This is a genomic window from Bradyrhizobium diversitatis, assembly GCF_016031635.1.
GTDB lineage: Bacteria > Pseudomonadota > Alphaproteobacteria > Rhizobiales > Xanthobacteraceae > Bradyrhizobium > Bradyrhizobium diversitatis.
On the sequence record NZ_JACEGD010000050.1, the window covers coordinates 1 to 40,426 of the forward strand.

Consider the following 40,426-nt stretch of genomic DNA (forward strand, 5'->3'; position numbering starts at 1 on the left):
TATTCCCCATGAAGCGGTCGAGCTCGGCGCGCAGACGGGTGCTCTCGCTCGACAGGGTCTTGGCCGAATTCAGCACCTCTTCCGAGGCCGAGCCGGTCTCGGCGGCGCCGCGGTTGACCTCGCCGATGTCGGTGGCGGCCGTCTGCGTGCCCTGTGCGACCGTCTGGACGCTGCGGGCGATCTCCTGGGTGGCGGCGCCCTGCTGCTCGACCGCGCTCGCGATCGACGTCGAGATCGACGAGATCTGGCCGATGGTCGCCCCGATCTCCTTGATCGCGGCAACCGATTCGGCGGTGGCCCCCTGCATGCCGGCGATGTGCGAGGAGATCTCGTCCGTCGCCTTCGCGGTCTGGCTTGCCAGCGACTTCACTTCGCTCGCCACCACCGCGAAGCCGCGGCCGGCTTCACCCGCGCGGGCCGCCTCGATGGTGGCGTTGAGCGCAAGAAGGTTGGTCTGCTCGGCAATCGCCGTGATCAGCTTGACCACCTCGCCGATCTGCTGGGCGGCATGCGACAGCTTGCCGATGCGGCCGTCGGTCTCCTTGGCCTGCACCACGGCAGCCTCGGCGATGCGGCTGGAATCGCGGACCTGGCGACCGATCTCCTCGACCGAGGCCGAGAGCTCTTCCGTCGCGGTCGCGACCGACTGCATGTTGCTGGAGGCCTGCTCGGAGACGCCGGCGACCTGGCTCGACAGGCTCTGCGTGGTCTCGGCGGTGCGGGTCAGCGTCGAGGCCGCCGATTCCAGCTGCACGGCGGAGGCCGAGACGTTGGAGACGATGGCGCCGACCGCGCTCTCGAAATCATCGGCAAAGCGGATCAGTTCGGCGCGGCGGCTTGCGGCCTGCTCCCGGTTCTGGATTTCGCTGGCGGCAGCGTCGCGCTCGGCCTTGGCGACCGCCTGAACCTTGAACTCCTCGACCGCACCGGCCATCTCGCCGATCTCGTCTTTGCGGCCGAGGCCGGGCAGCACCACGTCGAAATTGCCCGAGGCAAGCTCGCGCATCGCCTTGCACATCGCAATCATCGGACGCGAGATGCCGGTACCAAGCAGAAAAGCAAGGACCGCGCCGAGCAGCGTGCCGCCAACGGCCAGCATCAGCACCAGCTGCTCGGTCCGTCCGATGGTCGCCTCCGACTCCGAATCCAGCCGCTGCTGCTCGGCGAGGAGGTCGGCCTTCATGGTGGTCGCTCCTTGCAGGATCGCACCGGCGGAACCGTTCATCTCGGTGACGAGATCATCGACCAGCTTGGCATTGGCGATCAGCTTCTCCAGCGCTTCGCGATAGGCGCCGAGCAGAGCCTTGGCATCCTTCAGGCCGGCGACGACCTTGTCGTCCATGGAATAGATCGCACCGAGCGAGTTCTCGACGAATTTCAGCCGCGCCAGCGCGCTGGTGGCGATCGACTGGTCGGAGGTCAGCACGAAATTGGTCGCCGCCGCGCTCGCCGTCTGGAACTGGGCGTTGACCTGCTTCGTGCCGAACTCGATCGCCTGCGCCTCGGAGTCGGAGGCGTTGTTGCCGATATCGTCCAGCTTGTATTTCAAGAGATTGGCGTTGCGGCTGAGCTGGTTCTGCACCAGCAGCGCACTGTCGCGCTTGGCCTTGAGTACCTTTGCGAAGGTCGCGGAGAAGTTGGAGAACTCCTTGGCGAGCTTGTCGAGGCTCTCCTGCCGCGCCGGCGTCTTGGCGCCCTTCACGGCCTGGTCGATGGCGTTCTTCAGGCTGCCTTCAGCATCCAGCGCCGCCTTGGCGTCGTCTTCCTTGCCGGTCACCACGAAATAACGGGCGGCCGAACGATAGGCGAGCAGCTCGCGATCGATGTTGCGGGCGAGATCGGCCTCGGAAACGCTGCTGCGGTACGACCCGACCCCGGAGGCGACCCGCTCGAAGCCGAAATAGGAGAAAGCCATGCTGCCGGCGGAAATCACCAGCACGGCGGCGAAGCCGAGAATGATCTTTGCGCGGAACCTGAGGGCCGGAAACAGTGCACGCTTGGACGGCGACGCGATACGCCCGGACATTCCCACCCCCATTTGTAATTCAGCCGCGATCCGGAGGCGCCCCGCCCCCCGACCTTGATGCGCAAAACTAAGGCAGAATCGATAAGGGGCGGTAAATTCGTCCCACCCCTCTCCGGCCCGATCGGCTTCGGGCGGAACGCCCCGCCCCGCAGGCCCCATCGCCGTGTTGCGACCGGACGAAAAAGGCCATACTCTTTGAACACTTGTCAGGAATTCGGCATTAGACCGAGCTGTCCTCGGGGGAGAAACGGAGTGAGGCAAACCGACTTTCGGTTTGGCGGTGCTTCCGGCATTGCCGTCGCGAAGTCGAAGGCTGCGGGCGCGGAACATGCTGTTGCCGAGCTCACCGCTCAGCTCCCGGCTGACGAGCTGGCGCTGATCCTGCTCTTTGTCTCCCCGAGCTACGACCCCCACCAATTTATCGCGGAGATCAGCCGGCGATTTGACGGGATCCCGGTCTGCGGTTGCACGACCGCCGGCGAACTGGCCCCTGACGGTTGGGACGAGAACAGCATCGTCGCTCTCGCCTTCAGCCGGGCCGACTTCTCGGCCGTGGTGCGTCCGATTCTCAATCTCGACAGTTTTCGCGTCGAGGACGGCCGCCGGATCGGCGCCGAAATCCGGCAAGAGCTGCTGCGGGTGTCCGCGCACGCCGAGCGCCGAAATCCGTTCGGCCTGGTGCTGATCGACGGCCTGTGCCGCCGCGAAGAGACGGTGATGTCCGCCATCTATGCCTCGCTGGACGACATTCCGGTCATCGGCGGGTCTGCCGGCGACGGATTGCGCTTCGAGAGGACCTGGGTGTTCCTCGACGGCAAGGCGCATACGAATGCCGCGCTCCTGATCCTCTTGAATACGTCGCTGCCGTTCCGGGTCTTCAAATGCGATAATTTCGAACCGCGGCCACAGCGCATGGTGGTCACCGAGGCCGACATCGAGAACCGGACCGTCAGGGAGCTGAATGCGGAGCCCGCGGCCCAGGAATATTCCCGTGTCGTCGGCATCATGGATGCCAAGCTCGACCCCTTCTCATTCGCGTCGCATCCTGTGCTGGTCCGCGTCGGCGGCTCGTACTATGCGCGGTCGATCCAGCGCGTCGAACCGGATGGTTCCCTGCACTTCTTTTGCGCCATCGACGAAGGCATGGTGTTGACGGCGGCGACGTCGCGCAGCCTCGTCGGCACGACGCGCGAGGCCTTTGCGGAGACGTGCGACCAGATCGGTGAGGTCTCGCTCTATATCGGCTTCGAGTGCCTTCTGCGCCGTCTCGATGCCGAGCAGCATCAGCTCGCACGCGACATGTCCGAGCTCTACCGCCAGAATCGCGTGGTCGGTTTTCATACCTACGGCGAACAGTTCGGCTCGATGCATGTGAACCAGACGTTCACCGGCGTCGCCATCGGCAGGCGCCCCACGTGACCGAGCTGTGGCAGGATCCCGCAACGGTCGAGCAGCTTCAGCGGGAAACCGCGAAGCTGAAGAAGATCAATGCAGCGCTGATGTCCCGCGTCGAACGCTCGATGGACCAGCAGCTCAACGCCTTCTCGCTGTTCGAGACCGCCATCGCGCTCGACCGCCAGGTTCGAGACCGGACGCAACAATTGCGCGAGGCGCTGCATTCGATCGAACACGCCAATGAAGGGCTCCATCGCGCCAAGCAGCAGGCCGAGGCCGCAAGTTCGCTCAAATCATCCGTCCTGATCTCGGTCACCCACGACCTGCTGCAGCCGCTGAACGCGGCGCGCCTGACGCTCTCGGCACTGACCGAGATGATGCAATCGCAGGACGCCGCCCTGCTGATCGATCAGGTCGACCGCTCGCTGGTGACGCTGGAGGATCTGCTGCGCTCGTTGCTGGAGATCGCAAAGCTCGACGCCGGCGCGCTCAAGCCCGACGTGCGTCCCATGGCGCTCGCGCCGCTGCTCGAGCAGCTCCGCAACGAATTCGCGCCGATCTGCGCGCGGCAGGGCCTGTGCCTGCGCATCCGCTCCTCGCCGCTCGCTGTGTCGTCGGACGCGATGATGCTCCGGCGCATCCTGCAAAATCTGCTCGCCAATGCCATCCGCTACACCCGCAGCGGCGGCGTCGTAATGGGATGCAGGCGCCGCAACAACCGCATCTGCGTTCAGGTTTCCGATACCGGACCGGGCATCGCACAGGCGCAGCAGGAGGCCATCTTCCGCGAATTCCAGCGCGGTGAGGCCAGCGCAACCGACCAGGCCGGATTTGGGCTCGGTCTCTCCATCGTTCGCCGCTTCGCAACGGTGCTCGGGCACGAGGTGCGGCTGTCATCGCAACTTGGCAAGGGATCGACGTTCACCCTCGAGCTCGAGCCGGCCGACCTTGCCGAGGTCGGCGACGGGGCGCACGAGGCCAAGCTCACCGAACGGCAATATGGCGGGCTCGAAGGCGCCAAGATCCTGCTGATCGAGAACGATCCATCGGGCTCTGAGGCCATGGCCGCGCTGCTGGAAGGATGGGGCTGCGACGTCGCGTCGACGCGATCGGCCGCGGACGCGCTGCTGCGCCTGCGCGAGCTGGGCGGCGCGCCGGACGCGGTCATCGCCGATCTTCATCTCGATCACGGCGAGAGCGGATTGTCGGCCATTGCCGACATCCGGCAGCAAACGAAGCTGGACGTGCCTGCGATGATCATCACCGCCGACTATTCCGAGAAGGCCGCCAAGCAAGCGAGCCTCTACGGGCTCGAGGTGTTGAAGAAGCCGGTCAAGCCCGCCGAAATGCGCGCGCTGCTGTCGTTCCTGCTGACGTGATGCGGTCGCGGCCCTTCTGCTACTCGGACTGCGCGCGATCGTGCTTCGCCCGGCTCCCGTCGCTGGCCAGCGTCGCGAAATCGATCTTCGACATCTCGACGATCGCCTTGGTGCGGCTCAGCACGTTCAGCTTGCGCAGGATGTCGGAGACGTGGACCTTCACGGTCGTCTCGGAAATTTTAAGCTCATACGCGATCTGCTTGTTCTGCAGGCCGCGCTTGAGCATTTCGAGAACCCGCAATTGCTGCGGCGTCAGATCATGCAGCCGCTTCAGCAGATCATGCGCGGGACCTGGAGCCCGCTGCGGCCGGAGCGCACGATAGGCGTTGGGAACACAGACGAGGCCACGCAGCGCCTCGCCGATCGAATGTGCAAGCTCCTGCTTGGACGAGGATTTGAGGATGTAGCCGGACACGCCGAGCGACAAGGCGCCGGAGATGATGCGCGGGTCTTGATGCGCCGATACGATGACGACGGGAACCTTCGGAAAGGCCTTGCGGATGCGAACGATGCCCGAGAGACCGGTCGTGCCCGGCATCGACAGGTCGAGCAGGAGGAGATCCAGCTCGGCTCCCACGGCCAGCTGCTCGAGCGCGCCATCGACCGACGTCGCCTGCAGGATCTCGGCCTCGGGCGCCACCATTCGCAGCGCGCCTTCGAGCGCCTCGCGAAACAACGGATGGTCTTCGACAATCAGAAATCGCGTCACGCGTCAGCCATTTCCAAATCGTTGCAGGGATCGAGCGTAAACCGAGGATGTATCAGCCGGCGCCAGCCGGCTTGATCGAGGTCAATGACAGCGCCGGTCATTGCGGCCTCCCGCGGTCGACCCTTGCATAGGGGCGGTTCCTGGGATCTGGCAGGTCCATCTTGCCGATCTCGATGATCGCCTTGTTGCGGCTGAACAGGCCGAGCTTGCGCAGGATCTCGGTGATGTGCGCCTTGACCGTAGATTCGGCGAGCTGCAGCTCCTGCGCGATCTGCCGATTCGGATAGCCGCGCCGCAACAGGTCCAGAACCCTCAGCTGCTGCGGCGTGAGCTCGCGGAGCTTGACCTCGAGCGCCTTGCTGGTCTCGGCCTTTCGTCGTTGCGGCGTCGCCACGAAATCCCGCGGCACCGAGACCGAGCCGGAGAGCACGCCCTCGATCGACTGGGCCAGCTCGCGCTTCGACGTCGACTTCGGGAGATAGCCGGCCGCGCCGAGCGCCAGCGCTTCGCGGACCACGTGCTGGTCCTCCTCGCTCGATACGATGGCGACCGGCAGGCGCGGATATGTTTCGCGCAGGCGGAGGAAACCGGAGAAGCCGGTCGCATCCGGCAGCGAGAGATCGAGCAGCGCGAGGTCGACCCCCTGCTCGGTCGTCAGGATGTGCAGAGCATCCTCGATCGACATCGCCTCGAGGATGCGGGCCTCGGGCAGGGCCAGCCGCACCGCATTGCCCAGCGCTTCGCGGAACAGCGGATGATCGTCGATGATCAGGAAGCTGGCCATTGCGCCTTCCAAAGGATCCGCCGTACCGGCGGCAGCAGCGCACCCATCCCGTGCCGGAAAGATGCAGGATGGACGCTACCACATCTTCCCGATCCCGTCCGGTCAAGACCGTTCAGTCGTTCGATTCGACCTGGACCGTCAGCAGGAAGGAATAGATGCTATCGAGCTGGCCGTCGGTGAAAACCTCCTTCCAGGGCGGCATGCCCCTGGCGGGGCGCCCCTCGTGTACGGTCTTCCAGAACGTATCGCGCATGTCGTCGCCGTAGCGGTGATGCAGGAGCCGCAGGTCGATCTTCCGTTCGCTCTGCACCGCGTCCGGGCCGTGGCAATGCGCACAGGTTCCGTTGAAGATCTCCTTGCCTGCGCTGACGGCCTCGGCATTCGGCGCAGCTGCATCGCCCTTGATCTCGGTTGCCACCGCATTTGCGACCTGCATCACGCTCGCCCCGGGGCCCGCTCCGGTCGTGGTTCCCGCCGGCGCAGCCGGGGCCGCACCAAGGCGGACAGGCTGTCCGGCCGGCAAGCCGTATTTCACCGCGAGATCGGCGATTGTCCGCTGGAGCTGAGGCAAGATCGCGTCGACGCGATCGCGGAGCTCGGTCGACCCCTTCGCAAAGCCGATGGCGGCATCCCATGACAGGCCTTCGCCTTCGGTCAGCCGGATTTGATAGCGATCATTGTAGGTGGTCATGTTCAACCAGCCGGCCACGGGCCCCCAGATGAAGGCGACGTCGGCCTTGCCCTGGTCGAGCGCCTGCATGCCTTCCTCGGGCGACAGCACGGTGACCTTCTGGATATCGTCCCGTGTCGCAAGAAGGTTTTGCGGCGTGCTGGCGTACTGGACTGCGACGCGCTTGCCCTTGAGGTCGTCGAAACCGCCGATCGCGTGACCCTTCGCCGCGACCAGCGCGTAGCCCTCCCTCGCAAAGGTGCTGGAGAAGATCATGGCGGGACCCATGAAATCCTCCGAGCGCGGCAAGCCGATCATGGCGTCGCATTGCTTGCCCAGCAGCGTGACCCGCACCGTGCGCTTGCCGAAATAGGATTTGTACCAGTCGTAGGCGATCGGCTGGCCGAGCGCCTGCGCCAGCGCCCGGCCGATTTCGACATAGAAGCCCGGCCGCGATGGGTTATCGCTCGAGAACGGCAGATTGGTCGGATCGGCGCAGAGACGGAACGGCTGCGCCTCGTCTGCGTGACCCGGCGCGATCATCGCGGACGCGGCGACACATGCGAGGAACCCGGCAACGGCGCGATTTCGGCTCTTGCCGCTTCCTGGATTGATCGGACGCATTCTCATCTCCGGAGGTTTGGAATGGCTTGACCGGGGATTGCGGCACGGGATCTGGCCAACGCCGCAATCGCGCAATCTCGAAAGGCGCGCGCGTATCCCGTCTCCTTCGGGATACGCGCGCCAGTCGTCACTGGACGGAGAACACGAAGAGCGAACCGCCCTCGGGGGCTGCGGCCGTCATCTTCTTCCCAACCTCGCCCAGGAACGCGGGCAATGCAGCCGTGCGGCCGACGACGATGGCGACGTATTGCTTGCCGTCGACACTGTAGGTCACCGGGCCCGCGCCGATGCCGGAGCCGAGATTCTTGCTCCACAGCACCTTGCCGGACTTCGCATCGATGGCGCGGAAGTCGCCGTGGATGTTGCCGGCGAATACGAGGCCACCGCCCGTGGTCAGCGTACCGCCGTTGAAGGGCAGGTCTTCCTTGATCGACCAGACCTTCTTTTGGGCGACGGGATCCCAGGCCACGAGCTCGCCGAGGAAGCCGCCGGGACCTTCCTTGGTCGGGAATTCGGCGCCGAGATAGAACACGCCGCGCTTGTAGGCGACGTCGGAGACCGACCAGTCCATGCAGACATTGTTCGAGGGGATGTAGACGAGTCCGGTCTGCGGATTGAACGACATCGGCTGCCAGTTCTTGCCGCCGATCAGGTTCGGACAGATGTCCTTGGCGGGATGGCCCGGACCCGGACGCTTGTCGGGATCCTCGACTGCGCGCATTGTCTGGACGTCCCACTTGTTGGCCCAGTTGGAGAACACGTATTTCTCCGCCGACAACACCTTGCCGGTCTCACGGTTGGCGACGAAGAAGAAGCCGTTGCGATCCGCCTTCATCAGCGCCGGAACGGTGCTGCCGCCGATCTTCAGATCCGCGAGCACGGCCTCATTGACGCCGTCATAGTCCCAGGCATCGGCCGGCGTGGTCTGGATGTGCCATTTGATCTTGCCGGTGTTGGGATCGAGCGCCAGCGTCGAGGCGGTGTAGAGGTTGGTCAGCTTGCCGAAATTGCCGTCCCCGGTCGAGCGAACGCCGGTGTTCCACGGGCCGGGATTGCTGGTCCCCCAATATACGGTATCGGTCTTGGGATCGTAGGAGCCGACCAGCCAGGCCGCGCCGCCGCCATGCTGGGCGGAATCGCCTTTCCAGCTGTCGCCGCCGGGCTCGTCCGGGCTGGGAACCGTGAAGGTCTGCCACAACTGCTTGCCGGTCTTGACGTCGAAGGCCTGGAGCGAACCGCGCACGCCATACTCGCCGCCGCCGAAGCCGGTGATGACCTTGTCGCGCACGACCAGCGGAGGCGAGGTGATGACCGAACCCTGCTTGTAGTCGACCACCTTCGTCGTCCACTGCGCCTTGCCGGTCGCGGCGTCGAGCGCCGTCAGCTTGCCGTCGAGACGGCCCACGAAGATCTTGCCATCCGCATAGGAGACACCGCGGTTGTTCACGTCGCAGCAGGCATATTGCAGCACATCATCGGGAATTTCGGGCTCCCACGTCCACTTGCGCGCACCGGTCGCGGCATCGAGCGCGTAGACGTATTTCGGGCCCCAGGAGCTCGAGACGTACAGCGTGTTGCCGACGACGATCGGCGAGGATTCGTTCGAGCGCAGCGACGCCAGCGAGAACGAATAGGCGAGCGTCAGCTTGCCGGCGTTCTCGGTGTTGATCTGCTTGAGCGGGCTGTAGCGCGTGTTGCCGTAGTCATGGCCGGCAACGGCCCACTGGTTCGAATCGGATTGCGCCTTGAGCAGCGAATCGTTGGCGCGGACGTCAGACGCGCCGGCGGCCAACATCGCGATCATCGAAATGCCAGCCAAGAAGCCCTTCGTTCCAAAGGTCATGTATTCCCTCCGCGATGTTGTTGTGCACGCCTCGTTGGGCGCCTGAGCGCATAGCGCTCGTGACACGCAGTTCGTCTGCGAGCCATCGTTCGAAATTACAGCATCGCCTTTTCGCGCTTAGTATAGGCGGAAGGTAGTAGTGCAAATCATTGACGATCTTCGTCGCCCATCTCGTTGTCCGAGCTTGCGTCTTGCCCTTGTTTTGCAGCTCGAAATGCGTCATCGAATTCAGACAGCATCGCGCCGCAATCGCGCATCAATCACGATGATGGCGCTACCAACGCCGCGAAGCTTTGGAAGAAGTTCGCGGCAAGTTTTCGCGACGTCGACTCGATCAGACGCGAGCCGAGCTGTGCGAGCTTGCCGCCGATCTGCGCGTCGGCCTCGTAGTGCAGGATGGTGACGCCAGGCGCTTCTTCCTCCAGCCTGACCTTCGCGCCGCCCTTGGCAAATCCGGCGACGCCACCGGCGCCTTCGCCGACGATGCGGTAGCCATTGGGTGCATCGATATCGGCCAACGTCACCTTGCCGCTGAACGTCGCCTTCACCGGACCGACCTTCAGCACCACGGTCGCGGTCATCTCCGTCGGGGACGCCATCTCGAGCGATTGACAGCCGGGAATGCAGCGTCTGAGAATGTCGGGATCGTTGAGCGCGGCCCACACCGTGGCCTTGGACGCCGGGATCCGCTGACTGTCGTTCATCTGCATCGCTTCCACCCTTTTTGCCGTTGCCGGTCGGCTCGACTAGGGTGGCGCGGGCCTGCGATCAATCGCCAGGAAGTACTAGAGGGTCGTGGCCGATGCGGCTTACCGGCGAGCATCGTGCGGCGCGGCTTCGCTGCATCGCCATAAGCAAAATCAATGACTTAGACCGTCGCCGCCTACTACCAAGATCGCGATTACAAAGGCGGGAGCGCGTGCTCCTATTCGTGCAACGAAGGCAGCATCAAGGGAGAAACGACGCACCGGGCCGCGTCCAGGGGCAAGTGGCGAGCACGACCAAGACACGCGCCGCCAGGACAAGCGCTTCGCATGATGGCCGTCGAACACACCATCGCAGCTGGAGGAGCGACCTTTTCCGCAAGCTTCCCGCAAGGTCGCACCACCCACTGGCGGCGGCGCGGAGCGTCGTGACCGGATCGTACGATTGCGACGGTCGCACGGTGTCATTTACATGACGCGCGGTCGCCAAAATCCCAGTTGCAAAGTTTCGCTCGCGCTGTCTCTAATTAGAACCAATCAAAATCATCCTGGGAGGACTTCAAGTGTCTACAGTCAAACTGACGGTCAACGGCAAGGCCGTCGCCGTCGACGTCGAGGACCGCACGCTGCTGGTCCAGCTTCTGCGCGATCACCTCAACCTCACAGGAACGCATGTCGGCTGCGACACCAGCCAGTGCGGCGCCTGCGTCGTGCACATGGATGGCCGTGCGGTGAAATCCTGCACCATGCTGGCGGGCCAGGCCGATGGCGCCAGCATCACCACCATCGAGGGCATCGCAAAGGGCGACGAGCTGCACCCGATGCAGGCCGCCTTCCGCGACAATCACGGCCTGCAATGCGGCTATTGCACGCCGGGCATGATCATGTCCGCGATCGACATCGTGCAACGCCATGGTGGCCAGCTCGACGAGGCGACCGTCCGCCACGAGCTCGAGGGCAATATCTGCCGCTGCACCGGCTACCACAATATCGTGAAAGCCGTGCTGGATGCGGCCGGACGCATGAAGGTTGCGCAGGCGGCCGAGTAGAGCGGCCGCCGCGACAAAAAACCACTGCCGCTTTCGAGGGAAAGCGCAGGTCAACAAATTTCCGGTCGGGAGGACCAGACATGGGTGTTGAAGGCATCGGCGCGCGAGTCGTGCGCAAGGAAGACAAGCGTTTCATTACCGGCAAGGGCCGCTACGTCGACGACATCAAGCTGACGGGCATGACCCATGCCTATTTCATCCGCAGCCCGCACGCGCACGCCAAGGTGAAGGGGATCGACTCGTCCGCCGCGCTGAAGATGCCGGGCGTGGTCGCGGTGCTCACCGGCAAGCAGCTCGTCGACGACAAGGTCGGCAACCTCATCTGCGGCTGGGCCATCACCTCCAAGGACGGCAGCCCGATGAAGATGGGCGCATGGCCGGCCATGGCGCCCGAGACGGTGCGCTTCGTCGGCCAGGCCGTCGCCGTCGTGATCGCCGAGAGCAAGAATCTCGCACGCGACGCGGCGGAGGTCGTCGTCGTCGATTACGAGGAGCTTCCCGCGGTCGCCGACATGCACGCCGCCATCAAGGCCGGCGCGCCGCAGCTTCACCCCGAGGCCCCCGGCAACCAGGTCTATGACTGGGTGATCGGCGACGAGAGCGCCACCGATGCCGCCTTCGCCAAGGCCGCCAATGTGGTGAAGCTCGACGTCACCAACAACCGCCTCGCCCCGAACGCGATGGAGCCGCGCGCGGCGATCGCCGATTACGACGCAGCGGAAGAGCACTTCACGCTCTATACGACCTCGCAGAACCCGCATGTCGCCCGCCTCGTGCTGTCGGCGTTCTACAACATCGCCCCCGAGCACAAGCTGCGCGTGATCGCCCCCGATGTCGGCGGCGGCTTCGGCTCCAAGATCTTCATCTATCCCGAGGAGATGGTGGCGCTGTGGGCCTCGAAGAAGGTCGGCCGTCCCGTGAAATGGACTGGCGACCGCACCGAGGCTTTCCTCACCGACGCGCATGGCCGCGACCACATCACCCATGCCGAGATGGCCTTCGACGCCAACAACAAGATCATCGGCCTGAAGGTGAAGACTTACGCCAATTTCGGCGCCTACATGTCGCTGTTCTCGTCCTCGGTCCCGACCTATCTCTACGCGACGCTGCTGTCGGGCCAGTACAACATCCCGGCGATCCATGCCGAGGTGATCGGCGTCTACACCAACACCACGCCGGTCGACGCCTATCGCGGCGCAGGCCGCCCGGAGGCGAGCTATCTGATCGAACGGCTGATGGAAACGGCGGCGCGGCAGCTCAACGTCGATCCGGCCCAGTTGCGCCGGACCAACTTCATCACCCAGTTCCCGCACCAGACGCCTGTGATCATGGCCTACGACACCGGCGACTTCAACGCTTCGCTCGATGCCGCGATGAAGGCGATCGACTATGCCGGCTTCCCCGCCCGCAAGGCCAAGGCGAAAGCCGACGGCAAGCTGCGCGGCATCGGCGTATCCTGCTACATCGAGGCCTGCGGCATCGCTCCGTCCAAGGCGGTCGGCAGCCTGGGCGCCGGCGTCGGCCTGTGGGAATCGGCCGAGGTGCGCGTCAACCCGGTCGGCACCATCGAGATCCTCACGGGATCGCACAGCCACGGCCAGGGTCACGAGACCACCTTCTGCCAGCTCGTTGCAGAGCGCCTCGGCGTTCCCATCAGCCAGGTCTCGATCGTCCATGGCGACACCGACAAGGTGCAGTTCGGCATGGGGACCTACGGCTCGCGCTCCGCGGCCGTCGGCCTCACCGCCATCCTGAAGGCGATGGAGAAGATGGAGTCCAAGGCCAAGAAGATCGCCGCGCATGCGCTGGAGGCGTCCGAGGGCGACATCGTAATCGAGAACGGCGAGTTCAAGGTGGCAGGCACCGACAAGGCGATCGCCTTCCCGATGGTCGCGCTCGCGGCCTACACCGCACACAATCTGCCTGATGGGATGGAGCCGGGCCTGAAGGAGAGCGCCTTCTACGACCCGACGAACTTCACCTTCCCGGCCGGCGCCTATATCTGCGAGCTCGAGGTCGATCCCGGCACCGGCAAGACCTCCTTCGTCAACTTCGTCGCGGCTGACGATTTCGGCCGGCTGATCAACCCGATGATCGTCGAGGGCCAGGTCCATGGCGGCCTTGTGCAGGGCATCGGCCAGGCGCTGCTCGAGCACGCGATCTACGATGCCAACGGCCAGCCGGTCACGGCCTCGTTCATGGACTACGCCATGCCGCGCGCCGACGACGTGCCGTCATTCAATCTCTCCCACACCACGACGCTGTGCCCGGGCAATCCGCTGGGCATCAAGGGGTGCGGTGAGGCCGGCGCAATCGGCGCTTCTGCGGCTGTGATCAACGCGATCACGGATGCGATCGGCAAGAACAATCTGGAAATGCCCGCGACCCCCGATCGGGTGTGGCGCACGATCCACGCGGCTTGACCGCTCATCATCGTCATTCCGGGGCGACGCGAAGCGTCGAACCCGGAATCTGGAGCTACGAATTCAACCTCGAGATTCCGGGTCTGCGCCTGCGGCGCATCCCGGAATGACAGAGAAAAGATTTCAGGAGCAACCAAGATGTACCAGACCACCTATCATCGCGCCTCCTCGGTCGACGAGGCCGCCAGCCTGTTCGCCAAGAGCAGCGAGGCGAAATTCCTCTCTGGCGGGCAGACACTGCTGCCGGTGATGAAGCAGCGCCTCGCAGGTCCTTCCGACGTGATCGACCTTGCCAAGATCAAGGACATGATCGGCGTCGAAGCCTCCGGCGACACGCTGACCATCAAGGCCGCCACGCCGCATTACGATGTCGCGAGCAGCGACGCTGCCAAGAAGGCGATCCCTGCGCTCGCCTATCTGGCCTCGCTGATCGGCGATCCCGCCGTGCGCTACCGCGGCACGATCGGCGGCTCGATCGCCAACAACGACCCCGCCGCGGACTATCCGGCCTCATTGCTCGCGCTCGACGCGACCGTGAAGACCAACAAGCGGTCGATCGCGGCCGCCGATTTCTTCAAGGGCCTGTTCACGACCGCGCTTGAAGACGGCGAGATCATCACCGCCGTGTCGTTCCCTGTTCCGGCGAAAGCGGGCTATTCCAAGATGCCGCATCCGGCCTCGCGTTTCGCGCTGACCGGCGTGTTCGTCGCGCAGACCAAGTCGGGCGAGGTTCGGGTGGCCGCCACCGGCGCCTCGCAGAATGGCGTGATGCGGGTGCCTGCGATCGAAGCCGCACTAAAGGCGAACTGGTCGCCGGCAGCGATCGACAGCGTCAGCATTCCGGCGAGCGGGTTGCTGGCCGACATCCATGGCTCGGCGGAGTACCGCGCCAACCTCGTCAAGGTGATGGCGCAGCGCGCGGTGGCTGCTGCGGGCTGACGATCACGCTCCAGCGTCTCAGCACAAATTTTCCGCGGCGCGCACTTCGGTGCGCGCCCGTTTTATTTTGGCCGTGCGGCATCAAAACTGCTTGCCTCGTTGGCGTGAAGGCGGGAAAAGTTAATCGGCCGATTAACTCGCTCAACAGAAGAAACGTTTGAGGCGTTTGCCGGATCACCGGCACCTGCCCGCGACCCGAGGAAACAACAACGTGCTCGACAAACCAGCCCCCACCTCGACCGTCCGCACCTCCGGCCCGCTCTCGGGCTTCCGCATCGTCGAATTCGCCGGCATCGGTCCTGGTCCGTTCGCCTGCATGATGCTGGCCGACATGGGCGCCGACGTCGTCACGCTCGATCGCGTCGGCGCGAAGAAGAGCATGAAGTCGGTGGCGGGCCGCGGCCGCAAGGTGATCGAGCTCGACCTCAAGGACAAGGCCGCGATTGCACAGGTGCTCGACCTGCTTGCCAGCGCCGATGCCCTGGTCGAGGGCTTCCGTCCCGGCGTGATGGAGCGGCTCGGGCTCGGGCCCGACGTGGTGCTCGCGCGCAATCCAAAGCTGGTCTATGGCCGCATGACCGGCTGGGGCCAGGAAGGCCCGCTCGCGAATGCCGCCGGCCACGACATCAACTACATCTCCATCACCGGCGCGCTTGCCGCGATCGGCACGAAGGAAGCGCCAGTGCCGCCGCTCAACCTGGTCGGCGATTTCGGTGGCGGCGCGCTCTATCTCGTCGTCGGCGTGCTCGCGGCACTGCTGGACGCGCAGAAGTCCGGCAAGGGCCAGGTGGTCGATGCCGCCATGTGCGACGGCGCGGCCTCTCTGATGTCGTTCTTCTTCGACATGACCGCGATCGGGCGCTGGACCGAGGGGCGCGACCAGAACTTCCTCGACGGCGGCGCGCATTTCTACGGCGTCTATGAATGCGCCTGTGGCCATTTCGTCTCGATCGGCTCGATCGAGCCGCAGTTCTACGCGCTGCTGCGCGAGCATGCCGGGCTCACCGACACCGATTTCGACGCGCAGATGGATCCCAAGGCCTGGCCCGCGCTGAAGGAAAAGCTCAAGACGGTGTTCAAGAGCAAGTCGCGCGAGGACTGGTGCAAGATCATGGAAGGCACCGACATCTGCTTCGCGCCGGTGCTGACCATGTCGGAGGCCACGCAGCATCCGCACATGGTCGCGCGAAAGGTCTTCGTGGAACGTCACGGCATCAAGCAGCCGGGGCCGGCGCCACGGTTCTCGCGCACGCCCTCGAAGGTGCGCGAGCCGGAGCCGGCGGAGATCGCCGCGGTGATGCAGGCGTGGGCAGGACGTTAGGCTCTCTGCTGTCGCCTCACTCTCCGCTGTCGTCCCGGACAAGCGCGCCATAAGCGCGCGCCGATCCGGGATCCATAACCACAGGGAGTGGTTTGGCGAAGATTCGTGGTTCGGTACTCCTACCGAACACAATGGATGGATTCCGCGGTATGGGTCCCGGATCGGCGCTTACGCTTGTCCGGGACGACACCCTTTGTAGAGACGACGACGTCGGCAACAGCGGCAGCTTAAGCCGCGTCCACCTTCAACACCCCGCGCCGGATCTGATCCTCCTCGATCGATTCGAACAGGGCTTTGAAATTGCCCTCGCCGAAGCCGTCGTCGCCCTTGCGCTGGATGAACTCGAAGAAGATCGGGCCGATCGCATTGGCCGAGAAGATCTGCAGCAGCACCTTGGTCTGGCCGCCCTCGACCACGCCCTCGCCGTCGATCAGGATGCCGTTCTTCTTCAGCCGCGCCAGATCTTCGCCGTGCTTGGGCAGGCGCGCATCGATCTTCTCGAAATAGGTGTCGGGGGGCGACGGCATGAACGGCAGGCCGGCTTCGCGCAGGTCTTCGATGGTGCGGTAGATGTCGCGGCAGCCGCAGGCGATGTGCTGGATGCCCTCGCCGCGATAGGACTTGAGATATTCCTCGATCTGGCCGGACTCGCCGGCGTCCTCGTTGATCGGAATCCTGATCTTGCCGTCCGGGCTCGTCAGCGCGCGCGAGAACAGGCCGGAGGCGCGGCCCTCGATGTCGAAGAAGCGAATCTGGCGGAAGTTGAACAGCTTCTCATAGAAGCCGGCCCAGACGTCCATGCGGCCGCGATGGACGTTGTGGGTGAGATGGTCGAGATAGAACAGGCCGGCGCCGACCGGCTTGGAATCGCGTGCGCCGAGCCATTCGAACTCGGCATCATAGGCCGAGCCATTGGCGCCGTAGCGGTCGACGAGATAAAGCAGGCTGCCGCCGATCCCCTTGATGGCGGGGACGTCGAGAGTCTTCTGCGCCGATGGCACATCGGCAGGTTCGGCGCCGAGCGAAATCGCGCGGTCATAGGCCGCCTTCGCGTCGACGACGCGAAAGGCCATCGACGGCGCACAGGGGCCATGCGCGGCGACGAACTCGTAGCCGTGGGTGCCGGGCTGCTCGTTGACGAGATAGTTGATGTCGCCCTGGCGATAGACCGTGATCTTCTTGGTCCTGTGGCGCGCGACGGGCGCATAGCCCATCAGCTTGAACAGCGCGTGCAACTGTTCCGGATCGGGATGCGCATATTCGACGAACTCGAATCCGTCGGTGCCCATCGGATTGTCGGCGCTGATCGTGGCCGGCGGTGCATCGTGCGGAAACGGACCCATGGTGCTCTCCCGAATTGCTGCTGGGAGGAACTATCCTTCATAGGGTGCGCAAGGGGCGTGCAAATGGGACGCGATTTCGCTACTCTATGCACGATTTGTGCAATAAATGGACGATTGACGCATGATTCCTGTGGACGCCTTTGACCTCAAGATCCTGGGCGCACTCCAGGACGACGGCCGCCTCACCAACCAGGAGCTCGCCGACCTCGCGGGCCTCTCCGCCTCGCAATGCTCGCGGCGGCGGATGCGGCTGGAGGAGGAGAAGGTGATCGCGGGCTATCATGCCGACCTCTCCAGCGAGGCGCTCGGCTTCGGCGTGATCGCCTTCATCCAGGTGGGACTGGCAACTCATTCGCCGGACAATTCGAAACGCTTCCGCGCGCTGGTGAACCGGATCGATGAGATCCAGGAGGCGTATTCGCTCACGGGCGATGCCGACTATGTGCTCAAGGCCGTGCTGCGCGACCTCAAGGGCCTCTCCAACCTCGTCAACGACGTCTTGATGCCGCACCAGAGCGTGGCGCATGTGCGCTCCTCGATCGTGCTCGACAGGCTCAAGGAAAGCTCACGGCTCCCGCTCAAGGAAATCAGGGCCGGCTGAAATCGAGGGAACTATGGCATTCGCGCGAGGCGCACGATCTGCGATGCTCCGGCTCCACGTGCGGAGATTCGACATGGCCCTCCAGCTTCGGCCGAACTGCGAATTTTGCGACCGCAACCTACCGCCGAGCGCGACGGACGCGCGGATCTGCTCCTATGAATGCACGTTCTGCGCGGATTGCGTCGAGACCAAGCTGTTCAACGTCTGCCCGAATTGCGGCGGCGGTTTTGCCCCACGCCCGATCAGGCCGGCGCAGGAATGGCGGCCGGGGGTCTGCACAGCGAAGCAGGCGCCGTCCGACAAGCGGGTGCATCTGAAGTACAGCGTGGAGGATGTCGCGGCGCATTGCGCGCGCGTGCGCGACGTGCCGCCGGAGAAGCGGTAGGCTCTCTCCACGCCGTCATTGCGAGGAGCCCTTGCGACGAAGCAATCCAGAATCTTTCCGCGGAAAGATTCTGGATTGCTTCGCTGCGCGCGCAATGACGGTGCGTGTGGCGGCGACCGCTCCTACTCCGCCGGCAGAATCGTCCCCTCGACCTCGCCGAACCCGACGCGATAGCCGTTGCCCTGGCACCAGCCGCGCATTACGAGGCTGTCGCCGTCTTCCAGGAACGAGCGCTTGGCGCCGCCGGGCAATTCCACCGGCTCGGTGCCGTTCCAGCTGATCTCCAGAAGACTGCCGCGCTGGTCCTTCTCCGGGCCGGAGATGGTGCCGCTGCCCAAGAGATCGCCGACATTCATGGCGCAGCCGCTGGAAGCGTGGTGCATGAGCTGCTGCACCGAGGACCAGTACATGTACTTGAAATTGGTGCGGCTGATGCCGGCGGGCGCATTGGCACCCGCAGCACGCAGGGAGACATCCAGCGCGACATCGTAGTTCTGCGGCTTCGTCTGCTTGAGATAGTCGAGCGGCACCGGCTCCTGCTCCGGCCCCTTCAGCCGGAACGGCTCCAGCGCCTCGCGCGTCACCACCCAGGGGCTGATCGAGGTCGCAAACGCCTTGGCGAGGAACGGCCCGAGCGGCACATATTCCCATTGCTGGATGTCGCGCGCGCTCCAGTCGTTGAGTAGCACGAAACCGAAGATCATCTCCTCGGCCTGTTGCTCCGTGAGCATGCCGCCCATCGGCGAGGGCTGGCCGATGACGACGCCCATCTCCAGCTCGAAATCGAGTCGCTTGCACGGCCCGAAGCTCGGCACATCCACATTCGGTGGCTTCAGTTGCCCGCGAGGCCGCTTCACCTTCGTGCCGGAGACCACGACGGTCGATGCGCGGCCGTTATAGGCGATCGGCATATGCAGCCAGTTCGGCTGCAGCGCATTGTCCTTGCCGCGGAACATCACGCCGACATTGGTGGCGTGCTCTTTCGAGGAATAGAAATCGGTGTAGCCGGAGACGGTGAAGGGCAGATGCAGTTTGGCAGCCGACATGGGAACCAGGGCCAGCTTGCGCAACTCGTCATTGTCGCGCAATTCGGGATTGTCGTGCCGCAAGAGCTCGCTGATCCGCGCGCGGGTCGTCGACCACACCTTCGGGCCCAACGACATGAACGGATTCAGGCTGCCTGCCGCAAAGGTCCCCGGCTGCCCGACATCGAGGCGGCCATCCTGCTCGAGCTCCCACAGATCAAGAATGTAGGCGCCGATGGCGACACCAACGCGCGGCGCCAATCCATTCGCCGAGAACACGCCATGGGGCAGGTTCTGGATCGGGAAGTCCGAGGCCGGATCGACGTCGATGAAGGAGCGGAGGCTGGGGTCGTTGGGGTGTGTCGTCACGTCTGGCCCGGTCCTTTCTTCCTTCTCCCCTTGTGGGAGAAGGTGGCGCGAAGCGCCGGATGAGGGGTTCTATCCGCGAATCTAGAATGAGAGAGGTCCACTCGCGGAGAGAACCCCTCACCCGTCTCGCCGCTACGCGGCGAGCCACCCTCTCCCACAAGGGGGAGAGGGCGCGACCATCACGGCCGGTTAGGATCGAACTTCTTCTCCAGGCCCTTCCAGCAATCCGCGTAATCGTCCTGCAGCGTGGACGCCTTCGCCGCATGCGCGGTGACGCGCTGCGGGTAGCGGGTCTCGAACATGAAGGCCATGGTGCCGGTCAGCTTCACCGGCTTCAGCTCGCCATTGCTGGCGTGCTCGAAGGCGTCGCGGTCCGGGCCATGCGGCAGCATGCAATTGTGCAGGCTCATGCCGCCGGGGACGAAGCCTTGCGGCTTGGCGTCATAGACGCCGTAGATCAGCCCCATGAACTCGCTCATGATGTTCATGTGGTACCAGGGCGGACGGAACGTGTTCTCCGCGACCATCCAGCGCTCGGGGAAGATCACGAAGTCGATGTTCGCGGTGCCCGCGGTCTCCGACGGTGAGGTCAGCACCGTGAAGATCGATGGATCGGGATGGTCGAAGCCGATCGCGCCGACGGGAGAGAAGGTGCGCAGATCATATTTGTACGGCGCGTAATTGCCGTGCCAGGCGACGACGTCGATCGGCGAATGCGGCAGCGTGGTCTTGAACAGCGAACCGCCCCACTTCACGAACAGTTCCGTAGGCGTGTCCTTGTCCTCGTAGTTCGCAACCGGCGTCAGGAAGTCGCGCGCATTGGCAAGGCAGTTGGCGCCGATCGGCCCGCGCTCCGGCAGCGTGAAGGCACCGCCGTAATTTTCGCAGAGATAGCCGCGCGCCGGGCCATTCGGAATCTCGACGCGGAACTTGACGCCGCGCGGGATCACCACGATCTCGCCCGGCTCGGCATCGATACGACCGAACTCGGTGACAACGCGAAGATTGCCCTGCTGGAGCACGAACATCAGCTCGCCGTCGGCATCGTAGAAATGCTGATCCACCATCGACTTGGTGATGAGGTAGACATGTGCGGCCATGCCGGCCTGGGTATTCACGTCACCAGCCGTCGTCATGGTCTGCACGCCCTGAACGAAGGTGACCTCATCCTTCGGAAGCGGCGTCGGGTCCCAGCGCAGCTGCGCGATCGGCAGGTCGTATTCATGGCACGGCGCCGAGCGCCACAGGCCGGCGTCGACCTTCTCGAAGCGGCCGGAATGCTTCACGGAAGGGCGGATGCGATAGAGCCAGGAGCGCTCATTGCTGCCGCGCGGCGCGGTGAAGGGCGAGCCGGAGAGCTGCTCGGCATAGAGCCCGTAGGCGCAGCGCTGCGGCGAGTTGCGGCCGATCGGCAGCGCGCCCGGCAGTGCCTCGGTCTCAAAGCTGTTGCCGAAGCCGGACATGTAGCCCGGCGTCACCTGGGCCGAGCTGCGGATGATCTGGTCAGGCGAGGTGTTGATGTTCATGACTATCCTCCTCCTTGCAAGGCAGCCCACATTTCCTGGTCGCGCTTGTCAGTCCAGATCACGGGGTCGTCGATGCCCGACGCCTCGTCATAGGCGCGCGACACGTTGAACGGCAGGCAGTGCTCGTAGATGGCGAAGCTGTGGAATTTCGGGTCCATCACCTCGCGGGTTGCCGCCATCGATTCCTTCAGCGTGCGGCCACGAGCAACGGAGATCTCGGCCGCGCCATACAGCGAGGTGACGAAGTCGCGCGTCATCGCGATGGCCTCGCGCACCGTGGCCGTGCCCTTCAGCGCATCGCCGCGGCCCGGCGCGATCGCCTTGGGATTGAAGTTGCGGATCTCGTTCAGCGTCATCGGCCATTCGCGCAGATGCGCATCGCCGCAATAGCAGGCCGAGTGATATTCGATGAGGTCGCCGGAGAACATCACCTCCGCATCCGGCACCCAGGCGACGATGTCGCCGGAGGTATGGCCGGCGCCCAACTGCATCAGGCGAACCTCGCGCTTGCCGAGGTAAATTGTCATCTCGCCTTCGAAGGTCAGCGTCGGCCAGGTCAGGCCGGGAATGCTCTGCGCATCCTGGAACAGCCGCGGGAAGCGGCCGTATTCGGAATCCCAATCCTGCTTGCCACGCTCCGCGATCAGCCGATAGGTCTCCTGCGAGGCGACGATGCCTTGCGCCTTGTAGGCGGAGGCGCCGAGCACGCGCACGGCGTGATAGTGCGACAGCACGACATATTTGATCGGCTTGTCGGTGACTGCGCGCACGCGCTCGATCACCTTGTTCGCCATCGCGGGCGTCGCCTGCGCGTCGAACACGAGGCAGCCATCGTCGCCGACGATGACGGCGGTGTTGGGATCGCCCTCGGCGGTGAAGGCATAGAGATCCGTACCGATCTCGGAGAAGGTGATCTTCTTCTCGGAGAGATCGCCAGTGGATGCGAAGTTCTTCGCCATCAATTCGTCCTTCAAGTCACCAGGTTATTGTTGCTGCTGTTGTTGCTGTTGGCCGTCGATCATGCGGCGCTTCGCAAGCCCGATCGCTTCGCGCAACACGTCGATATCGCCGATATGGTTGGCGAGGATCAGCACCAGCGCCGAATCGAAATCGGCGCTCTGCTCCTCGGTGAGACCGCGATGCGCCTCGACAATGGCGCGGAAGGCATCGTCGGGGCGTGCGAAGTTGGAGCTGGTGGAAAGCGGCATGCGAACCTCAATACAAGCCTTCGGCACGCACCAGCGCTGCCGCGATCGCCGCACGCGCCGGATGGCGGAAGCGCGCCGCGACATAACCATCCGGCCTCAGCAGATAGGCGGCGCCCGGTTCGGCGCCGTAACGCTTCGCGACCAAGCCCGAGGGATCGGCGAACCCGCCCTTGCCGCCGATGCGGATGCCCTTGACGCCATCGGGCGCGTCGATGGCCGCACCATTGCTGAACGACAGCAGGGTGAAGTCCGTTCCACCCTTGCGGAAGGCATCCGTCAGATAGATCTGCTCGCCGGCCGGCGTCGTGACGGGAGCGTCGAGCATGGAACAGCCGGGCGACGGTCCACCGTGCCACGTATCCGCGTCGAGCGAGGACAAGGGGGAATCATAGCTGCATGGCACCGAAAGCCGGCCGCCATTGACCATGCGCTTGCCGAACTCGGTCTCCTTCGCCAGCGACAGCACCGCCTTGCGCAGCCGCGCCTCCTGGTGCGAGTTCGGCGCCATGAAGTCGGTCGAGCGGGTGGATTCGCGAATGTTCTCGTCGGCCGCCATGCTGCGCTCGAGATGATAGCTCTCCAGCAGGCTCGCGGGCGATCTGCCGCGCAGCACACGGTCGAGCTTCCAGGACAGATTCTCCGCGTCTTCCAGCCCGGAATTGGCGCCGCGCGCGCCGAAGGGCGAGACCTGATGCGCGGAATCGCCGGCGAAGACCACGCGGCCATGGATGAAGCGGTCCATCCGCCGGCACTGGAATTTGTAGAGCGAGATCCACTCGAACGCGAACTTGTCGTGGCCGAGCATACGCGCGATCCGCGGCCGCACGTTCTCGGGCTTCTTCTCGACGACAGGATCAGCGTAGCGGTTGAGCTGGAGGTCGATGCGCCAGACATCATCGGGCTGCCGGTGCAGCAGCGCCGACCGCCCGGCATGGAACGGCGGATCGAACCAGAACCAGCGCTCGGTCGGGAATTCCGCAGTCATCTTGACGTCGGCAATGAGGAACTGATCCTCGAACACCTGACCAGCGAACTCGGCGCCGACCATCTGCCGCAACGAGGAGCGCGCGCCGTCGCAGGCAACGACGTATTGAGCAAGCACGCGGTACGCGCCCTCGGGCGTCTCGATCGTCAACGCGACGGAACCGTTGCGTTGCTCGAGCGCCGTCACCTTGTTGCGCCAGCGCAGGTCGATCTCGGGCAAATCGTCGATGCGGTCGACCAGATAGGCCTCGGCGTAATATTGCTGGAGATTGATGAAGGCCGGCCGCTTGTGGCCGTTCTCCGGCAGGAGATTGAACTGGTAAAGTTGGGATTCGCCGTGGAAGATGCGGCCGACGCTCCACACCACCCCCTTGTCGACCATGCGGTCGCCGACGCCGAGCCGGTCCCAATATTCCAGCGAGCGCTTCGAGAAGCAGATCGCGCGAGAGCCCTCGCCGATACGATCGGCATCATCCAGGAGGACGACACGCTGGCCGCGCTGAGCAAGATCGATCGCAAGCGACAGCCCGACCGGGCCCGCACCGACGACCACGACCGCGTGCTCGGCCGGGCTCTGGCCGGAACGATCCTGATCGGGGTGGCGTCGATAGCCGAACTGGGACTTGGCCTGCGCCATACACACTAACCTCGGCTCTGGTCAGGAGAGGATTGATCTGCTAGATAGTCTCACGTGCAACTATTTTGGACCGGAGCCGGCCGGCCGTCAACTGGAATTCGGAGCGCTTCCTTGACGAGGACATCCAGCAACATCGCGCTGAAGGCGCGTGAGGCCGACGAGGCTTCGGCGCGGCCAAAGCCACGGCTCGACCTGTTCAAGTTCGTGCCGTTCCGCCTCAACCGGCTCGCAGCGGAAGTCAGTTCCGCGCTTTCGGTCGAATATCAGGAACGCCATGGCCTCGACATTCCGGCCTGGCGCGTGATCGCCACCCTCGGCTTCCGCAACGATGCCTGCAGCGCACAGTTCATCGCGCAATGCACCCGCACGCACAAATCCACCATCAGCCGCGCGGTGACCACGCTGCTCAACAGCGATCTGATTGAACGGGTCGAGAACGAGGCCGACCGCCGCGAATTCCGGCTGCAACTGACGAGGAAGGGCCGTGCGCTCTACGAGGAGCTGTTCCCGCAATTGTTGCGGCGCGAGGACGAGATCCTCGCCTGCCTCTCCGCGCAGGAGCGCAGGCAACTCTCGGCCCTGCTCGGCAAGATCGAGCAGAGCCTCGACCTGATCCAGACCAGCGAAGAAGCCGACGCAAAGCAGGCGTATTAGGGACTCATAGAGGCGCGGACGTCGGCGTTTGAGGGTCCTGTTGAGGAATCTTGGTAGGCCCGTGACGGCACTGGCTTATATAGCGATGCTCCTTGTGGCGCTTGTCGCAACTCGCGCATACGCCGCTGACATAGGTCATCTGGCCCCCCCTGGCGTCGCTGCAAACGAGTTTCCCTCGCCACAGCGTCCTGTTGCAAGAATCGTCAGCCCCCGCCGCTCCGCCGAAGAGCACCGCGATGCCCTCGATGAGGCCGGTCAAATCGCACGTCTGCTTGAACTGAAACCAGGCATGACAGTCGGCGACATTGGAGCAGGCGGTGGCTACCACACGGTCAGGCTCTCGCACCTCGTCGGACCCGCCGGCTCTGTCGTTGCCCAGGACGTCACGCTGGATTACCTCGTCGAACTCGCCAGGCGAACAAAACTTCTGAAGTTGACAAACGTGCAATTCGCGCTCGGCGAACCACACGACCCGCGTCTGCCCGCTTCCTCGCTGGATGCCGCTATCCTTGTGCATATGTATCACGAGATAGCGCAACCCTATGCCTTCCTCTACAATCTCGCGCCCTCCTTGAAGCAGGGTGCGCGGGTCGGAATTGTCGATCTTGAGCTTCCGACGCCGAAGCATGGCACGCCAATTGCGCTGTTGCGCTGCGAATTGACTGCCGTCGGCTATCGCGAGGTCGCCACATATAGGCTCGCAGGGGACAGAGGATACCTGGCGGTATTCTCTCCGCCGGAGCTAGCGGCTCGAAAATCTCCTCGCGATATCGTTGCTTGTGGCGATCCTGCCGGCACTCGTTGACACCATATCTGCCGCCCGTCTCGGAGACCGCACGCGTCCGAAGAAAAGGTCAGCTCACAGGATGGGTAGATCGTCAGCGAAACCCATCAATCCCTCCGCCTGTGGCGAGGCATGATGGGTTTGGCCAAGACTCGGAGTTGCCAGCTCGCGCGGCGACTCCTCCCTGGGGGTATGGGTCCCGGATCGGCGCGCGCTTGATGCGCGCTTGTCCGGGACGACAGCGGAGTATGAGACGACGGCCAAAACCTCAATCGTCGTCCCGGACAAGCAGAGCTCTAGACAACGCAAAGCGTTGTCTAGAGCGAAGCGCAGATCCGGGACCCATAGCCACAGGGAGATGTTTGGCGAAGACTCGGAGTTGCCAGCTCGCGCGACGACTCCTCCCTGGGGGTTATGGGTCCCGGATCTACGCGCGCTTTGGGCGCGCTTGTCCGGGACGACGAGCATGGGGCAGGCCTCAGCGGCTATCTCGCAAACGATCGCGTCGGCGGCATATGCAGCGCCCAGGCGTCGACCTTCTCGCTGGCACGCGGATAGATCTCCGTCACGATCGGATCATGACCGGGAATGTATCTATCGGGGTGACCGGCGAGGCGCTCGATCGTCTCCCACCCCTGCGCCATGTCGCCGACATTGTAGACGATCGGGAACGGGCTCCTGCGCTGCAGATTGGCGTAGTAATGCGCGGCATCGGATGCCAGCACCACCGGGCCGCGCGCGGTTTCGACTCTGACCACCTGCAAGCCGTCGGAATGGCCGCCGACACGATGCACGGTGACGCCCGGAGCGACCTCGCCGTCACCCGAATAGAAGCTGACGCGCTCGCGATAGACATGGCGCACCATCTGCGTGACGTGTTCGACCGAGAACGGATGTCGCAACAGTCCGTTGCACATGCAGCGTCCCGTCGCGTAAGCCATCTCGCGCTCCTGGAGATGGAAGCGCGCATTCGGGAAGCGGTCGAGATTGCCGGCATGGTCGTAATGCAGATGCGTCACGATGACGTCGCGAATCGCAGATGCGGCAACCCCGAAGCGCTCCAGCGCATCGACCGGGTTGAGCGTCAGCTTGCGCGCCCGCGCGCTCGCCTCCTCGGCATTGAAACCGGTGTCGACCAGAATGTCGCGGCCACCGCCACGGATCAGCCAGACGAAATAGTCGAGGTCCTGCGCCGCACTGTCATGTGGATCGGGTGCCAGGAAGTTCATGCTGGGGGTGCGCGGCGACATCGTCGCGTAGCGCAGGGCGTAGATTTCGTAGACGTTTCCCATGGCCTTGCTTTTCTGAGTTGGATCTTCTGGGACGATCGAGCACACCAAGCCATCGTCGGCAGGAAAGGTCAAACGGGGCATTGCGTCGGGGGCCGGCCCCGCAATGTGAGACCAATCACATTTTCATCGCCATGGTTGCCCTTACATGCTGCCGATAGGATCGAACCAGGCCGCGCCGAGTACCGTCATGACAGCCCGTCTAATCCCCCTCGCGGCACGCCCATACGTTGCGGTCAATCGCTACGATAATGCCGAATCTCCAAGCGGTTGACGCCCCCCGTCCCCGGTTTGATAATGCAGGAAGCGTAAGTTAAGGTCGCCGCGGCGCAAGCTGGAACGGCGCCTTTTTGGCTGGACCGCGCTGATTATGAAAATTCGCTTCGTTTTTCTTCTGCTCTTGCTCGTCTCGCTTGTCCCGACTGCCCCATCGCTTGCGGCCGGCGACCGCTTTGCGCTGGTCATCGGCAACGCCAAATATCCGGACGCGGATGCTCCGCTGAAGGAACCGATCAACGATGCGCGCGACGTCGCCGATGAGCTCAAGCGGGACGGCTTCTCGGTCGAGGTCGGCGAGAACCTGACCGGCGACGCGATGCGCCGCGCCTTCGACAAGCTCTACGGCAAGATCAAGCCGGGATCGGTGGCGCTGGTGTTCTTCAGCGGTTTCGGCATCCAGTCGGCGCGCCAGAGCTACTTGCTTCCGGTCGATGCGCAGATCTGGACGGAGTCCGACGTACGCCGAGATGGTTTCAGCCTCGAGACCGTGCTCGGCGAGCTCAACAGCCGCGGCGCCGGCGTCAAGATCGCGCTGATCGATGCGTCCAGGCGCAATCCGTTCGAGCGCCGGTTCCGCAGCTTCTCGGCCGGCCTGACCCCGGTCATCGCGCCCAACGGCACTCTGGTGATGTATTCGGCGGCGCTGGCCTCGGTGGTCTCGGACGCCGGTGGCGACCACAGCCTGTTCGTCCAGGAGTTGTTGAAGGAGATCCGCGTTCCCGACCTGATGGCCGAAGAGACGCTGAACCGCACCAAGATGGGCGTCACCCGTGCCTCGCGCGGCGAGCAGGTGCCGTGGATTTCCTCGTCATTGGCCGAAGATTTCTCGTTCATTCCGGGCGCCGGCGGATCGCGTCCCGCAACGACGCCGCCGCCCGCGCCTCCCGCTGCGCCGGCCGTCGTCGCCAACAACCCGCCGCCGGCACCACCTGCCCCGCCGGCACCGGCGCCGAAGCCGGCCGACACTGCTGCGGCACCGGCTCCTGCCGCTCCAGCTGCCTCCGCACCCGCGCCGCCCCCCGCGCCGAAGCCGCAGATCGAGGCCGCCCTGCCGCCGCCGCCACCGCCGGTGAAACCGATCGATCCCGGCCTCGCGCCGAGCGCCGACAGCGGACCCAGCGCCGCCGCGCTGGCTGACGATCCCACGATCAAGGGCCTGACCGCCAAGATCGCCACCAATCCGGACGACGTGAACGCGCTGTACCGGCGCGGCCAGGTCTATGCCAGCAAGGGTGCCTACAACCTTGCGATCAAGGATTTCGACGACACGCTCCGGATCAATTCGAAGGACGTCGAGGCGCTGAACAACCGCTGCTGGACTCGCACCGTGGTCGGTGACCTCCAGGGCGCGCTGAAGGATTGCAACGAGGCATTGCGGCTTCGGCCGAACTTCGTCGATGCACTGGACAGCCGGGGACTCGTCAACCTCAAGTCGGGCGCGGTGAAGAACGCCATCGCCGATTTCGATGCGGCCCTGAAGATCAACCCGCGCCTGACCTCTTCGCTCTACGGACGGGGCCTTGCCAAGCAACGCAACGGCTCGGCCCAGGAAGGGGCGCTGGACATCGCCAATGCCAAGGCGATGGATCCGAACATCGTTCAGGAATTCGCAAGCTACGGAGTGCGTTGATATTTTTTCGAGTTGAGGCCGTTGAAGCCTCGAACCTTGGATGGGCCAAGAAAGACTAATGGGCGGATGCCGCAAGAGGCCTTTTCCGAGGCTTGTTGCCGGAATTTGGAAGCACGCAAGCTGGCTGAGCAGGAGGGACTGGCTATGAGATCGGCTGCAAAAGGACTTACCGCGATCCTGTCCATCATCATCGTCGGCGCTGCTCTGTCATTGCCGCGCGCGTACGCAGGCGATGACGGCAACAGCAAGAATGTCACCGAGGACGAGATCGTCCGCGCGCTCGCGCCGCCAGCCAAGAAGCCCTTGACCCGCGGGCTCTCGATCGGCCCGCAGACCGAATCCGCGCCGAACGCGGCGGAGACCAAGCTGATTCAGTCCGTGCGCGGCCGCTCGACACGCTCGCTGTCGTCGACCGAGCGCGAGGAAATCGCTTCAGTCGTCAAGGACAAGCCGAACATCGATCTCGAAATCACGTTCGACTACAACTCCGCCAATATCAGCGCCAAGTCGATGCCGTCGGTGCAAGCGCTCGGCCGGGCGCTGACCAGTCCCGACCTGAAGGGCTCGACCTTCGTGGTCGCCGGCCACACCGATGCCGCCGGCGGCGAAGCCTACAACCAGGACCTGTCGGAGCGTCGCGCCGATTCGATCAAGCGCTACCTCGTCGAGAAATACAGCATCTCCGCGACCGATCTCGTCACCGTCGGCTATGGCAAGAGCAAGCTCAAGAATCCAAGCCAGCCGCTGGCAGAGGTCAACCGCCGCGTGCAGGTCGTCAACATGGAAAACAAGACTACCGCGTCGAAGTGAGCTCATCGACGAAGTGAGCTCGACGTAATCCTTTACAGTGAACAGTCGTGATGTGGTGTAAGGTCTCGCTTCCAAAGCGCGTCCCGCAACCTTGCGGGACGCTTTATTTCAGGGAAACGCTCTGTCTGGGCCTCGCACGGACGGCCGTGAGCCAGGCCAGGATGATCCGGCGATGAATCTGACTCAATATCTCAAGCCGGCCGGAACTGTGCTGTTCGTCGCCGTGCTCGGCGTCGGCTATTATCTGTTCGAGCATCGGCATCGCCCCGAAGCGAAGGAGACGCCGGGCGAGGCGCTCGTCATTGTGACGAAGTCGACCAACGCCTGCTTCTCCGACCTGGTCCGGGTGACCGGCTTCTTCGTGCCGCGCCGCGAGGCGGTGGTCGTTGCCGACCAGGAAGGCTCAAGAGTCACCGACCTCCTGGTCACCGAAGGCGCCATTGTCGCCGACAACCAGGAGCTGGCGCGCCTGACTGCGCCGCCGCAGATTCCGGGGCAGGCGCAGCGACCCGGCCCACAAGGCCCGATCTCGTTGAGAGCACCTGCGCCGGGGCTCATCACCGAGGTCCGCACCATCGTCGGCGCGCCGGCCTCGCCGCAGGCCGGTCCGATGTTCCGCATCGCCGTCAACAACGAGATCGAACTCGACGCCCAGGTGCCGGCGGTGCACATGTCCAAGCTCAGTTCCGGCGCGACCGTGCGCATCAGCCGCGACGACGCGCCCGATCTGATCGGACGCGTCCGGCTGGTCGCGCCCGAAATCGACCGCACGACCCAGCTCGGGCGCGTCCGCATCAGCGTCACCAACAATCCATCCCTCAAGGTCGGCGTTTTCGCCCGCGCCTCGATCGACGCCAAGCGCAGCTGCGGCGTCTCGATCCCCAAGACCGCGATCGACCATCTGATGGTGCAGGTCGTCAAAGGCAATGTCGTCGAGACGCGCAAGGTGCGGGTCGGACTGTCGTCCGACACCTCGACGGAAATCCTGGAAGGGCTCGAGGTCGGCGAAATCGTCGTGGCCGACGCCGGCTCTTCGCTCCATGATGGCGACCAGATCAAGACCATGTTCGCCGATGAACTCGATCGCACGCGGGTACGCTGATGGCTCTCAATATCTCGGCATGGTCTATTCGTCATCCGCTGCCGTCTGTCGTCTTTTCGATCATCCTCCTGGTTCTCGGCTGGACCTCCTTCACCAGGCTTGCGGTGACGCGGCTGCCCTCGGCCGACATCCCCGTGATCTCGGTTGCGGTCTCGCAGTTCGGCGCGGCGCCCGCCGAGCTCGAATCCCAGGTCACCAAGACGGTTGAAGACGCGGTCTCCGGCGTCGAGGGCGTCAGGCACATCACCTCCTCGATCACCGACGGCCTGTCGGTCACCACGATCCAGTTCGCGCTCGAGACCAACACCGACCGCGCGCTCAACGACGTCAAGGACGCGGTGACGCGCGTGCGCTCCAACCTGCCGCAGAACGTCACCGAGCCGCTGATCCAGCGCGTCGACGTCATCGGCCTTCCGATCGTCACCTATGCCGCGATCTCGCCCGGCAAGACGCCGGAGCAGCTCTCCTATTTCGTCGACGACGTGGTCAAGCGAGCGCTTCAGGGCGTACGCGGGGTCGCGCAGGTGGAGCGCATCGGCGGTGTCGAACGCGAGATCCTGGTCTCGCTCGATCCCGATCGCTTGCAGGCCATGGGCCTGACTGCCGTCAATGTCAGCCAGAGCCTGCGCGGCACCAATGTCGACGTCGCCGGCGGGCGCGCCGAGATCGGCAAGAACGACCAGGCGATCCGCACGCTTGCAGGCGCCAAGACGCTGGGCGATCTCGCCGGCACCATGATCCCGCTGTTCGGCGGCGGCGAGGTCCGGCTCGACGATCTCGGCACCGTCACCGACACCATCGCCGACCGCCGCACCTTCGCCCGCTTCAATGGCGAGCCGGTGGTCGCGCTCGGCATCAAGCGTTCCAAGGGCGCCAGCGACGTGAAGGTGGCCGAAGCCGTGCAGAAGCGCATCGACGCGCTGAAAGCCGCCTATCCCGACGTCGATCTGAAGGTGATCGACACCTCGGTCGAATACACCAACGGCAACTACCACGCGGCGATCTCGACCCTGTTCGAAGGCGCCATCCTCGCCGTCGTCATCGTGCTGCTGTTCCTGCGCGACCTGCGCGCGACCATCATCGCCGCGATCTCGCTGCCGCTATCGATCTTCCCGGCGTTCTGGGCGATGGACCTGCTCGGCTTCTCGCTGAACCTCGTCAGCTTTCTCGCCATCACGCTGTCGACCGGCATTCTCGTCGACGATGCCATCGTCGAAATCGAGAACATCGTCCGGCACATGAACATGGGCAAGTCGCCCTACCGCGCCGCGCTGGAGGCCGCCGACGAGATCGGCCTCGCGGTCATCGCGATCTCGCTGACCATCATCGCGATCTTCGCACCGGCGAGCTTCATGTCGGGCATTGCCGGACAGTTCTTCAAGCAGTTCGGCATCACCGTCTCGGTGCAGGTGTTCTTCTCGCTGCTCGCGGCCCGCTTCGTCACCCCGGTTCTGGCAGCCTACTTCCTCAAGCACCATACGCATGTGGAACCGCCGCCCGGCCGCATCTTGCGGTCCTATCACCGGATCGTGGCCTGGTCGGTGAAGCACTATTTCATCACGGTGCTGATCGGCCTCGGCGTCTTTGCCGCCTCGATCTGGAGCATCACGCTGCTGCCGCAGGGCTTCCTGCCGGCGCAGGACAGCGCCCGCTCGCTGCTTGCCCTCGAGCTGCCGCCGGGCACCCAGCTCGCCTACACCGAAAAGGTCACCGAGGACATCGTCGCGCGCCTGCGCAAGCGGCCCGAGGTCAAGAGCATCTTCGTCGACGGCGGACGCGTGCCGCCGGGGACCCAGGAAGTCCGGCGCGCCGCCCTGATCATCAACTACACGCCCAAGAACAGCCGCGACATCACCCAGCGCGAGCTTGAATTCTCGATCAGCCAGGAGCTGGAGAACGTTCCCGATATTCGCTTCTGGTTCCTGGACGAGAACGGCCTGCGCGCGATCTCGCTGGTGGTGACCGGTGTCGATCCCAACATCGTCAACAACGTCGCGAGCGAGCTTGCGACGCAGATGAAACGCATTCCCACCATCGCCAACGTCATCTCGGAGACCTCGCTGGAGCGTCCCGAACTGCGTATCGAACCGCGCGCCGATCTCGCCGCACGGCTCGGGGTGTCCACCGAAAGCCTGTCGCAGACCATCCGTGTCGCCACCATCGGCGACGTCGGCCCTGCGCTCGCCAAATTCGACGTCGGCGATCGCCTGGTACCGATCCGGGTGCAGCTCGAGGATGCCGCGCGCGGCAATCTGAAGACGCTCGAGCAGCTCCGCGTGCCGCTCGGCGAGCGCGGCGAGAAGGGCGGCGTGCCGCTCTCGGTCATCGCCGATGTCAAGCTCGACCAGGGTCCGACCAGCATCAACCGCTACGACCGCGAGCGGCAGGCAACCGTGGCGGCCGACCTCGTCGGCTCCGCCGCGCTCGGCGACGCCACCAAGAAGATCTACGACCTGCCGGTCATGAAGACCCTGCCGAAGGGCGTGAAGGTCTCGCCCTCCGGCGACGCGGAAAGCCTGAACGAACTGTCCGACGGCTTCGCGACCGCGATCACGGCGGGACTGATGATGGTCTACGCCGTGCTGGTGCTGCTGTTCGGCACCTTCCTGCAGCCGATCACCATCCTGTTCTCGCTGCCGCTCTCGATCGGCGGCGCCATCGCCGCGCTGCTCGTCACCGGCAAGCAGCTCACCACGCCGGTGTGGATCGGCATCCTGATGCTGATGGGTATCGTCACCAAGAACGCGATCATGCTGGTGGAATTCGCGATCGAAGCCATTCGCGCCGGCAAGCGGCGCGAGGAAGCCATGATCGACGCCGGCATGAAGCGGGCCCGCCCGATCGTGATGACCACGATCGCGATGGCCGCGGGCATGATGCCGAGCGCGCTCGCGGTCGGCGCCGGCGGCGAGTTCCGCTCGCCGATGGCGCTCGCGGTGATCGGCGGCCTGATCTTCTCGACCATCCTGTCGCTGGTGTTCGTGCCCGCGATGTTCATGGTGATGGACGATTTCGGCGCCCTGATCTGGCGCTTCGCCAAGCGGCTGATCGTGCACAGCGAGGACGCCGAGACGGATGATCACCACGGAACGACTCCAGCGGAGGCGCCCCGCGTGCCAAAGAACTTCGTGCACCCGGCGGCGGAGTAGGACCGCGCGTCTCAAACGGAGGACGACGCTGGTTGGGTGCGATGATGAGTGCGCGGCGAGCAGGAAGATCGGACGCCGCGAGCCGCCACATCCCCTACTCGTTCCGCGCGATCGCGGTCAGCTTGGTCATGTTCCGCAGCAATATCCGGCCGCGCTGGAGATCGAGAATCGCCTCCTTGCGCCAAGCCTGAAGCTGGCGGTTGACGCTCTCGCGGGCGGCACCGACGAAGACGCCGAGCTGCTCCTGCGAGATGTGGACCTCGGAGCCGAAATCGGCGGCGAGCGCGCAGAGCCGCCGGGCCAGGCGCACCGGCAGCGGCTGCAGCATGGATTCCTCCATGCGCTCGCTCTGCCAGCGGATGCGCTGGCACAGCAGAGCGATGATCTTGATCGCGACCTTTGGCTCGCGCTCGAGGAAGCCGAGGAAATCTTCGCGCCGCAGCACGAACAATTCGCTGGTCTCGCCCGCAGTGGCGTCCGCCGTGCGGCTCTGGCCGTCCAGCACCGCGACCTCGCCGAACAGGTCGCCCGGGCCCATGAAATTCAGCGTCAGCCGGCTGCCATCGGAGGCGCCGGTCTCGATGCGGACCTGGCCGCGGCGCACGCCGAACAGCGCGTCCCCGGGATCGCCCTTCTGGAACAGCACCTCGCCATTCCCCAAATGCTGGGTGTGACAGAGATTGGACAGTCGCTGGAGCTCGTCTGCGCCGAGATCGGCGAACATCGGGTTCATCTTCAGGATGACCGCAAATTCGGCCTGCTTGCTCATTTCAATGTCCTTGTGAACGTCACTGTTCCTGTCAAATCGCTTGAAACCATCAACTTCAGGATCGCGTAAAACCGCGCCGGAGAAGTGTGTCATAAGTCACATAACTTTGCAGCACCCCCGGACTATTTTTACGCGCTTGGAGCCGCTTCCCGTCCGGGGATAAACTAAGGGCGCAAAGGACGGGTCATCTGCCGGATTCGACGCCGATCATCCGTCGTTGGAAAGTCGACATGAGAGCATTGAAATTCGCCGGCGGAGCTTTCGCCGCCGTCATCATCGTGATCGCACTCCTGCTGATGGTGGGAATCCCCTCGGGCTTCCTGACCTCCACGATCGCCTCGCGCGTCGAGAGCGCGACCGGCTATCGCCTGTCGATCGACGGCACCACGAAGATCAGCCTGTGGCCGACGTTGAACCTCACCCTGAACGACCTCACCCTTGCCGATCCCAGGGATCGCAGCGGCATCACGCGCCTGACGATCGGCAGCGTGCAGGCCGACATGTCACTCGCAAGCATATGGTCCGGCCGCCCTGAGATCGGCGAGCTCGTCGTCACCCATCCCGTGCTCTACCAGCCGCTGCTGCGTGAGCGCCTGCCGAGTGCCGGCGCCCCGTCGAAGCCGCTCGCGCTCGATACCAATGGCGCCACCATCGACCGCATCAAGGTGATCGACGGCGAAGTTGCATTCTCGCGCCTGCGCGATCGCGTCGAGGGCCGCATCAGCGCCATCAACGCCGACACGACCGTCGACCGCGACCGCAAGGTCAATATCACCGGCACCGCGCGCGTCGGTGATCATCCGACCAAGTTCGACATCAAGGCAACGGCGCCGGCATCGCCGGCCGAACGGCCGACGGTGCCGGTAGATTTCGCCATCGACATGCCTGACGTGCTGAAGTCCCAGCTCACCGGCCACGCCGAGATGCGGCTCAACCGCGATGTGGTGATGATCAACGGCGTGAATGGCAGGCTCGGCGACGGCGCATTCAACGGCTGGGCTTCGGTCGACATCGCGAGCAAGCCTCTGGTCAAGGTCGACCTCGATTTCCAGCGGCTCGCGATGCCGCTGGCGAAATCGCCGCAGGGCACGGCCGGGCAGCCCTGGAGCGATGCGCCGATCAACGTGTCCGGGCTCAACTATGTCGACGCGCAGTTGCGGATCTCCGCGAACGAAGCCTTGATCGGCGATGCGCGCATCGCGCCGCTGGCGCTCGACGCCAAGCTCGCCGGCGGCGTGCTGAAGGCCGGCACCTCCAATCTCGGCGCCTATGGCGGCCAGGTCTCGGGCGAGGTGATCCTGGATGCGACCAGCGGCGCGCCGAGCTTTGCCATGCATGCCGATCTGGTCGGCGTGCGCGCGCTGCCGCTGCTGCAGGGCCTTGCCGAATTCGACCGCATCGACGGCAAGCTGCAGGCCAAGCTCGCCCTGCGCAGCGCCGGCAACAGTCAGCGCGCGCTGATGGCGAACATGCAGGGCACGGCCTTCGTCAATTTCCAGGACGGCGCCATCCGCGGCATCAACGTCGCGCAGATGATCCGCTCGCTGACGACGGGCACGCTGTCCGGCTGGCAAGGAAACCAGGACCCCGGCCAGGAACAGAGCACGGACCTATCGCAGCTCTTGGCCTCCTTCCGCATCGACAAGGGCCAGGCGGTGACGACCGATCTCAATCTGATCGGGCCGCTGGTGCGCGTCACCGGCGCCGGCACCATCGCGCTCGACACCAAGATGATGGGCTTTCGCGTCGAGCCGAAGCTCGTGATGACGACCGAAGGCCAGGGCCGCACCTCCGAGCCGGTCGGCTTCGGTATCCCCGTGATGATCCAGGGCAGCTGGTCGCAGCCGCGGATCTATCCTGATATGGCCGGCATGCTGGACAATCCGGACGCCGCCTATGCCAAGCTGCGCGAGATGGGCAAGGGCCTGTTCGGCCCCGACGGAGCCGGGCTTGGCAACATTCTGGGCAGCCTCGGCAGCAACCTTGGCCTTGGTGGCGCCACCGCGCCAAGCGGCGGCAATGCGCCCGGCAATGCCAATCCGCAAGCCCAGCAGCCGGGGCAGAACAATCCGCTTGGCGGCCCGCTGGGGGAGGCGATCGGCAATCTGATCCAGCAGGGGCTTTCCAGTGGCGCAGCAACCGGCACCGGCTCCGGCCGCAGCCGCAGCGTGCCGGCAACGCCCTCCACGCCAGCGCCGCAGGCCTCGCCTGCGGCGCCCGCGCTGGAGGACCCGCCGCTGGCGCAGCAGGACAGTCAGCCAATGAACGACGTGCTGCGGCAGCTCTTCAATCGCTGACCTAAGGACTGGCGTGCTGGACATCACGGGCAGATCCTTGCATCGGCTTCAACCCCTGCGGCTTCCTCCGAGCGGGATGAGGCTGCGGCAATTTCCCCTTCCACCGGCCCGGAAACCCGCAGCGGGTAACCACGCCGGCCGGTCCGCCGGCCGCGCCACGGCCCCATGGCCCAAATTGTGGTAGAACGGCCCGTAGCGCGCAGCGTCGATGGCGGCGCGAGAGGATCGGGATGGCAGGAGCGAACGACAAGACACGATCTCTGCGCGGGGGGCTGTTCGCCAAATACGTCGTCTCCCTCGTCGGCCTCGTCGTGTTCGTCCTCGCCGTCAACGGGGCGATGGAGACCTGGATCTCCTACCGCGCCACAAGGACGTCGCTGACCGACGGGCTGGAGGACAAGGCGCAAGGAGCCGCCCGGCGGATCGAGCAGTCGATCTCCGAGCTCGACCGCCAGATCAGCTGGGTGACGCGGGCGAGCCAGGACACGCTGGAGAAGCGCCGCGCCGACTATGCGTCGCTGCTGCACCAGGTCTCCGACGTCAACCAGCTGTTCCAGCTCAATGGCGACGGCCGCGAGGTGTTGCGCGTCTCCAGGCAATCGACCACGACCGGCGGCAATGCCGACCTCTCCCGCGACATGCGCTTCACCGACGCCGTCGCCCGCGGCGTCAGCTATGCACCGGCCTGGTTCGCCGACCGGACGCCGATGATGTCGATCTCGGTGGCGCATTCCGGCTTCAACGCCGGCGTCACCGTGGCCGAGATCGATCTCAGCTTCCTCTCCGACTTCCTGTCGGACGCGCAGGTCGGCAAGGCGGCCTTTGCCTATGTCGTCGATCCGCGCGGCCGCGTGCTGGCGACGTCCTCGAAAGGACCCGAGATTGGCAAGGACCTCTCCAGGCTGCCGCAGGTCGCAGCCGCGATCGCGCCCGGCCACGAGCCGGACACGTCAGGCACCGACTTCAACGGCCATGCGGTGATGAGCGCCGCGAGCATCGTGCCGAAGCTCGGCTGGAGCGTGCTGTTCGAGCAGCCGAGCACGCAGGCCCTGATGCCGATCCGCGACCAGCTGGTGCGAATCGCGCTGCTGATCGGCATGGGCCTGATGGTCGCGATCCTCGCCGGCACGCTGCTGGCGCGCCGCATGATCATCCCGATCACGGCGCTGCGCGACGGCGCCTACAGGCTCGGCGAAGGCGATTTCAGCCACCGCATCGACGTGCACACCTCCGACGAGCTGGAGGACCTCGCCGGGCAGTTCAACCGCATGGCCGACCAGATCCAGGAGACCTATTCGAACCTGGAGACCAAGGTCGAGGAGCGCACCCGCGACCTCGCGCAGTCGATCCACGAGCTCAAGGTGCTGGAGGAGGTCGGCCGCGCGGTCGCCTCCTCGCTCGATCTCAACGCCGTGCTTGCGACGATCGCGGCCCGCGCGATCGAGATCACCCGTGCCGACGCGGTGCTGATCTACGGCTTCGACGCCGAGGCTGGCCGCTTCAACCTGGCCGAGGCCAACGGCATCGACAAATCTGCCGACGGCGCGCACGTCACCATCGCGCAGGGCGAGGACATCCTGAGCGATGCCGCCGCCAGCGGCGAGCCGATCGCGCTGGCCGAGCTCGGCGAGGCCGCCGAGCAGCCGCTGCGCGAGGTCGCGCTCGCGGCCGGCTTCAATTCGGTGCTGGTGGTGCCGCTGATCGACCAGCAGGGCACGCTGGGCGCGCTGGTGGTGCTGCGCCGCGCCGGCGGCGAGTTCGCCGGCAGCGTCATCGGATTGATGCGCACCTTTGCCAACCAGGCCGTGCTGGCGATGCGCAATGCGCGGCTGTTCAGCGAGGTCGACCACAAGAGCCACGCGCTGGAGGCGGCGAACACGACCGTGCGCGCCCAGGCGGACAAGCTCAAGCAGCAGACCGAGCAGCTCAAGGACTGGAACAAGTCGCTGGAGGCGCGCGTCAGGACCCAGCTCGGCGAGATCGAGCGCATCCGCAAGCTCGAGCGCTTCCTGGCGCCGCAGGTGGCGCAGCTGATCGCCTCCTCCGACAGCCCGGAAGGGTTGCTCACCAGCCAGCGCCGCGAGGTCACGGTCGTGTTCTGCGACCTGCGCGGCTTCACCGCGTTCACGGAAGCGACCGAGCCGGAAGAGGCGATGAACGTGCTGCGCGAATATCACGCCGCGCTCGGCAAGCTGATCTTCAAATACGAGGGCACGCTCGACAAATATGCTGGCGACGGCGTGATGATCCTGTTCAACGCGCCGATCCAGTTCGAGGACCACACCAGGCGCGCGGTGAAGATGGCGGTGGAGATGCGCGACACCATCGGCCCGCTGACCGAGCGCTGGCGCAACCGCGGGCACAGCCTCGGCTTCGGCATCGGCATCGCGCTCGGCTATGCAACGCTCGGCCAGGTCGGCTTCGAGCAGCGGCTGGAATATGCCGCGATCGGCAGCGTCACCAACCTCGCCTCCCGCCTCTGCGGCGAAGCCAAGCCCAACCAGATCGTGGTGAGCCGCCGCGTCTACGGCATGGTCGAGCCGTGGGTCGAGGCCCGCGCGCTGGACGATCTCCAGCTCAAGGGCTTCAATCACCCCGTGCTGGCGATGGAGATTTTGAGCTGGCGCGAGGAGGTGGAGAACGTGGTGGATGCGACGGTCGCGCGGATGCGGGGGTAGCCCCAAACGAAACTGCGAAAACAACCCCATGCACAGTAGACGGGGGGTGGAAAATCAATGGGTTACCGGAGCGTCAGACGTAGGCGGTGACGAGAGTGTGAGCTGGACGGAAATTTTGACACGTCGGGCAAAACACTCGCATGATGGCATCATTGGGTTTTAGGCCAAGGCTCATCCTGTCCCAGAGGTGTCTCTGGCATTCGCGTCACTGGTGTCAATCAGCCGACCAGCCCCTTGAGCTTGGCAGGGTCCCGAATATCGCTCTGCGCCTTCAGGAGGATCGCGCCGATGATGCCACCCTGCTTTACGAGCTTCTCTAGCGACTTGGCGTAGGTCTCACTCAGCGCCTCACCAGAGAGGTCCTTGATGTCCTCCCAGCGCGCACCTTTGGGCAGCCTTGAGGCTTCCCAAATTTGCGTGACGCGCTCCTCGTCCATCTTGAGGAAGAGGAGATATAGGCCTGATAGGAGACGCCCTGGTCACGCAGCACGTGCGCGAAATTCCAAACTTTTGCGACGAGGGTTTGGGCGTTCACGGCGTGCTCCCGGGAAACGGATTGACGATGGTGAGCCCACTGAAGCTGCGGCCATGCTGGAGATCTTCGCTGTAGAGCGTGTCACAGCCAGCCTCGATCGCCGCGGCGACGATCAAGGCGTCATAGAAGGCGAGGTTGTGATCGCGCGCCAGTGCGAGCGCTGCCGTGTGCGTGTCCGACGTCAGCGGCGCGATATCGGGAAATCGAAAGTCGTCCGTTAAGAAGCCGAATTGAGCGGGGCCGGACAGGCGCGCGTGCGCCAGAGCTGGATCAGGAACAGGCACAAGAGTTCTCTGATCCAGGCGAGGATGCGGCGGAAGTTGTGGCCGACGGCTGAGAGGATGACGTTGGCCGCATCGCCGGCGCGGCCTTTGAGGTAGCAGCGGCCGAGGTGGCCATCGGTCTTCAGGTGTCCGATGATGGGTTCGATGGCGGAACGGCGGCGCAGCTCGCGCTTGATGACACCGAAGACGCCGCGCTTCTGGCCAGAGATGAAGATTCGGCGG

General features: G+C 64.7%; 33 protein-coding genes. 17 read left to right on the top strand and 16 right to left on the bottom strand.

Annotated features, from left to right (window positions below):
• A partial coding sequence (locus tag H1B27_RS35450; RefSeq protein ID WP_197969234.1) for a methyl-accepting chemotaxis protein occupies positions 1–2,026 on the bottom strand: 2,026 nt, incomplete at its 3' end.
• A gap of 252 nt (positions 2,027–2,278) precedes the next feature.
• On the opposite strand from H1B27_RS35450, the gene H1B27_RS35455 reads away from it, so the two are divergent.
• Together H1B27_RS35455 and H1B27_RS35460 are read left to right on the top strand one after the other, a co-directional pair.
• Complete coding sequence (locus H1B27_RS35455; protein WP_197969235.1) at positions 2,279–3,445, top strand: FIST N-terminal domain-containing protein; 1,167 nt, start codon at positions 2,279–2,281, stop codon at positions 3,443–3,445.
• The gene (locus H1B27_RS35460; RefSeq protein WP_061880342.1) at positions 3,442–4,800 is read left to right on the top strand and encodes a hybrid sensor histidine kinase/response regulator; all 1,359 of its coding nucleotides are present in this window, start codon (positions 3,442–3,444) and stop codon (positions 4,798–4,800) included. The genes H1B27_RS35455 and H1B27_RS35460 overlap by 4 nt, the downstream gene beginning before the upstream one ends.
• Before the next feature lie 19 nt (positions 4,801–4,819).
• Here H1B27_RS35460 and H1B27_RS35465 read toward each other — a convergent pair whose 3' ends face one another.
• The 5 genes from H1B27_RS35465 to H1B27_RS35485 form a co-directional block, all read right to left on the bottom strand.
• Positions 4,820–5,509, bottom strand: coding sequence for a response regulator (locus tag H1B27_RS35465; RefSeq protein WP_197969236.1), 690 nt, complete (start codon positions 5,507–5,509; stop codon positions 4,820–4,822).
• Between the two features lie 97 nt (positions 5,510–5,606).
• Positions 5,607–6,293, bottom strand: coding sequence for a response regulator (locus tag H1B27_RS35470; RefSeq protein ID WP_197969237.1), 687 nt, complete (start codon positions 6,291–6,293; stop codon positions 5,607–5,609).
• Positions 6,294–6,405: 112 nt separating this feature from the next.
• Complete coding sequence (locus tag H1B27_RS35475; RefSeq protein ID WP_311977576.1) at positions 6,406–7,587, bottom strand: c-type cytochrome; 1,182 nt, start codon at positions 7,585–7,587, stop codon at positions 6,406–6,408.
• Between the two features lie 127 nt (positions 7,588–7,714).
• Entirely contained in the window at positions 7,715–9,430 is a 1,716-nt protein-coding gene (locus H1B27_RS35480) for a PQQ-dependent methanol/ethanol family dehydrogenase (protein ID WP_246515933.1), read from the bottom strand.
• Between the two features lie 260 nt (positions 9,431–9,690).
• The gene (locus tag H1B27_RS35485; protein WP_061880338.1) at positions 9,691–10,140 is read right to left on the bottom strand and encodes an SRPBCC family protein; all 450 of its coding nucleotides are present in this window, start codon (positions 10,138–10,140) and stop codon (positions 9,691–9,693) included.
• 557 nt (positions 10,141–10,697) lie between these two features.
• Here H1B27_RS35485 and H1B27_RS35490 point away from each other — a divergent pair.
• The 4 genes from H1B27_RS35490 (at position 10,698) to H1B27_RS35505 (ending at position 15,866) form a co-directional block, all read left to right on the top strand.
• The gene (locus tag H1B27_RS35490) at positions 10,698–11,183 is read left to right on the top strand and encodes a (2Fe-2S)-binding protein (protein WP_061880337.1); all 486 of its coding nucleotides are present in this window, start codon (positions 10,698–10,700) and stop codon (positions 11,181–11,183) included.
• A gap of 80 nt (positions 11,184–11,263) precedes the next feature.
• Positions 11,264–13,606, top strand: coding sequence for a xanthine dehydrogenase family protein molybdopterin-binding subunit (locus tag H1B27_RS35495; RefSeq protein WP_197969239.1), 2,343 nt, complete (start codon positions 11,264–11,266; stop codon positions 13,604–13,606).
• Positions 13,607–13,744: 138 nt separating this feature from the next.
• Positions 13,745–14,545 (top strand): FAD binding domain-containing protein, encoded by an 801-nt coding sequence (locus H1B27_RS35500; protein WP_197969240.1) that lies wholly within the window; start codon positions 13,745–13,747, stop codon positions 14,543–14,545.
• Between the two features lie 211 nt (positions 14,546–14,756).
• Positions 14,757–15,866 carry a CaiB/BaiF CoA transferase family protein gene (locus H1B27_RS35505; protein WP_197969241.1) on the top strand — a complete coding sequence of 370 codons (1,110 nt, stop codon included), beginning with the start codon at positions 14,757–14,759 and terminating at the stop codon, positions 15,864–15,866.
• A gap of 227 nt (positions 15,867–16,093) precedes the next feature.
• On the opposite strand, the gene hppD is transcribed toward H1B27_RS35505, so the two are convergent.
• Positions 16,094–17,209, bottom strand: a complete 1,116-nt coding sequence (gene hppD / locus H1B27_RS35510; RefSeq protein WP_197969242.1) for a 4-hydroxyphenylpyruvate dioxygenase — start codon at positions 17,207–17,209, stop codon at positions 16,094–16,096.
• 121 nt (positions 17,210–17,330) lie between these two features.
• Here hppD and H1B27_RS35515 point away from each other — a divergent pair, with 121 nt between their 5' ends.
• The gene (locus tag H1B27_RS35515; protein WP_028178776.1) at positions 17,331–17,810 is read left to right on the top strand and encodes an Lrp/AsnC family transcriptional regulator; all 480 of its coding nucleotides are present in this window, start codon (positions 17,331–17,333) and stop codon (positions 17,808–17,810) included.
• Between the two features lie 73 nt (positions 17,811–17,883).
• Positions 17,884–18,195 carry a DUF1272 domain-containing protein gene (locus H1B27_RS35520; protein ID WP_197969243.1) on the top strand — a complete coding sequence of 104 codons (312 nt, stop codon included), beginning with the start codon at positions 17,884–17,886 and terminating at the stop codon, positions 18,193–18,195.
• A 122-nt stretch (positions 18,196–18,317) separates the two neighbouring features.
• Here H1B27_RS35520 and fahA read toward each other — a convergent pair whose 3' ends face one another.
• The 5 genes from fahA to H1B27_RS35545 all read right to left on the bottom strand — a co-directional run bounded on the left by fahA (position 18,318) and on the right by H1B27_RS35545 (position 23,944).
• On the bottom strand, positions 18,318–19,589 hold the full coding sequence (fahA, locus tag H1B27_RS35525) for a fumarylacetoacetase (RefSeq protein ID WP_197969244.1): 1,272 nt from the start codon (positions 19,587–19,589) through the stop codon (positions 18,318–18,320).
• Between the two features lie 179 nt (positions 19,590–19,768).
• The gene (gene hmgA / locus H1B27_RS35530; RefSeq protein WP_061880331.1) at positions 19,769–21,115 is read right to left on the bottom strand and encodes a homogentisate 1,2-dioxygenase; all 1,347 of its coding nucleotides are present in this window, start codon (positions 21,113–21,115) and stop codon (positions 19,769–19,771) included.
• Positions 21,116–21,117: 2 nt separating this feature from the next.
• Positions 21,118–22,074 (bottom strand): MBL fold metallo-hydrolase, encoded by a 957-nt coding sequence (locus tag H1B27_RS35535; RefSeq protein ID WP_197969245.1) that lies wholly within the window; start codon positions 22,072–22,074, stop codon positions 21,118–21,120.
• Positions 22,075–22,098: 24 nt separating this feature from the next.
• Positions 22,099–22,323: a DUF2783 domain-containing protein gene (locus tag H1B27_RS35540; protein ID WP_061880329.1), complete on the bottom strand. Its 225-nt coding sequence runs from the start codon at positions 22,321–22,323 to the stop codon at positions 22,099–22,101.
• A 7-nt stretch (positions 22,324–22,330) separates the two neighbouring features.
• Positions 22,331–23,944, bottom strand: coding sequence for an FAD-dependent oxidoreductase (locus H1B27_RS35545; RefSeq protein WP_061880328.1), 1,614 nt, complete (start codon positions 23,942–23,944; stop codon positions 22,331–22,333).
• A gap of 111 nt (positions 23,945–24,055) precedes the next feature.
• Between H1B27_RS35545 and H1B27_RS35550 the strand changes: the two genes are divergently transcribed.
• Positions 24,056–24,598, top strand: a complete 543-nt coding sequence (locus H1B27_RS35550) for a MarR family winged helix-turn-helix transcriptional regulator (RefSeq protein ID WP_197969246.1) — start codon at positions 24,056–24,058, stop codon at positions 24,596–24,598.
• An 85-nt stretch (positions 24,599–24,683) separates the two neighbouring features.
• A complete protein-coding gene (locus tag H1B27_RS35555; RefSeq protein WP_197969257.1) occupies positions 24,684–25,403 on the top strand; it encodes a class I SAM-dependent methyltransferase in 720 nt (239 codons plus the stop codon).
• Positions 25,404–25,867: 464 nt separating this feature from the next.
• Here H1B27_RS35555 and H1B27_RS35560 read toward each other — a convergent pair whose 3' ends face one another.
• Positions 25,868–26,674 carry an N-acyl homoserine lactonase family protein gene (locus H1B27_RS35560; protein WP_197969247.1) on the bottom strand — a complete coding sequence of 269 codons (807 nt, stop codon included), beginning with the start codon at positions 26,672–26,674 and terminating at the stop codon, positions 25,868–25,870.
• 367 nt (positions 26,675–27,041) lie between these two features.
• On the opposite strand from H1B27_RS35560, the gene H1B27_RS35565 reads away from it, so the two are divergent.
• From H1B27_RS35565 to H1B27_RS35580, 4 genes are all read left to right on the top strand, one after another.
• Positions 27,042–28,580, top strand: a complete 1,539-nt coding sequence (locus H1B27_RS35565; protein WP_197969248.1) for a caspase family protein — start codon at positions 27,042–27,044, stop codon at positions 28,578–28,580.
• A 144-nt stretch (positions 28,581–28,724) separates the two neighbouring features.
• A complete protein-coding gene (locus H1B27_RS35570) occupies positions 28,725–29,390 on the top strand; it encodes an OmpA family protein (RefSeq protein ID WP_197969249.1) in 666 nt (221 codons plus the stop codon).
• A gap of 172 nt (positions 29,391–29,562) precedes the next feature.
• Positions 29,563–30,492 (top strand): RND family efflux transporter, encoded by a 930-nt coding sequence (locus H1B27_RS35575; protein ID WP_197969250.1) that lies wholly within the window; start codon positions 29,563–29,565, stop codon positions 30,490–30,492.
• Positions 30,492–33,641, top strand: coding sequence for an efflux RND transporter permease subunit (locus tag H1B27_RS35580; RefSeq protein WP_197969251.1), 3,150 nt, complete (start codon positions 30,492–30,494; stop codon positions 33,639–33,641). The genes H1B27_RS35575 and H1B27_RS35580 overlap by 1 nt, the downstream gene beginning before the upstream one ends.
• Before the next feature lie 94 nt (positions 33,642–33,735).
• On the opposite strand, the gene H1B27_RS35585 is transcribed toward H1B27_RS35580, so the two are convergent.
• Positions 33,736–34,410 (bottom strand): Crp/Fnr family transcriptional regulator, encoded by a 675-nt coding sequence (locus tag H1B27_RS35585; protein WP_197969252.1) that lies wholly within the window; start codon positions 34,408–34,410, stop codon positions 33,736–33,738.
• 230 nt (positions 34,411–34,640) lie between these two features.
• Here H1B27_RS35585 and H1B27_RS35590 point away from each other — a divergent pair, with 230 nt between their 5' ends.
• A complete protein-coding gene (locus H1B27_RS35590) occupies positions 34,641–36,707 on the top strand; it encodes an AsmA family protein (protein ID WP_197969253.1) in 2,067 nt (688 codons plus the stop codon).
• 230 nt (positions 36,708–36,937) lie between these two features.
• Entirely contained in the window at positions 36,938–39,385 is a 2,448-nt protein-coding gene (locus tag H1B27_RS35595; protein WP_197969254.1) for an adenylate/guanylate cyclase domain-containing protein, read from the top strand.
• A 218-nt stretch (positions 39,386–39,603) separates the two neighbouring features.
• Here the strand turns inward: H1B27_RS35595 and H1B27_RS35600 are convergent, their stop codons facing one another.
• The gene (locus H1B27_RS35600; RefSeq protein ID WP_061880319.1) at positions 39,604–39,822 is read right to left on the bottom strand and encodes a hypothetical protein; all 219 of its coding nucleotides are present in this window, start codon (positions 39,820–39,822) and stop codon (positions 39,604–39,606) included.
• 151 nt (positions 39,823–39,973) lie between these two features.
• On the opposite strand from H1B27_RS35600, the gene H1B27_RS35605 reads away from it, so the two are divergent.
• On the top strand, positions 39,974–40,141 hold the full coding sequence (locus tag H1B27_RS35605; protein ID WP_197969255.1) for a hypothetical protein: 168 nt from the start codon (positions 39,974–39,976) through the stop codon (positions 40,139–40,141).
• Here the strand turns inward: H1B27_RS35605 and H1B27_RS35610 are convergent.
• Positions 40,138–40,426: transposase (locus H1B27_RS35610; protein ID WP_197967352.1), on the bottom strand; the 289-nt coding region annotated here is incomplete at its 5' end. The genes H1B27_RS35605 and H1B27_RS35610 overlap by 4 nt on opposite strands.

Bases quoted from the DNA above. Each gene is read 5' to 3' on its own strand.
- H1B27_RS35470 (WP_197969237.1), bottom strand. From the start codon at position 6,293: ATGGCCAGCTTCCTGATCATCGACGATCATCCGCTGTTCCGCGAAGCG.
- H1B27_RS35475 (WP_311977576.1), bottom strand. From the start codon at position 7,587: ATGCGTCCGATCAATCCAGGAAGCGGCAAGAGCCGAAATCGCGCCGTT.
- H1B27_RS35480 (WP_246515933.1), bottom strand. From the start codon at position 9,430: ATGACCTTTGGAACGAAGGGCTTCTTGGCTGGCATTTCGATGATCGCG.
- H1B27_RS35485 (WP_061880338.1), bottom strand. From the start codon at position 10,140: ATGCAGATGAACGACAGTCAGCGGATCCCGGCGTCCAAGGCCACGGTG.
- H1B27_RS35495 (WP_197969239.1), top strand. From the start codon at position 11,264: ATGGGTGTTGAAGGCATCGGCGCGCGAGTCGTGCGCAAGGAAGACAAG.
- H1B27_RS35500 (WP_197969240.1), top strand. From the start codon at position 13,745: ATGTACCAGACCACCTATCATCGCGCCTCCTCGGTCGACGAGGCCGCC.
- hppD (WP_197969242.1), bottom strand. From the start codon at position 17,209: ATGGGTCCGTTTCCGCACGATGCACCGCCGGCCACGATCAGCGCCGAC.
- H1B27_RS35515 (WP_028178776.1), top strand. From the start codon at position 17,331: ATGATTCCTGTGGACGCCTTTGACCTCAAGATCCTGGGCGCACTCCAG.
- H1B27_RS35520 (WP_197969243.1), top strand. From the start codon at position 17,884: ATGGCCCTCCAGCTTCGGCCGAACTGCGAATTTTGCGACCGCAACCTA.
- hmgA (WP_061880331.1), bottom strand. From the start codon at position 21,115: ATGAACATCAACACCTCGCCTGACCAGATCATCCGCAGCTCGGCCCAG.
- H1B27_RS35535 (WP_197969245.1), bottom strand. From the start codon at position 22,074: ATGGCGAAGAACTTCGCATCCACTGGCGATCTCTCCGAGAAGAAGATC.
- H1B27_RS35540 (WP_061880329.1), bottom strand. From the start codon at position 22,323: ATGCCGCTTTCCACCAGCTCCAACTTCGCACGCCCCGACGATGCCTTC.
- H1B27_RS35545 (WP_061880328.1), bottom strand. From the start codon at position 23,944: ATGGCGCAGGCCAAGTCCCAGTTCGGCTATCGACGCCACCCCGATCAG.
- H1B27_RS35555 (WP_197969257.1), top strand. From the start codon at position 24,684: ATGCTCCTTGTGGCGCTTGTCGCAACTCGCGCATACGCCGCTGACATA.
- H1B27_RS35560 (WP_197969247.1), bottom strand. From the start codon at position 26,674: ATGGGAAACGTCTACGAAATCTACGCCCTGCGCTACGCGACGATGTCG.
- H1B27_RS35565 (WP_197969248.1), top strand. From the start codon at position 27,042: ATGAAAATTCGCTTCGTTTTTCTTCTGCTCTTGCTCGTCTCGCTTGTC.
- H1B27_RS35570 (WP_197969249.1), top strand. From the start codon at position 28,725: ATGAGATCGGCTGCAAAAGGACTTACCGCGATCCTGTCCATCATCATC.
- H1B27_RS35575 (WP_197969250.1), top strand. From the start codon at position 29,563: ATGAATCTGACTCAATATCTCAAGCCGGCCGGAACTGTGCTGTTCGTC.
- H1B27_RS35580 (WP_197969251.1), top strand. From the start codon at position 30,492: ATGGCTCTCAATATCTCGGCATGGTCTATTCGTCATCCGCTGCCGTCT.
- H1B27_RS35585 (WP_197969252.1), bottom strand. From the start codon at position 34,410: ATGAGCAAGCAGGCCGAATTTGCGGTCATCCTGAAGATGAACCCGATG.
- H1B27_RS35590 (WP_197969253.1), top strand. From the start codon at position 34,641: ATGAGAGCATTGAAATTCGCCGGCGGAGCTTTCGCCGCCGTCATCATC.
- H1B27_RS35595 (WP_197969254.1), top strand. From the start codon at position 36,938: ATGGCAGGAGCGAACGACAAGACACGATCTCTGCGCGGGGGGCTGTTC.
- H1B27_RS35600 (WP_061880319.1), bottom strand. From the start codon at position 39,822: ATGGACGAGGAGCGCGTCACGCAAATTTGGGAAGCCTCAAGGCTGCCC.
- H1B27_RS35605 (WP_197969255.1), top strand. From the start codon at position 39,974: ATGCTGGAGATCTTCGCTGTAGAGCGTGTCACAGCCAGCCTCGATCGC.